A 56,688-nucleotide genomic window follows, 5' to 3' on the forward strand; every position below is an offset into this window, starting at 1 on the left:
TAGAGCGCCCGGCTGTTAACCGGGTGGTTGCAGGTTCGAGCCCTGCCCGGGGAGCCATTCCCCTCAACCCCTGTTAGGTTAACCCTAGCAGGGGCCTTTTTGTTGCTAAATAATTCTTGCCTCCAGGTTATTTACTCTGCTTCTGCGGGAACGTTGACCCCTTGAGCAGGTTTTGGTCTGCCACCCAGCCAGGTATATATTGATTCCCCCGGGTTATAATGTGGCTAATGGAGTGATTAGATAATGCCAAAAGCACCAGAAAATCTAATTCTCCTGGGGCGCTTACTTTTCCAGGCCTTTCCGGCGGTGAACAGGGAATTAATGCGCTGGCGACACCTGGCAGCCAGCAGCCCGGAACCGGAACTAAAGCAACAGGCCCTGGCGAGCCTTACCTTTAAGAAGTTCCACTGCCAGGGGGGGAGTGTCTATGCCACCTGGCCACCCCGGTACCGGCAGCAAATCCTCCAGGCCATTGTAGCCCTGCAAACCATTAGTGACTACCTGGATAACCTCTGTGACCGGGCCGGTGTCCTGGATGAAAAGGCATTTCGCCAGCTGCACCTGGCCTTTACCGATGCCCTGCGTCCCGGGAGGGCAGAGCATGACTATTATGCCAGCTACCCCTACCGCCAGGATGGCGGTTATCTCCAGGCCCTGGTCCGCGCCTGCCGGCAGGCCCTGATGGTACTGCCAGGATATAAAATAGTACAGGAGGAAATCTTGTACCTGGCCGTTTTATACTGCCGCCTCCAGGCGACCAAGCATATAGACATAACCAGGCGACAGGAGAGGTTACAGTCCTGGCTGGAACCTTTACTGGGACAAATACCCGCACCTATTTACTGGTGGGAACTGGCGGCAGCCACAGGCTCAACCCTGGGCATCTTTGCCCTTATAGCCGTGGCCGCCAGGGAAGAACTAACGGCGCCCGAGGTAACCAGGCTAAAAAAAGCTTATTTTCCCTGGATCGGGGGTTTACATATCCTGCTTGATTACTTTATTGACCAGCAGGAGGACCGGGAAGGGGGCGATCTAAACTTTTGCGCCTTCTACTGCGATGAAGAGGAGGCCGCCCGGCGATTACAGTTTTTCCTGGAACAATCCCTGGAAAAGGCACAAGATCTCCCTGACCCTGCCTTCCACCTGATGGTTGTCCGGGGCTTGCCGGCCCTGTACCTTTCTGATGCCAAAGTAGCCGGGCAGAAACAGGCTTCTACCAGGGAGGCGGTCCTCCGGGCCGCCGGTAGCTTCTCCCAGAACCTGTACCTTCTTTGTAAAACCCTGCGGCGGGTTGGCGTAATTTAGCCGCCAGGACAACTTAAATTAATTCCTCGAGAGGGTCCAGGGTACGGGAAGCCAGTAAAGCCAGGTCTTCCTGTACCGGGTTTACCGGCAGTTTATCCAGGGCCTCCAGGGCCAGGGCAATTTGCTCTCCTGCTGCGGCAGCCGTATATTCATCGCAGTTCAAGTGCCGGGCGGCAGCAATCAGTTCCTCTGTTTCCGTGGCCGTCAGGCCGCGGCTTATTTTTTCCTGCCACCGGGCAGCCTCCGGAGAAAGCTCTAAAAAGCGTAAAACAGGCAGGGTAAGGATGCCGCGTGCCAGGTCCTGGCGGTTGGGTTTGTCCATCTTGGCGGCGGAGCCGAAAAGATCAAGGTAATCGTCAACAATCTGGTAGGCCAGGCCCAGGTGCCAGCCGAACCGGGCTAAATAATCCTGCTGGGGACGCTTTAAACGGCAGAGAATACCACCGCAACGGCAGGCGGCACTGAAGAGGGTGGCCGTTTTTTGGCCGATATAGGTGAAATAGGCCTTTGTGTCGGGGCCAGTAACTGTTAATTGCTGGATTTCCCCGCTACACATGGAACGGATGGCTTCGGTAACTGTGGTGAGAACGGCTTTTTTGCTTCTGGCCAGGAGACCAAAGGCGGTGGCAAAGAGGTAATCACCGGTGAGGACGGCCGGTACGGTACCATAGAGGTAATGAAGGGCGGGCAGGTTGCGGCGGACGGTCGCCCCGTCCAGGACGTCATCGTGGATCAGGGAGGCCAGGTGAATAAGTTCTATGGCGACCGCCACTTGTCGGACTTCCAGGGTATCATGCATGCCGAAACGGGCACATAATAAAACTAAGGTAGGCCGCAGGCCCTTACCGCCGGTGAGGGCATGGTTCAAGAGTTGCTGCAACAGGGGATTCGGAGTGGCAACAGCTTGCGTTAAGACTGCTTTTATCTCCGCCTGGGTCAAGTTAATCTTCTCCTTTATATAAAAGGTACCAGCAAATGGAACTAATGTAACTCTAGTATGGCTAGAAGGGGACGATTCTATAGCCTTCTTTAAAAACAGGCGATTTAGCCAGCAATAGTCTAAAAAAAGGAGCATGATAGCTTTTTAGGTGTCAGAAAGTCAGGAATTGGATAAAACAGGTACAGCTTGATATTGCTAAAAGGTAATTTTTGCAGTATAAAATAGTCAAGGAAAGTCAAAAGGAAAAAGAAAGTCAAAATCAAAAGGGAGACCCAGGGGGGGTGGGCCAATGGATGGAAGGTAAAACCCTGGCCGATCGTATAGAAAACTACATCAAGTGGCTGTTAAAAAGCAGTGCCGATGGGATAGTAGAGTTGCAGCGCCAGGAACTGGCCGAGCGCTTTACCTGCGTACCTTCGCAGATCAGCTATGTCCTCAGCACCCGCTTTACCATTGAAAGGGGCTACCTGGTGGAAAGCCGCCGGGGGGGTGGTGGCTATATCCGCATTGCCAGGGTACCCTTAAATGCCGAGGAGCGGCTAAAAGGTTGGGTACATGAAGCCCTGGGTGAATACCTCTCCCAGGAGGCAGCCGTGGAGTTGCTGGAGCGCCTGGGGGAGGAGGGGTTGTTAACCCGGCGGGAGCAATTGCTCCTGGCGGCAGCCATTAACCGCCAGGCTTTACCCGTGGAACTACCCAGGCGCGACCAGGTGCGGGCCTGTATTATGAAGGCTATAATTTTAACCTTAATGCGCGATGATTTCCCCAGCGCAGGATAAAAGGGGGCTAGAAAATGCTTTGTGAACGATGCCAGGAGAGACCGGCCAGTGTCCACGTCACCAGGATTATCAACGGCGATAAGACGGAGCTTTATCTCTGCCAGGAGTGTGCCCGGGAAATGCAGCCCCAGCTCGACTTTTCCATTCCCAAATTTTTAGCCGGGTTGCTGGATTATGACCCGGGCTTGGAGGTCAAAGCCCCGCCGGCAGTGGAACGCTGCCGGGAGTGCGGCCTGAGCTACGAGCAGTTCCACCAGACGGGGCGGCTGGGATGCCCCGACTGTTACCATTACCTGGCCTCGCGCCTGGATCCCCTGATCCGGCGCATCCAGGGCAGCAGCCAGCACCGCGGCAAAGTGCCTCGCCGGGCCGGCGGCAATTTACGGGTGCGCCGGGAGATTGAAAGATTGAGGGCGCAACTGCAGCAGCTGGTCGAGCAAGAAGAATTTGAAAAGGCTGCCCAGGTCCGGGACCGCATTCGCGACCTGGAGAATCGCCTGGGAGAACAGGGGGGCTGGCAATGAGCCTGAATTTAGAGCGTAACAGCAAATGGATGGAGGGTTCCGGTCCCCAGGCCGACATCGTCATTTCCAGCCGCATCCGGCTGGCCCGTAACCTGAAGGGGATGCCCTTTCCCAATTTGATGAACGAGGCCCAGGAAGTGAAGGTTATCCGCCAGGTGGGCCAGGCCATCCGGGCGCCAGGGGTTTTCCAGGCCGTTGGTGAATTAAGGCTCCAGACCTTACGAGAATTGTCGCCGGTGGAGCGGCAAATACTAGTGGAGAAACACCTCATCAGCCCGGACCTGGCGGAAGGCAAGGGGGAAAAGGCAGTAGTTTTACGGGATGATGAGGCCATCAGCATCATGGTCAATGAAGAAGATCACCTGCGCCTGCAGTGCCTTTTACCGGCCCTGATGCTTCATGAAGCCTGGCGCCTGGCCGACGCTGCCGACGATGCCCTGGAAAACGAACTGGACTTTGCCTTTGACCAGGAAAGGGGCTACCTTACCGCATGTCCTACTAATGTCGGTACGGGCTTAAGGGCTTCCACCATGCTCCACCTGCCGGCCCTGGTGTTGACCAAACAGGCCGGGCAGGTATTGACGGCCCTGACCAAAGTGGGAGTGGCAGTGAGGGGCCTCTACGGCGAGGGAACAGAAGCCCACGGCAACATCTTTCAGATTTCCAACCAGATTACCCTGGGACGTTCGGAAGAAGAGATTATTAATAACCTCTCGGCAGTCACTGTACGGCTGGCTGACCAGGAAAGGGAAGCCAGGGAACTGCTGCGCAAGCAAAACCGCTGGCAGCTGGAGGACCGCGTGGGCCGGGCCTACGGGGTCCTGACCAACGCCCGCATCTTGACTTCCCAGGAAGCCCTGCAGCTGCTTTCGGATGTCCGCCTGGGAGTAGAGATGAAAATTTTACGTGGCCTCGACCAGCGGCTGATAAACCAGCTTATGGTGCGCATCCAGCCGGCCTACCTGCAGTTTACCGCCGGGAAAGAGATGACGCCCTTTGAGCGCGACGTGCGCCGGGCGGCTATGGTACGGGAACTTTTAGCAGGCTGAGTGGCTAACGGTAGTAATCCGCATGGGCCACAAGGCGGATAAATTAATTTCCGGAGGTGGAATAATCATGTCACCGCGTTTTACCGAAAGGGCTAACCGGGTCCTGCGCCTGGCCCAGGAAGAAGCCAGGGCCCTGCATCACCCGGCCATTGGGACCGAACATATCCTGCTGGGTATCTTGCGGGAAGGCGACAGCGTCGCCGCCCGGGCCCTGACCAACCTGGGAGTTAACGTCAAAGCTGTACGTGATGAAGTGCGTAAAATTATCCGGCCGGGGGAAGCCCCTGCCGGTGGGGAAATTGGCCTGACACCGCGGGCGAAAAGGGTCCTGGAGCTGGCCAATGAAGAAGCCCGGCGCCAGGGCGTAAACTATGTGGGGACAGAACATATTCTCTTAGGCTTGCTGGAAGAAGGCGAAGGCCTGGCGGCCCAGGTCTTGAGCGGGCTGGGGCTCAGCCCCGATAAAATCCGCCAGCAGGTCATCGCCCTGCTGGGCGGTGCCGGGGGGCAGCCCCAGGCTGGCGGGTGGACCGTCCTCCTGGGCAACCTGCCCTTTGGCATGGCCGGGTTCCCCGGAGGAGGGGCCTTCCAGCCCATGGGCGCCCCTGGCACGGTCAAGATGCAGCCGCAGCGGCCGGGGCAGACGCCCACCCTGGACCAGTTCAGCCGGGATCTCACTCGCCTGGCCCGGGAGGACAAGCTGGACCCGGTTATCGGCCGGGAGAAGGAAATTGAACGAGTCATCCAGATTCTAAGCCGCCGGACTAAAAACAACCCCGTTTTAATCGGCGATCCCGGCGTAGGCAAGACGGCCATCGTTGAAGGCCTGGCCCAGAAGATTGTCCAGAACCAGGTACCGGAAGTCCTGCGGGATAAGCGGGTAGTGGCCCTGGATATGTCCGGCATGGTGGCCGGCACCAAGTACCGGGGCGAGTTTGAAGAACGCTTCAAGCGGGTTATGGATGAAGTCCGGGCCGCCGGTAACGTCATCCTCTTTATTGACGAGCTGCATACCCTCATTGGCGCCGGGGCGGCCGAGGGGGCTATCGACGCTGCCAACATCCTGAAGCCTGCCCTGGCCCGGGGCGAACTGCAGACCATCGGCGCCACTACCATTGACGAGTACCGCAAGCACATCGAGCGGGACGCCGCCCTGGAGCGCCGTTTCCAGGCCGTTATGGTCGGCGAGCCCACGGTGGAGGAGACCATAGCCATCCTGAAGGGCCTGCGGGACCGCTATGAGGCCCACCACCGGGTGAAGATTTCCGATGCGGCCCTGGAGGCGGCGGCCAGGCTTTCCGACCGCTATATCACTGACCGGTACCTGCCCGACAAGGCCATCGACCTGGTTGACGAGGCTGCTTCCCGGGTGCGCCTCAAAGTCTACACTGCTCCCGACGATGTCAAGAAGCTGGAAGCGCGCCTGGAAGAACTGGAGAAGGAAAAGGCGGCTGCTGTCCACGCACAGGAGTTTGAAAAGGCGGCTGCTTTGAGGGATGAGGAAAAGAAGATTAAAGAAGAGTTAGAAGCCAAAAAGGGTGAGTGGCAGAAGGAAAAGGGCCTGGAGAAATCCGTGGTGACTCCGGAAGACATCGCCCAGATTGTTTCCAGCTGGACGGGTATCCCCGTTACCCAGCTGGCCCAGGAGGAGAGCGAGCGGCTCCTCCACCTGGAAGATGTCCTGCACCAGCGGGTCATCGGCCAGGATGAGGCTGTCCACGCCGTGGCCCGGGCTGTACGCCGCGCCCGGGCGGGCCTCAAGGACCCCAAGCGGCCCATCGGCTCCTTTATCTTCCTGGGACCCACCGGTGTCGGCAAGACGGAGCTGGCCCGGGCCCTGGCCGAGGCTCTCTTCGGTGATGAAGACGCCATGATCCGCTTCGATATGTCCGAGTACATGGAGAAGCACACCGTCTCCCGGCTGGTGGGCGCCCCGCCCGGCTATGTCGGCTACGAGGAAAGCGGGCAATTAACGGAGGCCGTCCGGCGCCGGCCCTACAGCGTGGTCCTTTTTGACGAGATTGAAAAGGCCCACCCGGACATCTTTAACGTGCTGCTGCAGGTCCTGGACGACGGGAGGCTCACGGATGCCAAGGGCCGCACCGTGGACTTCCGTAACACGGTGATTATCATGACCTCCAATATCGGCGCCAGCACCATCAAGCGGGAGAGCCTGGGCTTTAAAGCTTCCACCAGTGAAGTAGCGGCCGAGTCTTACGAGAAAATGAAGAAGCATATTATGGAAGAGTTGCGGCGGACCTTCCGGCCCGAGTTCCTGAACCGCATCGACGAGTTGATCGTCTTCCATGCCCTCTCGAGGGATGATATCAGGAAGATAGTCGACTTGATGCTGGCCGAACTGAACCGCCGCCTGGAGGAGAATAAGCTCTCTGTAGAAGTAACTGATGAAGCCAGAGAGATCCTCATCAAAGAAGGCTTCGACGAGGCCTTTGGCGCCCGGCCTTTGAGGCGCGCCATCCAGACCCTCATCGAAGACCAGCTCTCCGATGAGATGCTGGCCGGGAAAATTGCCCCTGGCGACAAAGTCCGGGCCGTAGCCCGGGAGGGCAAGATTGTACTGGAGAAGGCGGCTTGAAGAATACTATAGATAGATTCCAGGCACCCGTTTGAGGGTGCTTTTTTGTTTAAACAGGAGTATTAGGTGATTATTTTCCTCCTTGTTACCCGGGTAAATACCAGCGCGCCCGGTGTTTATTTTCGCAGCCGGAAGGGTTAAAATAGAACTATAAGTCAAACTTGTTGCGGGGAGGGTTCAGATGGGTGTCTCATGCTCCATGGCCGTCACCCTGCTCAATTTTGACGACACCCTGACCATGCAGGAAGAACTTCACCGTTTCCCCCATAGCCAGGTGGACTTGAGGGACCTCAAGGGGACCAGGCTGTTCTGCGACCGGGCGGCTTTGAGGCAGATCGCCGGGAGGATCCGGGACAAAAAGGGGATCTTCTTCGTGGGGAGCGGGGACTATCACTATGTCTCTTACCTGCTTATGCAGACTGTAGACCGCCCTTTCACCCTGGTTCTTTTTGATAACCATGCCGACCTCAAGCTTTCCCCCGCCTTTGCCCTTCTTTCCTGCAGTTCCTGGGTAGCCTGGGCCCTGAGGTTGCCCAACCTTAAAAAAGCGATTATCATTGGCGCCCGGCCGGATAGTTTCATCGGGGTCGATCCCGGCCTGCTGCGGAAGGTCGTATATGTTCCTTCCATCTGCTTACGGGATTTTTCAAGCGAGTTCCCGCCCGTTACCTCCAGGGGAATGGGAGATACCTATAGCAGAATTATCGCCCTGATCCCCACCCGGTCCGTCTATATCAGCGTCGATAAAGACGTCCTGCGCCGCCAGGACGCTATCACCAACTGGGAGCAGGGCGAGATGTCCCTGGCGGACCTCCTCCTGCTTCTGCAGGCGATCAGCCGTGCCAGGGAGGTATGCGGCGTGGATATCTGCGGCGAGGCCGACCTGCACCCCCTGGACCGGCTGCGGCCTGCCGGTAGGGAAGCCATCCGGAAGAACACGCAGGCTAATGTCAGGATTATCCAGGCCCTGCTACAAACCCGTACCTTTAAGCAGGTGTCTTAATTAGGCGATTACCATATTATTTTGACTGCATAGCGGGCAATTTGGGGATCGGCGGTAAGAATAGGCAGGTTTTCTATCTGGGCCTGGGCAACGAGAAGCCGGTCAAAAGGATCGCGATGATGGTTGGGAAGGGTATAAACATGCAGGGCATGACTAATTTCCACAGCCAGGGGAGTAATGGCATTGATAGCCATCTGGTCGGTGATAAAGGATGTAATATTAGCCGGCATTTCTAACTTGCCCAGGCGGGCTTTAATTGCCATTTCCCAACAGCTGGCGGCGCTGAGATATAATATATTTTCGCCGTCGCTTATTATTTCGCGAGCCCGCGATGATAACCGGGGATCCTCGGTAATCCACCATAAAAAAGTAAGGGTGTCTAAGAGAGCTTTCATTCTTCAAACTCCTTAAGAATAGCTTCGGGCAGGGGGGCATTAAAATCCGGAGCTATAGTGATTTTGCCCTTGGCGCTGCCGGGGTGTCGTCGTTCAGGCTTGTCGCTTGTTATCGGGATCAGGCGCGCCACTGGCTTGCCGGCTTTGGCAATAATTACTTCCCGGCCTTCTTTCACCTGGGCTAACAGCTTGGAAAAGTGGGTCTTGGCTTCATGAATGTTTACTTGGAAAGACATTGCAAACCACCTCCCTTATAGCTAATATAGACTAAGTTAACGGACTAAGTCAAGATGGGGCTTGGGCTTCTCTTATACTAGATTTGGTGCCGTTGATGGCGCCCTGGACGCCGGGGTGAGAGCGAGTTTTTAATTTTCCAGGGTGCCCAGCAGGCAGAAGGGTTTTCCCGCCCTGCGCCCCGCGGTTTCCAGGGCGGCCGGGTCGCCGGCGGCGAGGATGCAGGTGGCGGGGCCAGCCGACTTGCGCAGGTCCAGCTCCGGTAGGCCCGGCCGCCAGTTGATTTGCAGCCTGTATAAAGCGGCCAGGTCCAGGGCCTCGGCCAGGATGCCCCGGGAGCCGGCGGGGACGATTTCCCGGATGCCCGGCTGGTCGAGGAGCAGGCGCACGGTTTTTAGGTCTACGATTTCCGGGTCGTCGAGGAAGACCTCGGTTCCGACCTTGGGCCGCCCGAAGAGGGCCAGGGCGTCGCCGGCGGCCAGGCGTCCCATTAACAGCGCTGTGGTTGCCGCCAGGCCGATGACGGTGACCCCTATCCCGGATTGGATAGTGGGGACGTTTTTTTCGCTGCTGCCGGTGAGGGCTTTCTCCGGGTCGATACCCAGCGAGCGGACCTCGTCGGCCACGCCCTCCCGGATGGCCGCACCTGCAGGTTCCGGTTCCACGCAGAGGGTGTTGACGATGCAGACTGGCCAGGCGCCTACCGCCAGGATTTCCATCAGGGCTACCCTGGCGGTAAAGCGGCCCAGGACGTATCCCGGCACCCGCACCACGTCGGCTTCCTTGGGGCCGATGGCCCCGGCGGAGTCGCAGGCGATCACCAGGGTTCTCTGCGCATCCAGGTCCAGGATGGTCAAATCCCGGTAGCGGCGGGGGGAAAGGGTGGCCGGGGTCATTTACCTTCACCTTTCCCCCGGCCGGCGGCATAGCTAGCGGGAAATACCCGGCGCAGGCTGGTGAAGGCAGTTGCGGCCAGGACGATGTTCAGGGTGGAAGCCACCAGCAGGGGCACCACCATGGCCAGGAAGAATGCTTTGCCGAACCCAGGCAGGGGGATAAACAGCGCCGGGAGTAACAGGCCGTTGAGGGCTATTCCCGCTGCTATCCCCAGCCAGGGGGAAAAGCGGTAGAAGAGGGCAAAAAGGGCGACGACAGCGGCCATGCCGGCGGCAACAACCAGGTGGAGGGGCAGGGTGAGGGGGAACCCGGCGGTAAAGGCGGTGAGCAGGTGCCCCAGGGAAGCTATCAGGGCCCCGTCGGCGGGACCCAGGATGAGGGCGCCGAGAAAGCCGGGAAAAGAATCGAAGGCCGGGGTGCCGGTGATGCTGGGTATTTTTAGATTGGCGCCCACAGTTGACAGGGCGATGAGCATGGCCAGGGTGGCCAGTCGTCTGGCCGTCCAGCGGCTTGCCTTAACGGCCGGGGAGGAAAGTTCCGGTTTTGCCATGTTTGCTTCTCCTTTCTAAAGAAGATTTTGTCAGGGGCGAAATGGGGCCGGGCCACCCTCAACAAAAAAGTCCCCAGCCGTCTTCCGGCTGGGGACTTTACCATCATCCCCGGTTGCTTCTCCCCTTTCCTGGCGAAGGTGAGAGGTCATATGGACAGGCAGGTCTCCTGGCTCGCGCTTCCTTGTTTTGCGATGCCTTCCCGGGAACTATCCCAGTGGCGTTATATCGCCAACTCCACGCTCACAGTGGCGGGACCGCGCCGGATCGCCGCCTGAAAAGGCGGTTACCGGACTTCCCTATTCTCCCCCTCCCGGGGGCACCTGTCCATTTTTCCATCTAAGGTTGTCAATATTAATATAACCCACCCTCTGGCTTTTGGCAAGCCCTGTTTGGGGGTTGATCCTCTCCAGACAGGCGCGATTCCAGGGCCTCTTCATATAACCTGTCGCTGCCGGGGCAAAATAGAAATATCAGCAGCGAGGGGGATGAATATGGTAGACGATGCATCTCTACGGGAAAAAGTGCGGCAAGCCTTACGCGAGGACAAGGACCTGCGCGGTTATGGCCTTAACGCCGACGTGGTGGCGGGCGAGGTCCAGCTCCAGGGGATCGTCGATACCCTGAAGGAGAAGGAGCGGGCCGAAAGGCTGGTGCGGCAGGTTCCGGGGGTGAAAGGGGTGGCCAATGCCGTGGCTATCAGCACCGACGGGACCGTCCGGGACGAGGACGTGACCATGGAGGTCAACGAGGAGCTGGATCAGGACCCGCGGGTGGACCTGCGCCATGTTGGCGCCGAAAGCGTTGACGGCCACGGTACAGTAGTCTTAAAGGGCCGGACGGACGATCCCACCGAACTGGAAGCGGCCCGGGAGGCGGCAGCTAAAGCCCGGGGTGTGACCCGGGTGGTGAGCCAGGTTAAGGTAGGGGAAGAGGAAATGAGCCTGGAGGATATTTTCCACCGCCAGGTGAACAACGATAGGGAAGGATGATCTTCAGCGAGATAATCTATAGCCGCCGGGCTTTCACCGGCGGCTATAGATTTGGTGTATGGGTGGCGTTGCCTATCCAGATTACCTCGAAACCAAGTTTTGGTGCCAACTTGTGGATTTCCGGATCACCAGTAATAACCGGTGCCTGTAGCTCTTGAGCCAGGGAAACAACGAAGGAATCAGCATAGGATAATCCCCCGCAGGCTTTTACTCGTGCCGCCCCTTTAATCCTCGTCCAGGGACAGTCAATGAGAGTTATACCTTCATCCGCAAAAATGGTTTCGACGAATTCACCGGCAGCCTTTTCACCTTTTTTCCTCAGGAGCATATAGTAGGCCTCGCCCAGATTGATTAGGCTTAAGAAGCTCATATTATTATCGTCGCTTATGATATCCGCTACTATCTGGGCACCGGGCTCTTCTTCCAGCAAGGCTAGGAGAGCGTATGTGTCAAGAACAAATTTTGCTGTCTCCATGTAACTGTTCACCGCTTTTCCCGAGAGCGCTCAGCAGTTCTTTCTTTTATTAAAGCTGTAGTAAGCTTATCTGTGGGACTACTGCTTTTATATTTACCGCGCAGCTCGAGAAAGGGATGCTTGGGAAGCGGTCGCAGGGTTATAATACCGTTATTATCTTCTACTGCCAGCTGATCGCCTTTTTTCAAACCGTAGTTTTTACGTATTTCCAGGGGAATAACGATTTGTCCCTTTTGGGAAACGGTTATTTTATACATTGTTCTTACCCCCGTTATCCGTCTTACTAAAAATTATTATACTGCTGGGGGGAGCGTATGTAAATAATATACCTCCGCCCGGGGACCTTGGGGACCGTAGTAAAAGAAGGCCAGGGTCGGGTCGTCCTGTTCCGGTCTTTCCGGGTGGCAGGGGAAGAGTTCGATAAAGCCGTGGCGGCGCAGGTTTGCCGGGGCTTCTTTCGCGAGCCCCGGCATATATTTTTCTATGGACCGGGGAGCGGTTATTCGCGCCATGTAGTTTGCACGCTCCTCCCCGGTCAGGGGCGAGGGCGGTACCCAGCCCGGGAAGTTCCGGCTGCGGTCGCGGCAGAGAAAGTCGAATTTAAGGAGCTGGTAGAAACGGTCCAACTGGCGGGCGGTAAGGGGGTAAAAGCGTTCCGGCCGTACCGCGCCCGGTGGAGTAGGGTGTCCCGCCTCCAGTTTCCCGCCGGGTTCTTCCAGGTACGGTTCTCCCGGTGCGGCGGGCCGGGCCATACCGGCAGGGCCGGCCAGGCCGGCGGCAAAGGCGGCCAGGAATTCAAAAAGATCCCGCTGGCTGTGGCCCCGGCGCAGGAGGCCCCGGGCCTCCCACCAGGCGGCCATGGTCTCGTAAAGGGTGAAGCAGCTGCCGCCAAAGGCGGTCGCGGCCAGGTAGCCGAGGGCGTGATCGGCCAGGTGGCTGTTGCCGTAATGGCGCAGCAGGGTTTCCACGCTGTGAAGCCGGAGCATCTCTTCATAGGTAATGGTGCTGCTGGCCAGTACTTCGTAGGGGGGGCGGTCGAGGAAGAGGTAGCCGAATTCACCGGCCCGGGCGCGCAGGCTCGTGCCTTTCAGGAGTTTCAGGAAGCCGAGCTGGATCTCGTGGGGTTTTAAGGCCGCTACGGCGTCGAAACTTTTGCCTACGCCGGCGTAAGTCTCCCCGGGCAGGCCGGCGATGAGGTCCAGGTGCAGGCGGATGCTGCCGGCTTCCCGCAGGCGGAGGGTGTTGGCAGCCAGGCGGGTCCAGTCCTGGCGGCGATTGCAGAGGGCGTTCACCCCGGCGTCGATGGTCTGGACGCCGATTTCGAACTGGAACAGACCCGGCGGCACCTGGTCCAGGAAGGCCAGCATCTCTTCGTCCAGGCGGTCGCCGGCGATTTCAAAGTAAAAACGGGCGCGGGGCCTGCGGGAGAGGAGAAACTCCCAGATGGCCAGGGCCCGTTTTTTATTGGCGTTAAAGGTGCGGTCGACGAACTTGATCTCCCGGACGCCGGCCGTTAGCAGGCGTTCCAGGTCGTCCCGGACGCGTTTTAGGGAGAAGTAGCGCAGGCCCTCCGTAGTGGATGAGAGGCAGAAACCGCAGGCAAAAGGGCAGCCGCGGGAGGTTTCGTAGTATACCGTGCGCTGGCGGAGGTCGTTGCCGGCTGCCTCCAGGTCTTCCTGGTAGGGGAAGGGGATGGCGTCCAGGTTGCGGGGTAGCGGCGCCGGCGGGTTGACGACAACCTCACCGCCCCGCCGCCAGGCCAGGCCGGGGATGGCTGCCGGGTCGGGTACAGGCCCCGGGGCAAACCTCTCCGCCGCCGGCCGGGCTATGGAGGCGAGGAGGGGTTCCTGCCGGCTCCCTGCCTGGGGGTGCTGTCGCCCGGCCAGTTGTTCCATGAGGGCGCGGAAGGGGATTTCCCCTTCACCGGTGATCACCAGGTCAACCTGGGGATTTTGCGCCAGGAAGGCGGCCGTGTCGAAGGAAACCTCAGGGCCACCACAGAGGACGAGGAGATCCGGCCGTACTTTCTTAAGAATCGCCGCTACGGCCAGAGTGGGTGCGCTGTTCCAGATATAGCAGGAGAAGGCCACCATGTCGGGCTGGTACCGGTAGATAGCGGCGGCGATATGTTCCGGGTGGTCGTTGATGGTGAACTCATCCAGGATAAAGGTGTGGGGCAGGTCGCGGCAGCAGGCGCGCAGGTAGCGCAGGGCCAGGTTGACGTGGATGTACTTGGCGTTGAGGGTGGTTAAAAGGATCCGCAAAGGTATACCCCCGTAAAACAGAAGTCAGATACAAGACACCCATGCCGCTGGCGCGGCACGCCGGCTTACATGCCCGTATCTTCGGGCTCTACTGTGAGGATTTCCAGGCTTGCCAGGCACTCCTCGACAAGCTCCGCCACGGCCAGGTTCTTTTCGGCCGCCTCCACCCGGGCCAGGGGCGGTTTGGTAGCCGGGTGTTTGGGGACAAAGAGGGTGCAGCAGTCTTCGTAGGGCCGGATGGAGATGGCGTAGGTGCCGATGCGGCGGGCTACCTCGATAATCTCGCTCTTGTCCCAGGCCACCAGGGGCCTTAAGACCGGCAGGTCGACCACTTTGTTGATGACGGCCATACTCTGGAGGGTCTGGCTGGCCACCTGGCCCAGGCTTTCTCCCGTGAGAATGGCCAGGGCATCCTCTTTGGCAGCCACCGCCCTGGCGATGCGGAACATCATGCGCCGCATGATGGTGACGTAAAATTCCTCCGGGCAGTGCTGGCGGATGGCCTTCTGAATATTGGTAAAGGGGGCTACCACCAGGCGGAAAGGTCCGCTGTAGCCCGCCAGGACCCGGCAGAGGTCGATGACCTTTTCCTTGGAGCGCTCGCTGGTAAAGGGGAAACTGTGGAAATGGAGGGCCGTGAGTTCCAGGCCCCGCTTCATACCCATGTAACCGGCCACCGGGCTGTCGATGCCGCCGGAGATCAGGAGCAGCCCCCGGCCGGTGACCCCCACGGGCAGGCCGCCGGGTCCCGGGATGATGCGGGAGTAGATGTAGGCCCCTTCGTCACGGATTTCTACATGAATAACACGGTCGGGATGGTGAACGTCTACCTGCTGGCCCTGGCTGTGGGTCAGGAGATAGGCCCCCAGCTCCTGGTTGACCTCCGGCGAGGTGAGGGGAAAGCGTTTATTGGGCCGCTGGGTCTGGACCTTAAAGGTGGTGCCGGGGGAAACCTTTAAAACGGCCAGGGCGGCTTTTTTGATGGCTTCCAGCTCCAAGGGAGCAGTGACTACCGGGCTCATGGAGATGATACCGAAGACGCGCTGCAGGCGCCGGGCTACGGCTTCCAGGTCGTCATGCAGGTCAACGAAGACGCGGCCAAAGGTCTTGCGCATCCCGCGGGGCGGCAGGTCGCCCAGGGCCCGGCGCATGTTGGCCAGGAGTTTGTCTTCAAAGTAAGGGCGGTTGTTGCCTTTCAGGCTGATCTCGCCATAACGAACCAGTAAAGATGTATACATGAAAATTCCTCCGCACAAGGCAATCTTACTATCCGTAAACAGCCTTTTTTCCTACAAAGCCCACAGTTCCGTTACACATTCCTTTATAGCTTCGACCGCAGGGGTAACTTCATCAGGAGTATTTAGGGCCCCCAGGCTGATGCGGATGGCTCCTTCCAGGCGCCAGCGTTCCAGGTGCAGGGCTTTGAGGACGTGGCTGGCCTCCTGCTTGCGGGAGTGGCAGGCCGAACCGGTGGAGACGTAGACGCCCCTTTGCTCCAGCATGTGGACCAGGACTTCCGCCCGGACGCCGGGGAAGGAGACATTCAAAATATGGGGGGCGCCTTCCTCCGGAGGGGGCCCGTTAATTCGCGCGCCGGGGATGGATTCCAAGAGCCTCGTAGCCAGCTCGATTTTTATTTCCCGCATTCTGGCCACCCGTTCCTCCATGTGAGCGGCAGCAAGCTCGGCTGCCAGGCCAAAGGCAGCAATACCCGCCGTATTTTCCGTCCCCGCCCGCCGGCCGGCTTCCTGCTCACCGCCAACGAGTAAAGGCTCCAGGCGCAGCCCTTCCTTTATATATAGGGCACCTGTACCTTTGGGCCCGTGGATTTTGTGGGCGCTCAGGGACAGCAGGTCAATACCAACTTTCTGGCAGTTAAGGGGAATTTTGCCGTAACCCTGGATGTGGTCGACGTGCAGGACGGCCCGGCTTTTGCTGTGGACCAGGCGGGCAACCTCCCCAACAGGCTGTAAGGCGCCCGTCTCATTGTTAACGCTCATAACGCTTACCAGGATAGTATCTTCCCTCAAGGCGGCTTCCAGATCGGCCGGACGAATGACGCCCCGGGAGTCCACCGGGAGGTAGGTAACCTCGTAACCCTCGGCCTCCAGCCGCCGGCAGGCGGCCAGCAGGGAGGAGTGTTCGACGGCCGTGGTGATGATGTGTTTACCCTGGCGCCGGCGGGCGCGGCTGATACCCCATACGGCCCAATTATTGGCTTCGGTGCCGCCGGAGGTAAAGTAGATCTCAGCCGGACGGGCACCTATCAGGCCGGCTACCTGGCGGCGGGCGTGAGCCAGGGCCTTTTCAGCGGCAATACCCAGGCCGTGGAGGGAAGAGGGGTTACCGTAATTTTCCACCAGCATTTTATGCATTACAGCCGCGATGCCGGGCAGGACGGGTGTGGTAGCGCTGTTATCCAGGTAGATGGCTGGCTGCAAGGCTGCAAAGCCTCCCTTGGCAAAGGCTGTTTCTCCTAGTATTATACAACAAATGGTCGCGACTTAAAGGCCGTGGCACCACTCCGGGGGTGCAAGCATATTGTAAATTAAAATCGTCACCTTTGAGGAGTGGCGCTCATGCAAAGGGTAGAAAGAGCCCTATCGAGGTACCGGGAGGACCTTTTGAGTTTGCCTAACGTGGTGGGTGTAGGGAAGGGATTTAAGAGCGTCCGGGGCGAGATAACCAGGAAGCCGGCAGTAGTAGTCCTAGTTAAGGAGAAATTACCGGTTGCTAGATTACAGCGGGGGGCCAGGATACCCCGGGTACTGGATGAAGCGGACACCGATGTCCTGGAGGTAGGGGAACTGCGGCTCCTGGGCCGTACCGAGTACCAGCGGCCGGCCCGGCCGGGGATGAGTATCGGCCACTATAAAATTACCGCCGGTACCTTCGGGGCGGTGGTGAAAGACCGGCAGACGGGGGAACCCCTCATCCTTTCCAATAACCATATCCTGGCCAACATTACAAGCGGCCGCGACGGCCGGGCCAGCATCGGCGATCCCATCCTCCAGCCCGGTCCCTATGACGGCGGCACCGGGGACCAGGTAATCGGCTACCTGGAACGCTTTGTACCTATTTATCCTGTCGTTCAGGAGGTTACCTGCAGTCGAGCTTTGCGTTTCCAGGAAATACTCAACCGCCTTGTGCACCTGGTACGTCCCAATTACCAGGTCAGGATGCAAAAGCTGACAGCGGCCACCAATATTGTTGATTGCGCCGTGGCCCGGCCGGTCAGTAAAGATGTTATCCAGACGGAAATCCTGGACCTGGGGCCGGTGAAGGGCGTCCGGGAGCCCGAACTGGGCATGGAAGTAGTAAAGAGCGGGCGTTCCAGTGGCATCACCCGCTCCACCATTAAGGTTCTCCAGGCCACCGTCAAGGTACTCCTGGAAGAAGGGTTAACCGGCATGTTTAGCGACCAGTTCGTTACCGGCCCCCTTGCCCAGCCGGGGGACAGCGGCTCCCTCATCCTGGACAACGAAAATTACGCCGTCGGCCTTCTCTTTGCCGGTTCAGATCAGACTTCTGTCGGCAATCGCATTCAAAATGTCCTGGAGCAACTGGAAATTGAATTCTAGTTCCATAGTTCACTGCTTTCCCCGGCTCAAGCCTCCATGGCTCCTGGGCCGGGGTTAAATTTATGCTACATGGTCAGCTGGCCGCCGGGTACGTCAACTATTTGCAGCACCTTTTCTTCTTCACCCGTGACGGCGTTGATATAGGTGAGGTAACGGGTATCGTCGAGTTTGGTTGTAACTTCATAGGTGAGCTTTTCTATCCCCCCGGGCAGGGGAATCAGGGCCGGCCGGACGCCTTCCACCTTGAGCCCGGGGTTAATTTTGGCCCGGGCCTCGGCCGGGGTTAGCTTTGGTGTGGGCAACTGGCGCCTGTGGTGGGACATATAGTAGGGTGTCGCGTCCCAGCCGGTAATTTCGCCGTTGTCCAGGGCTACCTTGACCTTTACTTGGTCGGGATAAAGGATGACATCACCTTCTTTGGCGGCGAAGGTAATCACCTGGTTATTATCGGTGCGTACGGTATAAGTGGGCTGCATATTGGCAAAGCCGTGGGCCTTTAAGAAAGCCGTGGCCCGTTCCAGGGCTTTAGCGGCGTCGAGGGTAGGAGCGCCCACCGGCCGGTTGTTGAGGAGGGAAATGACTTCCCCGCCCTGTTTGCTGATATCAACGTGCACCATGACATTGGGACGCCGGTTGTCCAGTAAATTAAGGGCAAAGGTGGGCAGGAGACCGTTGCTGGTCCGGGTGGCCTGGACGCGGTAATTGCTGTTACTGGCGTCGTTGGCAAAGGCTGTGGCCCGGCGTTCGGCTTCGGCCTGGGAGACGTCACCACCTTTAAGGCCGAGGGGACGCGGTTTTTCCAGGTGGTCGGAGAAGGGACCGTCATAATTAAGGCTGGGCAGGGTTTGCAGGCGACGATCAGTGTTAACAAAACCGTCCAGGGGTCCGGGCTGGGCCTGGACGGGAACGGCTAGATTGGCAATGGTCCTTAAAGGCGCCGGCATGCGCGTGCTGTAGAAACTGCTCCAGCGCAGACCCTTGCTGGCCACCTGGGCTTCTGTCTGGCGGAGGTCCCCGGCCAACCGCTTCATTTCATCCCTTAACCTGGCCAATTGGTCTCTTTCCTGGGAACTCAGTTCCCCACCCCGGGCCAGCTTTTGCGCCAGGTAGTTGCTGTAGTCACTGGTCTGGGCCAGGAATTTACTGGTATTGATTGGTTTAATGCCCGGGGTAGGCAATTGGCTTAAGGACAGCTGGGCGGCAGCCGCCTGGTTCCAGGCTTCCGTCAGGTGGACGGCCTGCTGGCGGGGAGAACTGCTGGCCAGGGATTTACCCATACTGACCTGGGCCTGTTCTACGTAATTCAAGAGGTTATAAAAGTCACGCTGGCCGCCGGCCTCCACGGCGTTGGCCAGGGTTAAACGGTTGGCCCTTTCCCACAGGCCCCAACCAATGGCCAGGAGCAGGGCCAGGGTAAGGACAATGGTGGAAATCTTGCGTGTCAAATTAAACACCATCCTTTTCCGGGTTTAACGGGCGAAGACGTGGCTGCCGATCTGGGTAATAATGGCCCTGGTCCAGATCCAGGGGCTGACGGGTTTGGCCGGGTTCCAGAAGAAAAGGGCGCCGTAGGTGGGGTCCCAGCCATTCAAGGCGTCGGCGGCAGCCCGGGTGGGTGAAGCCAGGTCGGTGACCTGCCAGATAAGGCCGTTGCTAACACTTTCAAAGGCCCAGGGCTCGTAAATTACGCCGCTGATGCTGGCAGGGAAAAGGGGGCTGCGCACCCGGTTCAAGACGACGGCCCCTACGGCCACCTGGCCCTCGTAGGGTTCCGCACCTGCTTCGGCGGCGATTAACCGCGCCAGGAGGTTAATTTCATCACCGACGGCTACCGGTACCCCGGCCTGGGTAGGGAGGGCCCGGGGAGCCTGTCCCTGGTAATAAAACTGCCACAGGGCAGCGCCGATTAAGATAACAACTAGAATAGCAGGTATGATTAAACGGCGGCGGTAAGGATCCATAGATTTTCCTCCTTGTTTTCTTATTCAAACCTTAGTGTGGATAGGTAGCCGGGACCTTATACGTAAAAAAGAGCGCTATTAAGCGCTCTTTTAGCTGCTGCGGAAACGGCTACTGCGGCTATGCTGGGGCGGGGGATTCTCCTCTGTAGGAGTTGTTTCCTGGGCTTCTTTTTCTTTAGCGGCCTTACTTTCCTTGGCACTCATGAGCAAATTCATGAGGCTGGTGAGCAAAGCCGGGTTTTTGCCCAGCAGGCCGGCCAGCTCGGCCGGTGCTTTGACATTCCCGCCACCTCCCTGGCCCAGGACGGCATTTAAAGCTTCCTGGATGGCGTTGCCGGCCCCGGCCTTTGCCGGTGTAGTGACGTTACCATGCAGGAGATTTAAGATACCCAGCAGATCGACCAGGCCTAACAGTCCGGCCAGCTCATTAAAGTTTAAGGCCTGTTGTTGCTGGGGGCCCAGTAGTTGGAGCAGGACTTCAACCAGATCGGTTTTTTCCACCGTAGCCACCTCCCTTTTAAATATATGCTACCGGGAGGGGAAGCAGCGCTGCACCAACCCTCTTTTGGTTGCATATTTTTAACTATAGAGGATTGCTTTTCTCTTTTTAAACTGAAATGGGAGGGAGCGAGATGGCCGATCATATTGTCGATCCCAATCTCCTGGCCGTTATCCAGAGCCTGAAACCTTATATGAGCAGCCGGGCTCTCCAGTGTACCGAAGTGGCCGAAACGCTGCTCGAGATTTTAGCCAGTGAACAGGCCCGGCGGGTCCAGGAAAAATTACAGAGTTTACGCCAGGAGTACAAAATGGCAGTGCAGAAAGCAAAGGTTAAAAAACCGGGTGATAAATGAGATGATAACCAGAGAGGGCGGGACCCTTTCTCTCTTTTTTTAATTCTAATTTTATTGCTGCTGTCCACCGGCAGCTTCCCCGGGCCCGGCACCTCTCCAGGATGCCTGGTTAAGAATAACTCAGGTGGACGCGGGCTGGCCCGGAGCTCCCTGGATTTCCGGGAGAAGCAGCAGGTGTCCCGGGGCCAGGCCCGGCAGCCGGCGGCCTTTCGCCGGTGGGGGGGCGCAGGGGGGAGTGGACGACGGTCAGGCTATTTAAGATTACCTCTTCTTCCCAGGCCAGCTGGCCGTTTTCGTATCGGCGGCGGCGGATTTCAGCCCTGGGGATAAAGGCGGAGACTTCGTGGGGCAGGTCGTAAGTCAGGCGGCGGATTATCCGGATGACGGCATTATCTACGTGGAGTTCAACCTCATCGGTATTCAGCGGGCATTCTGGCAGCAAGGGAGGCACCTCCTTTGCTGCCAGTATATGTAATAGGGGAGAGAAAAGCACGGGCTAAACGGGTCCAGGGTATGTGCCAGATTTAAGGGCCGGTCCCCCTCAGGGGGCCGGCCCCGGTCTTAGCTGGCCTTGCTTTCCGTCTTCGTTTCCTCTTTAGCCTTATCCTTATATTCCTGGCTGCGGTTTTCGGTGGTATAGAAACCGCCGGCCTTGTAGATTACGCTGATATTATGCCCGATCAGCCGGTGTACAGGCCCGCCGCAGGTGGGGCATTTTTCCAGGGGAGGGGCGGTAATGCGCTGCTCCTTTTCAAATACCCCGCATTTGGCACATTTGTATTCGTAGATAGGCATCGTTACCACCTCCGCTTGTCTGTATATGGTTCCAGCATTGGTTATACGCCAGGAAGCCCGATTTGTCAAGATAGACCTCCGGGGTACCTGGGTGGGGGGTTACAGTAACTTCCGGCGGTAAAAAGCCCGGCGGGCCAGGAACCTTTTGCCTACCATGGCGGCCCGGTCATCCAAAAAACAGAACAGCGAGTAACCAACGGGCAGGGATGACCCTTTCGTTTTTTGTTCCTGGAACTGCTTTTATGTTATCATTATAGAAGAACTGTTAAGAGCATTTCCGGCCTGATATTTGCTGCCTGATTATATTTTTCCTGGAGGAATATGGAGTGGAGCTTTATGGGCATAACCGTCAGAGAGGCTTTAAAGCTGGGAGGCCTGCAGAGGGCTACCCTGGTGGCTGGCGAAGCAGGGCTAGATAATGTTATTAAATTTGTAGATATCCTGGAGATACCCGATCCGCGCGGGTGGCTCAGGCCCAACGAATTTATTATTACAACAGGATATGCATTAAAGAACGACCTGGAAGCGCAGTTGAATCTTTTACGGGAGCTGGCAAGGGCGGGTGGAGCCGGCCTGGCCATGAAATTCGGGCGGTTTATCGGCGCTGTTCCGGAGGAAATGTGCCGCCTGGCCGGCGAGTTAAAGCTGCCCTTATTGAGTGTGCCTGATGACGTCCCGTATGTGGATATCACCAATCCACTGATGGCGGCCATTGTCAATGAACAGGCAAGGCAGCTTGAGTATTCGGAGAAAGTCCACCGTAGACTTACCCAGGTGGCCCTGGAGGCCAGCAATCTCCAGGCCGTAGCCACAGCCCTGGCCGCCCTGGTGGAGCGGGAAGTAGTTATTTGCAATGAGGAATTCAAGCCTCTGGCAGAGGCGGGTAAGGGCCCATCTTCGGAAACCTTTCAACTGCCGCCTGAAGAAGCCAAACGGCTCAATTTGACGCCAAAAGCGGTAGAAGTAGCCCTCTGGTACAAAGGGACACGGCGGCGGTATTTTGCCTCTCCCGTTGACGTTAGGGGCCGGCGTTATGGCTACGTAATGGTAGAAGGGCAAACGCCCTTGAGCGAACTAAACCATATCGCCCTGGAGCATGCCGTGACGGTAACTGCCCTGCAAATGGTCAAGGAAGAAGCTGTGGCCGAAGTCCAGCGGAGCCTGCGACGTGATCTACTGGAGGACCTGATAGCCGGGGCCTTTCGCCATCGCGAGCTGGCCGTCAGCCGGGCTGAAGCCCTGGGTATTTTTCTAGAGGAACCCAAGGTGATCATGGCCATCGACATAGATGATTTTAGCGGTTATCTCTTGTACCGGCCCGGAGCCTATGAAACAAACGCTGAAAAGCTAAAACGCAATTTTCACCGGGCAGTAAATTTCTGCCTTGCGGCCTTCGAACGGCGGGTTTTAACGGTCCAGCGCAGCGACAGCGTTGTAGCCATCTTACCGGCGTCAGCGGAGGAAGGGCAAGCCAGGGAGGGCTGGAGCAAATTAAGAATTAAGCTCCAGGAACTGGCTATGAAAATTCAACAGCAAATTGGCAGGGAGTTGAACGGCGTAACTGTTTCCGTGGGTATAAGCTCTGTAGCCCAGGACCCTATGGATATCAGCAAGCGCTACCAGGAGGCGCGCAACGCCATAAGGACGGCCAGGCTTATCAAAGGAAGAGGCGCCATAGCGTTCTGGGAGGATGTAGAATTATACCATGTTTTGGGGCAATCGGGCCAGGCCCTGGCCAGGTTTTACCACTCGCTCCTGGGACCGCTGGATCGCCCGGAAGTCAAAAACCGTGAGGTCCTGCTGGAAACTTTACGCGTTTATCTCGAGTCTCAGGGAAACGTAATGGCTTCAGCCGAAAAGCTGTACGTCCACCGCAATACCTTGCGTTACCGCTTGCAGCGAATTGAAGAACTTCTCGGGCGTGACCTGGATTCGCCTGACGAAAGGCTTGCCCTCTGGCTGGCCCTCAAGGCCCGGGCACTCCTCAAATCTGAAAAATAAAATTGTGCTGGTTGCATAAAAATGAACCCGCTATATTCATACCGCTTGGCCATAGATACCAGGCGGTTATTTTTATATAATCTCGCATCAGGTATTATGTTGAGCATTATCGAGGAGGCTTTAACGTGCTGGCAGTTATTCGTGTCCTCACTACCCAGGACGAAAATTTACTGAATGCCCATGGGCGCATAATCACGGCAAAATACGGGCTGCCGACCCGGAGCTACTGTATACCTGACCAGCCCGAGGGCATATATAATGAAGAAACTGAAAGAATTGCCGTCCCCAAGATAGTGCGCCTGGCCCGCCAGGCGGAGGAAGAAGGGGCTAAGGCGATCTTTATAAGCTGTGCGGCCGACCCGGCCCTGCAAGAGGTGCGGGCAGAATGCAAAATACCTGTTATTGGTGCCGGTTCAGCGGCCGCGGCCGTAGCACTGGCCCTTGGCAGGAGGATTGGCGTATTAAACCTGACCGAGGCTACTCCGGCGGCGGTAGCTGCCGTCCTCGGCGCCCACATGGTTGCCGAAGCCAGGCCGGAGGGGGTGAAAAATACCAGGAATCTGCTGACCCCGGCGGGTAAAGAAAAAGCCGTTAAGGCTGCCGGGGAACTGGTTAGTAAAGGGGCCGACGTCATTGTTTTCGCCTGCACGGGTTACTCTACCATCGGCCTGGCCGGGGAACTCAGAGGACGCCTGGGGGTAAGGATTGTGGATGCCGTGGAAGCCGGCGGAGTGGTTGCCAGGTATACTTTACAAAATTAGCAAGGGAGAAGGGAAATTATGGAACAAAAATTGTTAACAGAAAAACATCCCCGAGCTTTTGAACCCGTCGTTCTTATTTTAAATATTATTCTTTCGGTTATCGGTGCAATTATTGGCCTGCAAATATTAACAACCCTTGGGGTGACCCCGAATACTTCCATTATCGGCGTGCTGGTGGCTATTGCCCTGTCCCGGATTCCGGCAGGGTGGCTGGCCAGATACCGATCCATTCACCGCCAGAATCTGGTCCAATCGAATATCTCCAGCGCTACCTTTGGTGCGGCCAATTCTTTGCTGCTTCCGATAGGTATTCCTTACCTGTTTGGCCGGCCCGACCTGGTTGTCCCGATGCTGATTGGTGCGACCATGGGCATGCTTATTGACCTGGCCATGTTGTACTGGTTCTTCGATTCCCGTGTTTTCCCCGGCAAAGCGGCCTGGCCGCCCGGAGTGGCTGCAGCCGAAGCCATCTACGCCGGCGACGAAGGCGGCAGGAGGGCCTGGCTCCTGGTCTGGGGGACTATCATCGGTGTTATCGGCTCCTACTTCAAGGTTTCCATGTCCGCTTTTGGCGTGGCCTTTATCGGCAATGTCTGGGCCCTGGCCATGTTTGGCATTGGCCTGCTGCTCAGGGGTTATTCTACCACCCTTTTTGGCGTGGATATCAACAAGCTCTATATTCCCCACGGGATGATGATCGGTGCTGGCCTGGTGGCAGGCATCCAGATCCTCATCATTCTCCTTAAGGGAAGAAAAGAAGGAACGGGGCCTGCAAGCGCTGCTGCCCCCGGCGATTACACCCGGAGCGAAAAACAGGTCAGTAAAGGTTTAGTTCGCGGTTTTGGCCTTTATATAGCTGCCGCCCTTATTTTGGCCTTCCTGGGCGGCCTCTACACGGAAATGCCGGCCTGGCAGCTTGTTTTCTGGGCCATCTTTGCTGCCGTTTCCTGTATCCTGGCGGAATTCATCGTTGGCCTTTCCGCCATGCACGCCGGCTGGTTCCCGGCTTTTGCTACGGCACTGATTTTTCTCGTTCTAGGTATGGCCCTGGGGTTCCCGGCCCCGGCCCTGGCCCTGCTGGTGGGATTTGTCGCCTCGGGGGGACCGGCCTTTGCCGACGCCGGCTATGATTTGAAGGCCGGCTGGATCTTGAGGGGTGAGGGACGTAACCGCGACTTTGAGCTGGAAGGGCGCTGGCAGCAGTTCTTGGCCGGCCTGGTAGGGCTGGCGGTGGCCTGGGTAATGGTCACCTTGTTCCATGATATATATTTCCGCCAGGATTTGTTCCCTCCCGTCGACCGGGTGTATGCGGCTACCATTAAGGCGGGCGTAGACGCTGCTATCATCAAAAACCTGGCGCTGTGGGCCATTCCCGGAGCCCTCATCCAGGCCCTGGGCGGCTCCGAAAGACAGATAGGGATAATGTTAGCTACCGGTCTCTTAATCCTCAATCCTCTGGCGGGTTATGCCGTGCTGGCCGGCATTATTATCCGCGTCCTGGTCCTCAAGTTTATGGGCCAGGAAGCCGAAACGCCCATGACCATTCTGGCCGCCGGTTTTATCGCCGGCGATGCCCTCTATGGCTTCTTCAACTCGGTATTCAAGGCTAAATGGAAGTAATGAGGGGGGGGACCCGGCAATGGACCTGAAGATGACGCTAGATTACGAAGTTATGGAAGCGGCTGTGCTGGGCGGGGCTGTTCTGGGGGGCGGCGGTGGCGGTTCCATGGAGCTGGGACGCCAGGCCGCCCGCCTGGCTCTAGAACTGGGCACCCCCGTATTAATACCAATTGAGGCCCTTCCTGACGACGCCGTGCTGCTTACCGTTTCGGCTGTTGGAGCGCCGGCGGCCAAGACGGCCTTTGTCAAACCGGTGCATTATATACGTACCGTGGAGCTGTTCAGCAAATATACAGGGGAGAAGATTCACGGTTTAATTACCAACGAATGTGGCGGCCTGGCCAGCGTCAACGGGTGGCTGCAGGCCGCGGCCCTGGGCATACCCGTGATCGATGCCCCCTGTAACGGCAGGGCCCATCCCACCGGGGTCATGGGCTCCATGGGCCTGCATAAAGTTTCCGGGTATATCTCCCGGCAGGTGGCAGCCGGCGGCAATCCCCAAACCAATAGCTATATTGAGGTTTTTGCCAGCGGTTCCCTGGAGGCAACCGCCAGTATGGTCAGGGAGGCTTCAATACAAGCCGGCGGGCTGGTGGCCGTAGCCAGGAATCCGGTTACGGCAGGGTATGCGAAGGAAAATGCTGCCCCCGGCGCCATTGGCAGGTGTATCGCTGTGGGCAGAGCCATCCTGGCCAATCGCGCTCAGGGCCCCCTGCCGGCAATCGAAGCGGCAGCGGAAGTTCTAGGCGGTGCCGTCGTTTTTACCGGCAAAGTAGCCGCCGTCAGCCTGGAGACCACCGGCGGGTTTGATGTTGGTAAAGTGGTAGTCCAGAGCGAACGGCAGCTGGCGGAACTCACCTTCTGGAACGAATATATCACCCTGGAAATAGATAGCGAAAGGAAAGGCACTTTTCCAGACCTGCTGGCAACTATGGACCTCAATAGCGGCCTGCCCCTGTCTTCGGCAGAAGTGCAGGAAGGGCAGGAGATAGCCATTTTGCACGTCCACCGTGACGAACTGATTCTGGGAAGCGGCATGAAGGACCCTGCCCTTTTTCATGTAGTAGAAAAGGCTACCGGTAAAAAAGTAATCAAATACGTATTCGCTGGAGGAGAGGTGCAACAGGATGGCTTTTAAGCAGGTAATGGAAGTATATGAACTCCTTGATAGCGCTTATGTTGACGGTTATGAGGTGGCCGGCTTACTTAAAAAGGCCGGCCTGGAAGACGTAGAGGTAAAGCGGATTGCCGGCGCCAAGGGCTCTACGGACTTTATCAAGGTCAAGGTACCGGGGAGCAATGGTAAGGTTAAAGGCGGCAGCGCGCCGACCCTGGGGATAATCGGCCGGCTGGGTGGCCTCGGCGCCAGGCCGGAAAGGATAGGTTTTGTGTCCGACGGTGACGGCGCCCTGGCTGCGGTAGCTATCGCCTTGAAACTGGGGGCTATGCAGAAGAAGGGGGATATACTGGCCGGGGATGTGATTATTGCTACCCATATCTGCCCCAATGCGCCGACCAGGCCTCATGATCCAGTGCCCTTCATGGATTCGCCGGTTGACATTGCCGCAATGAACCGCCATGAAATCGACCCGGCCATGGACGCCATTCTTTCCATTGATACAACCAAAGGCAACCGGGTTATCAATCACCGCGGTTTCGCTATCTCGCCGACGGTTAAAGAGGGGTATATCCTGCGGGTTAGTGAAGACCTGCTTGACCTGATGCAGATTGTAACCGGCAAGTTACCGGTAGTCTTCCCGGTTACTACCCAGGACATTACGCCCTACGGCAACGGCCTTTATCACCTGAACAGCATTTTGCAACCTTGCGTAGCCACGGCGGCGCCGGTAGTGGGGGTGGCCATTACAGCCGAAGTGCCGGTCCCGGGCTGCGCCACCGGCGCGAGTCACCTGGTAGATATCGAGGCTGCCGTTCGCTTCTGTATCGAAGTGGCCAAGGCCTTTGGCCAGGGTAAGTGCCGCCTCTACGATGAGGAAGAATTTGAGCGCCTGAAGGCCCTTTACGGCCCCATGGACCACCTGCAGACCCTGGGTAAAAGCTAAAGTATGCTCGCGCAATTAACGGGTTACCGTCCCGGAGGGTAGTTGAAAAGACCTGTGGCAGTACAGCAAGACTGGTAGAGCATGCGCCCGGAGCCGCAGGGTATTACCGGCACCGGGCCTGTGCCTGGAAAAAGGGCAAGGGAGGGGTCCTGGAATGGGACGAAAAGTAGGCGCTATTACCATCGGGCAGTCGCCCCGCGTCGATGTCGTACCGGAAATAGAGGCAATTCTTGGGGACAGAATAGAAATAATAGAAGCGGGAGCCCTTGACGGCTTAAGCCATGAAGAAATAGCAGCCCTGGCGCCGGGACCGGGGGATTACGTCCTGGTGACCAGGTTGCGGGACGGCACTCCGGTAAAGATTGCCGAGCATCATATCTTACCGTTAATGCAGGCCCGGATTGACGAGGTGGTTGCGGAGGGCGCCGAGGCTGTCTTATTGCTGTGCACAGGGGAATTTCCTCCTTTTTCCTGCCAGCGGTTGATTCTGCAGCCCCAGCTAATCCTGCGGCATTTTACCGCTGCCGTCGCGGCTGGACGACGGCTGGGGATAATAGTTCCTGATCCGGGCCAGGTAGAGCAGGCCAGGGTGCGCTGGGCCGGGCTGGGGAACGACCTGGCAGTAGAAGCCGCTTCGCCCTACGGACCTGTAGAGGCCATTTGGCAGGCAGCCGCCAGGTTACAGGAGTGGCAGGCGGAATTGATTGTCCTTGATTGCATGGGATTCAATGTGGATATGAAAAAGGAAATCAAGAAGCGTACCGGCATTCCAACCATACTGCCGCGCACGGTTGCCGCGCGTTTCATTTTGGAATTATTATCCTGAGGGGGCGGCCGGCTTGCAAGACCTGAAAACAGTAGCCAGGGAGCTTTTGCGCACCAATATGGCTTTAAAGCCGGGCGAAACTTTGCTGGTGGTGACCGATACGGCAACGAGCACTATTGGCGAAGCGATTTTCCAGGCCGGTGAAGAAAGCGGCGCCCTCGCGGCACTTATCAAGATGCCTCCCACGGACAGGCCCGGAGCCGAGCCGCCCCCGCCCGTGGCGGCGGCTATGGCCAGGGCCGACGTGGTTATTTGTCCTACCAGGAATTCCTTAACCCATACCCAGGCCCGGATAAAGGCCTGCCAGGCCGGGGCGCGGGTGGCTACCATGCCCGGTATTACCGAGGATATGTTTTTTGCCGGGGCGGTGGCGGCCGACTATGAACAGGTGGCCCGGCGGGCTACAGAACTTGCCCGGCTGCTTACAGAAGCCAGGACTGCCGTTTTGGTGAAAGATGGCCTGGAATTGCAGCTTTCCCTGGCCGGGCGCCGGGGTATAGCCAGTACCGGCTTGTACCGCCGGCCGGGTGAAGCGGGTAATTTGCCTTCCGGCGAGGCATACATCGCCCCCCTGGAGGGAAGCGCGGAAGGGGAAACGATTATTGACGGTTCCGTGGCTGGTATCGGCCAGCTGCGGAGCCCTGTCAGAGTAACTATTCGCCGGGGAATTTTAACGGCTGCTCAGGGGCCGGAAGGGCAGCGGCTGCTGGAGCTATTGGGGAGTGCTCCTGAAGCCAGAAACGTGGCCGAACTGGGCATAGGCACCAATGACCGCGCCAGGGTTTCAGGCAACATATTAGAAGACGAGAAGGTATACGGGACCGTTCATCTTGCCTTTGGTAATAATACGACCTTTGGCGGCACGGTCAGGGCAGGGGTGCATATTGACGGTGTTATTATGGCTCCCGACCTGTACCTGGACGGGAAACTGGTCGTTTCTCAAGGAAAAATCATAGTTTAATGTTTGTCCAACCTTGCAACCCGCCTTGACAGGCGGGTTATAGTATAATGTAACCACAAGTTGCCGGCCTTCTCCAGGAGGATTCAATCACCGGGTGGCGAATATATCCCTTTTGTAACCTCAAGGGAAGAAGGGATCTTTTTTGTTGCGCTGGCGTTACCAGCCAGTCCTCTGGGCGGTGCTGATTATCGCTACCCTGGCCGCCGGGGTGGTAATTACGAACCGTGTGCGCCTGGAAGAAGCCAACCGGACGGTTACCCTGGCGGTTGACTTCCAGCAGGTGCAAAAATTAGCCCAGTGGAGTGGTTTGACTACCAGGGAAACTCTCAGCCGTTTGCAGCAGCAGGGAGCCAACGCTGTCCTTTTTAAGGAGCAGACCGTAGAGGATCTCCAGCAGCAGGTCTGGGTCCGGCCGGGAAGTGAGGCTGTCCTATCCTTCCCGGCTGCAGTGCAGAAAGAAGTGCGCCCCGAGTATACCTACCTTTTTACCAGCGACAGGGAACTGGCGCAGCGCCTGGAACTGCAGCTGGAAAATAAAATCCCCGGCGAGGTGCAGGTGCTGGCCGGCAGCGACTTCATAGCCCTGGGTATACCCCTCTCCATGGCAGAGCTAAAGGAAGTGGGCCTGGGCTTCCCGGACCGGGAGATGGCCATGGCGCGGGAACTGGGCCTGTTGCTCGTTCCCCAGGTACGGTGGTGGTATGGCGCCAACGCCGCTTCCCTGGCCGCCACTTTAAGGCCCCTGCTGGCCTACCAGGATAGCATCGTGGCTTTGCTTTTCAATGATAAGAGCCTTCCCGGTTATCCCCATTACCTGTCTAACCTGGCGGCCCAGGTAGAGCAGCTCAAAGTCCCGGTGGGCCTGATCGAATTTTCCCCGCAGCAGGGCCTCAGCCAGCTGGTTATGCTTCTGGATAAAAGGGCCGTCCGGGTGCACAGTATCAGTGTGGATGAAATGGCCGGTCTAACCCCGGCGGCGGCCCTGGAGCGCCTGGAGCTGGCAGCCAGGGAAAGGAATATCCGCGTCCTCATTGCCCGTTTTAAGTTTGCCCCGGGATCGACAAACTGGCTGGAAGATAACCTCCGTTACGTGGGGGAATTAAGAAAAGTAATCCTGGACGACGGCCTGACCATAGGCCGCGCGGAGCCCTTTTTACCTTTTCCTTTTTCACGCCTGTGGCTGTATTTAACCGGCCTGGGTGTCCTGGCCGCCGGGGTGCTTTTAATGATGGAGTTTGGTTTACCCCGCCTGGGTTTAGCTTTAGGTTTCCTGGGCCTTGTGATCTGGACGGCGACCCTGGGGCTGAATCACCAGGTGCTTATGGCCCGCAAGGTAATGGCCCTGGGAGCGGCCATTATTTTTCCCACCCTGGCCGTGCTTACGGCCTGGACCCCGCTATCGCGCAGTTTAAAGGCCGCGATAGCTGTTACCATGCGCACAGCCTTGATCTCTTTCTTGGGGGCGTTGTCTATTGCTGCCATCCTGGCCGATAATACCTTTATCTTAAAGATTAATGAATTCAGCGGCGTTAAAATTGCCTTTGTCGCTCCCTTGTTTTTGTTTACGGCGGCCGTGATTATCCGGCAGGAGGGACGGCGGGCCGGTGCTACCGTGCAGAACTGGCTTGATACCGGCCTCACTGTGAAACTGGTACTCCTGGCTGCAGTGGTGGCCGCTGCCGGTGTTCTTTACCTCAGCCGCAGCGGTAATGAAGGGGTGGGGCTGTTACCTTTTGAAGGGCAGATGCGCTCTTTTCTGGGGAACGTTTTACTTGCCCGGCCGCGGACCAAAGAGTTCCTCCTCGGTTACCCCTTTTTGCTTTTAAGCTTGAGCCTTGGCTACCGGCATCGCTTTTTGCTCTACTGGCTCCTGGGCCTGGTGGGGCAGATCTCCCTTGTTAACACCTTCTCCCATATCCACATCCCCTTCCTTATTTCGTTATTACGGACCTTTAACGGCCTGTGGCTGGGGCTTCTGATTGGTTTGCTGCTGGTTATAGCCGTAAGACTGGGGGCGGCAAGTTTAAGGAGGAACAGGGCGTGGCCAGGGTAGTTATCTCCGGCTATTATGGCTTCCAGAACGCCGGGGATGAAGCCGTCCTTTACAGCATGGTCCAGGCCCTGCGTTCCTTTGTCCCCGGTTTGGAAATCACTGTTTTATCTCACTGCCCGGAGCAAACAGCAGCGAGTCTGAACGTTGATGCGGTAAACCGCTGGCAGCTGGCGGCGGTAGCCGGGGCCATGCGCCAGGCCGATCTGGTTATCAGCGGCGGTGGCAGTCTCTTCCAGGACGTTACCGGATGGAAGAGCCTTCTCTACTACCTGGGCGTGGTGGTCCTGGCCCGGCTGCTGCGCAAGCCGGTAGTGGTCTATGCCCAGGGCCTGGGACCCTTAAAGCGCTCGTGGAGCCGCCGGCTGGCCGGCAGGGTCTTAAATAGCGTCCAGTTGATAACCTTGCGGGACAGTGAGTCCCGGCATCTCCTGGAGGAACTCGGGGTGAGACGGCCGCCAGTCTATGTTACGGCCGACCCGGTTCTGGGCCTGGAACCGGAGAACCTGGATTTACAACCCGGGCAGGAAAAATGGCAGGAGTTGGGATTGGCTGGCCCGGTTGTTGGTATTTCTGTCCGCTCCTGGCCAGGGGCCGGGAACTGCTGGCCGGCCCTGGCCAGGGTGGCCGATGACCTGGCGGCCGGCGGGTGGCAGGTTTTATTTTTACCTTTCCACTTTCCCGCCGATGTCGACGCCTGCCGCCAGGTGGCCCGGCTGATGCATCAGCCGGCAGCAGTTTTAAGGGAAAATTTGGACCTGGCGACCATTATGGGCCTGATGAGCCGGCTGCAATTTTTAATTGGCATGCGCCTCCACGCCCTGATCCTGGCAGCAGTCATGGGGGTGCCCTTCCTGGCCCTGCCCTACGATCCCAAAGTGGCTGCCTTTGCCCGGCTGGTGGAGCAGCCGGCCGTAGGTTCCCTAGCAGGAGTAACCTGTATGAGCCTCACGGCGGCAGTCCAGGAGGCCCTGGCGCGCCGGGAGGAACACGGCCAGAAGGTCAGGGCAGCAGCGGCCGAACTGCGGCCCCGGGCCCTGGATACCGCCCGCCTGGTTGTAGAGTACCTGAGGAAAGGAGCCATAGGTGGCTGACAGCCAGATAAAATGGCAACAAAAAGTAACGGCAAGTATGCCCGGGTACCGGCAGGGACACCGGTGGCCCGCATGGCCAGGGCGGCGAGCATCGTCCTGCTCTTGAACCTGTTGAGCCGGGTGCTGGGTTTTGTCCGCGATGCCAGCATCGCCGCCCGTTTTGGCGCCGGCCCGGCAACCGACGCTTACCTGGTAGCCTATACCATCCCTTATTTTCTCCAAACCATCCTGGGGATGGCCTTTGTCACGGTGATGGTGCCGGTAGTGACTGCTTACCTGGTCCGGGATGACCGCGACCAGGGCTGGGCGGTAGCCAGCGCCGTCGGCAACTGGACGTTTTTAATCATGGCCCTGCTGGCGGTTGCCGGCGCCGGCCTGGCTCCCTGGCTCGTCCAGGTCCTGGCCCCGGGATTTGCGGCGCCTGTTTATGACCTGACGGTGAAACTTACACGAATCATGTTCCTCTCCCTCCCCTTTATGGGCACAGGGATGCTCATCAGCGGCATTTTAAACGCCGGCTATATCTTTACTTCCCCGGCCCTGGCACCGGCGGTCAGCAACCTGGTGATTATTGCTACGGTTGTCTTCGCCGGGCAAGCCTTTGGCATCACCGGGCTGGCGGTAGGGACGGTCTTAAGTTTTGTCGCCTACATGGCAATCCAGCTTCCCGACTTACCGCGCTTGCAGTTTCGTTATACCTGGCGCTTGCTGGCCCATCACCCGGCAGTCCGCCAAATCGGCCGCCACCTGCTGCCGGTTTCTCTAAGCCTGGCGGTGGTCCAGCTGTACCTGGCCACGAACCGCTTTTTTGCCTCCCAGCTGGTACCGGGAAGCATTACGGCCCTGGACTTTGGTAATCGCCTGGTAACTTTACCCCTGGGTATCTTCGTAGCCAGCGTCACCACAGCTATTTTTCCTTCCCTGGCCGAGCAGGCGGCCCGGCAGGAACGCCGGGAAATGGCCCACCTGGTGGACCGGGGCCTGGGCCTGGTGGCCCTGACTATCCTGCCGGCGGCCGCCGGGCTGATAGCCCTGCGGGAACCCCTGGTACGCCTGGTCTTCCAGCGGGGGGCCTTTGATCCCCGGGCGACGGCCATGACGGCGGTGGCGGTTTTATTTTATTCCCTGGGCCTCCTGGCCCAGGCCATGCATCCCATCCTGACCCGGGCCTTTTATGCCCTCCAGGATGTAGGCGTGCCGGTAACGACTGGCCTTTTCTCCGTGGCATTAAATATCCTTTTCAGCTACCTGCTGGTACCGTACCTGGGGCACGGCGGCCTGGCCCTGGCCAATTCCCTGGCAGCCAGCCTTTATGCCCTGATGCTTTACCTGGCCCTGTACCGGCGCCTGCCGGAGTTAAAGGCGGTTACCCTGCTGGGGACTATGTTGCGCACCGGCCTGGCGGCCCTGGGCATGGGCCTGCTGGTCTGGCTGGCCGGGAGGGGCCTGGCTGTTTTTGCCTGGTCACAGCCCCTGCTGGGATTACTAATCCGGTTAACCGGGTTAATAGCCACCGGGGTTTTCATCTTCTGGGGCCTGGCCCGGCTATTACGGGTTGAAGAAGTTAATTTCATCAGCGCCATGCTCCGCCGCCGGCTGCAAAGGGTTTTTTAGACAAGCAGGAATACAGGGATAAATGGCGAATAAAACCAGTAATATTGTCCAAAACAAATGACCTAAAAGAGAAGTGACGTCATGGACTTGACCGCCATTCAGAAAGTGTTACCCCATCGCTATCCATTTTTGCTGGTTGACCGGATGCTGGCAGTAGAGGCAGGCCGGCGGGCCGTAGGACAAAAAAACGTCAGCGGCAACGAATGGTATTTTAGCGGCCATTTTCCCGGGCAGCCGGTGATGCCGGGAGTCTTAATCATGGAAGCTCTGGCTCAGGTCGGGGCGGTGGCCCTTTTGAGCCTCCCCGAATTCCAGGGGCGGGTGGTCCTTTTTGGCGGCATGGACAGGGTTCGTTTCCGCCGCCAGGTAGTCCCCGGCGATGTTTTACGGCTGGAGACGGAGATTATCAAACTGAAGGGCCGGGCGGGTAAAGGCTACGGCCGCGCCTGGGTGGGGGAAGAGCTGGCGGCTGAAGGCGAGCTGCTCTTTGCCGTGGGCGACAGGATAGAGTAGGGGAGCTATGTCGGAGGAACCCCTCATGGTGATGAGCCGCCACCAGCGAGGGCATGAAAATGCCTGGCTGGCATTTGTCGGAAGCGAGCTTTTACCGCGTGGCGAAGCAGCCCGGGCGAAGCCGAGGGATGATAAGCGGGGCCAAGGACAGAGAGACCTTTGCCCGGCCTCTGAGGTAAGGATGCCGAATAGGCTGCCCAGCACTCACAGTAACCAAATTACAGCAACCAGTTCTTCGGTTTATGCAGTCGCACTACCTTTGGAGGTACCTGAGTTTAGTGAGTGCTGGCCGCTCCACAAGGGCTTCGGGGCGAGCGAGACAATGCCCGCCTGCGATAGAGTTATTTTCGGAGGAGGAACCGCCGGTGAATATCCTGGCCCTTGCTCTAGCGGGGGTAATTAGTTTTTGGCTTACACCTGTACTTTGCCGGGTGGCGCCCCGCCTGGGGGCTGTCGATAAACCCGATGAGCGTAAAGTTCACCGTACTCTCATGCCCCGGCTGGGAGGTGTGGCCATCTACGCCGGCTTCCTGGCGGCCTTTTACTTATTCGGTTACCATGAAGATAAGTACCTGGGCCTCTTGCTGGGCGGTACCTTTATCATGCTGGTGGGGCTGGTCGATGATATTAAAAATATAAGTCCCAGGCTGAAATTAATGGGTCAAATTGTCGCCGCAGCCATCCTGGTAGCCTTCGGCGTGCGGGTGGAATTTCTCACCAACCCCTTTGACGGGCTTTTTATCCTGGGCAAACTGGCCATTCCCGTAACTATTTTTTGGGTAGTAGGCGTTACCAATGCTTTAAACCTGGTGGACGGCCTGGATGGCCTGGCCGCCGGGACTTCCTTTATCGCTGCCGTGACCATTGCCGTGGTGGCCTGGCTTAACGGGGAAGTGGTTGTAGCCCTTCTTTCCCTGGCCCTGGCGGCCAGTGTGCTGGGCTTTCTGCCCTTTAACTTTCACCCGGCACGGATTTTCATGGGCGACAGCGGCTCCATGTTTTTGGGCTTCAACCTGGCGGCCCTGGCTACCATCGGCCTGACCAAGAGCGCGACAGTGGTTTCCCTGTTTGTGCCGGTAGTCATCTTAGGTTTGCCCATCCTGGACACCACCCTGGCCATTATCCGGCGCTTTCTCAACCACCGGCCCATCTTTGCCCCCGACAAAGGCCACCTGCATCACCGCCTGCTGGCCCAGGGTTTAACCCAGCGTCAGGCCGTCGGTGTCATCTACCTGGTGGATGCCTGCCTGGGGGGTAGTGCCGTGCTCCTTACCAGGCTGGCCACGGATCAGGGCATGCTTATCCTGGTGGGCCTGGCAGTAATAATCCTGGTGGGCTGCGATAAACTAGGAATTCTTGGCAGAAGGCATCTTACCAGGGTTAAAGCCCGGCACAATTCTTTGCACATACTGTAGGGACGAGGTGATGGCTGTGCGCAACTACTATTTACTCGTTGTTATTCTCCTCCTGGCTTTTGCCCTGGGCCTGGCGGGCAGCGCGGGTGCGACGGCCCCTACGGCCGGGCTGCAGGCCGACCCGGTGGTTACCCGCAGCTACGTCCAGGAAGCCGTCGACAGCCGCCTGGTACCACTGCAGCAAGAAATCGAACGGGCGCAGCAACGCCTGGCCGCCTTGCAACAACGGGTAAATAACCTGGTGCGGTAGGAGCGGTACACACTGGCTTTTGTTGGGAACGAACGAAAAAAAAGCCGGCCTGATGGATTGAAGGTCCGGGCTGCAGTTTTTAACTGCGGCCTTTTTGCATTTATGGAGCTTATTGGGAAATAATACGGAAATGAAGTCTTGGAGTAACGGGGGAATGCAGATGAACGACTTGCTTATTGAGGCGCTCTTAATCCTGGCTTTTATCGTGGCCGGCATTGGCCTCCTTTTTTATCTCCACAAGCGAGAATTACTTTAAACTTACTTAAGTTAGGGGGTTCAATTCGTGGAGTACCTCGAGGTATTTCTCCAGACCATCCTGGCCTTTGCGGCCATCCTGATCTACACCCGGATTCTCGGCAAGCAACAGATCGGCCAGCTGACTTTTTTTGAGTACATTAACGGCATCACCTTTGGCAGTATAGCTGCCGTGCTGGCCACCGACATCGAACCCAGGCGTACAGGGATGCACTTCCTGGGCCTTACCCTTTTTGCCTTTCTTACCTGGGTGGCCGGTTATGCCGTTCTGGTCAGCCGGCCGGCCCGCAAGCTTATTTCGGGCGAACCTACTGTAGTCGTGCATAACGGTAAAATCTTGGAAGGAAATATGAAAAAAATGCGGTATAATTTTGATGAGCTGGCTATGCAGTTGCGGCAGAAAAATGTATTTGATATTGCCGATGTTGAATATGCTATTCTGGAGCCTGACGGCGACCTGAGCGTTTTGCTGAAATCCCAGAAACGCCCCCTGACACCGGCCGATCTCCAGCTGCCGACCCAGTACGAGGGGGTAACTACAGAACTGGTTATGGATGGGGAGATCCTCTTCCAGAACCTGAAGCAAAATAACCTGGATGAAAAGTGGCTCATCCAGCAGCTCCAGGCTCAGGGGGTCCAGGATATCAGCCAGGTTGACTATGCCGTTTTAAGGAGCGACGGCTCCCTGTATGTCAATTTGAAAGAAGACGACATCATCAACCCGGTGGATATTACCGACGCCCCGGAAAGCCCGGTGAAGCAGGAGAAGGAAGAACAGGATAGGCCTTAACTACACGGAGGTGGTTGTAATGACCATCAAATTTGGCACCGATGGATGGCGGGCCATCATTGCCGAGGAATTTACTTTTGCCAATGTCCGCCTGGTTACCCAGGCCGTCGCCAATTACTTGCAGGGCGAGAAAGGGCCGGGGGAAGTCGTTATCGGTTATGATAACCGTTTCCTGGCCCCGGAGTTTGCCGCTGCAGTTGCCGAAGTATTGACGGGCAACGGCTTTACCGTTTACCTGCCTTCCCGGGCGGTACCAACGCCGGTAACGGCCTGGGCTATTAAAAAGTATGGGGCATTAGGAGCATTAATGCTTACAGCCAGCCATAATCCTCCTGCTTACTCCGGGCTCAAATTTATACCCGATTATGCCGGGCCGGCCGTGCCGGCCATTACGGAAGCCATTGAAAAAGAAATAACGGCTGTAATGGAAGGGGGTACTATTAAACGCCTGGAACTGGCTGAGGCCCGGCAAAGGGGGCTGGTAAAGGAACTGGACCCCCGGGAAGCCTACCTGGAGTACCTGCAGGGTTTAGTTGATGTGGCAGCCATCAAGCAGGCCAGGTTAAAAATTGTCGTCGATCCCCTTTATGGCGCCGGGATCGACTACCTGGATGAATTTTTGCAGCGGGCCGGCTGCCAGGTACATACCCTGCATAACTACCGTGACCCCCTTTTCGGCGGTTCCCTGCCGGATCCCAGCGCCCGCGGCTTAAGCGAGCTGGCCTGGCAGGTCCGGGAAACGGGAGCCGACCTGGGGCTGGCCCTCGACGGCGATGCCGACCGCTTCGGCGTTGTCGACCGGGACGGCACTTACCTTACGGCCAATGAAATCCTTTACCTGGTCCTGGCTCACCTGCTCTTCCACCGGCAATACCGGGGACCGGTAGCCCGGACGGTAGCTACCACCCATAACCTGGATCGCCTGGCCGCGGCCCATGGCCTGAAAGTTATTGAAACCCCGGTTGGATTTAAATATATCGGCGAGGCCCTGAGGAAGCATGATTGTATCCTGGGGGGCGAGGAGAGCGGGGGATTGAGTATCCGCGGCCACATCCCGGAAAAGGACGGCATCCTGGCCACGGCCCTGGTCGCCGAGCTCCGGGCCGTCCAGGGACGCAGCCTTAAAAGTATCCTGGCGGATTTACAGGAGCGCCACGGCCGGCTGGTCAGCCGGCGGCTGGACCTCAAGGTGGCCCCGGATGTCAAAGCGCGGGTTTTAAAGGAACTGCCGGATTTTACCCCGGCCAAAATTGCCGGCGTCCCGGTGACCGGGCGCCTGGCAGTTGACGGGGTTAAATTCCTCCTGGCTGACAGCAGCTGGGTCTTGCTCCGCCCATCCGGCACGGAACCTCTCCTGCGTTTATATGTGGAGGCACCCGGTGACGAGCGCCTCCATCTCCTCCAGAAAGACATAATTTCCGCCCTTAAGATTTAAAGTATCTGGCATACTCGTCGGCCGAAAGTTCCCGGTAACAGCTGGGACATAATGCCCCTTTACCGGGAACTTCAATGGCATTTTCCAGGCCCAGGCGCTCCATAAAGCTTAAAGAAGCGCCGCAACGCAGGCAGGCATCGCTGGCGGCTGGCATCTGTGTCACCTCCTTTCACCTTAGACAACCCCCGTTGCATAGGATGGAGCAGGGGGTGAGTGACGTGGGCTACCAGGCACCAGTAATCTTGCTGGCAGCTGTTGCTTCCCTGGCCCTGGTTTATGGGTGGTTCTGGTGGCGGCAAAAAGAATTAACCTTAGAGTATCCCTGCCTGGCCCTCCTGGTGGGTAACCAGGAAAAATTTCTAGAAGGTCTCTTGCGCCGGTTTTGGTGGTGGTGCTACTGGTACGGTTCGCCATGGAGGTTAGTGGTAATTACCGATGCTCAGGCAAAGGAGACCCTTGCTATCTTGCGCCATTTTTTTTATCCCTATCCCTTTTTCCGGGTAATTTACGCCCGGGAAGAAGCGCTTTTAACGAGGGAATTTACGGCTGGTGCTGGCGGGCGGCAGGCGCATTTTTTAGATATTCGGACAGAACAAGATTTTAACTCTGCCTGGACCAGGATCTACCGGACCTGCCTAAAAAAATAAATTGACGGAAGGAAAAAATAACCCTCGTGGCGAAATAGACTGCAAGAGTCAAGTTTAAGGAGAGCGGATTCATGGACGAAGGGCGCAGCCGGGAGGGGTGGGTGGCAGGATTAACCCTGGCCGCAGGGGGGGTATTTTTAACCCTCGCAGGTCCACCGGGCCCGGCTGTCTGGTGGGGTTTAAGCTGGAGTATAATTAATGGCCTGGTGCTGGTAACCAGAACCTTTTTTAGGAGCCGGCGGGGGCAGTTCTTCCTCCTGGGAGTCAACCTCGTCCTGGCCGGCAGCTGGTTATTTGTTGGGGGCGGGCCGGGTACCTCTTTTTTTCCTTTTTTGCTGCTTTTGCCCCTCCTGGTGCCCCTTTACCTGGGCCAGAAGCAGGTTGTTGCTGCAGGCCTGGTGATGGTTCTATTTCTTGGGCTGTGCTGGTATATTAAGGCTGGGCTGCCATTAAACAGTCATTCCCTGGCCCTCTGGGGAGGCTGGATTGCCCTAGCAGGCTTTTGCTTTCGCGCCTGGCTCAAAATACTCACTGAAGCCCTTAAGGTATCTTCCCTCCAGGCCGAGGTGGACCACTGGCGTCGTGAATATAAACGCTCCCGTTCCCAGCTGGCTGCTGTGGAGTTAATGGCCGTGACCGACGGCCTGACCGGGGTTTTTAATTATCGCTATTTTGAGCAGAGCCTGGAGCGGTTGTTAAGTCCCCAGCACCAGCTGCGGTCCCTGGCTGTTTTAATGGTGGATATTGATCATTTCAAAGAAATCAACGACTCTTACGGCCACCTGGTTGGTAACCGCGTGCTGACGGAGATAGCGGCCATCTTGAAAGAACACACCCGGGAACAAGATGTTGTCACCCGTTTCGGCGGGGAAGAATTCGCCATTATTTTGCCCGGTACCGACTACCGGGGAGCCCTCCAGGTGGCGGAAAGAATACGCCGGGCCGTAGCCGAACACACCTTCAACCGGGGAGGGCCGCCTGTCCACCTGACGATAAGCACCGGGATGGCTGTCTGGCCGGAAGATGGAGTCCATAAGGAGGAACTGGTCTCCCGGGCCGATCTGGCCCTTTACCAGGCCAAGACCACGGGGCGCAACAGCGTATGCCCGTACCGGCTGCTCAAGGCTGATTCCGGGCCGTAACCCTGGCTAGCCAGACAATGCCAGCCTGTGACAAAGCTATTTTCGGAGTCACCTGAGGTTATTTTCGAGGGAGGGCCGGCCATGACGGTGGCGGGGAGTTATGCCCCGGTTTTTTGCTGGCAGGGGTTTGTGTACCTGGTCTGGGGAGACCGGTCTGGCCGGGTAGGGATCAGCCATAACCCGGGCCTCGACCGTACCTTCTGGCTGCAGCGCGGCTACCGGCAGTTTTCGTTGTTAACACCGCCATTACCCCTGGGTACGGCGGCTTTTTTATGCGACTGGCTGCAGCGCCGCCTGCCTTTAAAAGGAGAACCCCCGCTCCAGCAGGCTGCCGCCCTGGTAAACAGGGGCCGGTTAAAATTAGGCCTACCGCCGTGGGGAGCTCCGGCTAACACCCTGCCCGAACCCAGGCCGGCGCCGGCGGCAGCAGAGCTGGCCCTGGTGCAAAAAAACCTGGCGGGCCGGATCCTCTGGCGGGAAGAAATAGCCCTGGCCCTGGCGGAACATAAAGGGGCCGTGAATACCCCCCTGGAAGACCTCCTCCACTGGCTCTACCTGGCAGGGGAGGTAACTCTCCTGCCGGGAGTTGGTTATGACTCCAATGGTGAGCCCCGCTGCCGGCGTTGTGGCCAGGCCTCCAGGTTATTAAAGGTAGCCTGCGCGGCCTGCGGGAGTGGGGACTGCCTGGTGTGTGAAGGGTGCCTGGCCATGGGGCAGGCCCGCAGTTGCCGGCCTCTCTATGCCCGCCCCTGCCAGGCTCAGGCCGCCCGGGGAAGGCCAACCTTGGATACCCGTCCCCGGCTCAACTTTGCCTTGACACCGGCCCAGGTGGACGCCTACCGGGAAGCAGAAAGCTTTGTTTTCCAGGGGAAGGAAAAGGAGTGTTTACTCTGGGCCGCCTGCGGTGCCGGTAAAACGGAAGTGGCCTGCGGGGCTATTGCCGCCGCTTTAAGCCGGGGTAGAAACGTACTTTATGCCTGCCCCCGCCGGGAGGTGATCCGGGAGCTAGAGGTACGGTTAACCTCTGCCTGGCCGCATCTCCGTATCCTGGCCCTTTATGGCGGCAGTCCCAGTAAATTTGGCGCGGCAGACCTTATCCTGGCTACCACTCACCAGGCCCTGCGTTTTTACCGCCGTTTTGACCTGGTAATCCTGGATGAAGTCGATGCCTTTCCCCTGTCCGAAGACCCCATGCTTTATTATGCGGTTGCCAGGGCCCGCCGGGAAGACGGCCAGACCCTGTTTCTTACGGCTACCCCGCCGCCCGGGCTGGTAGCCCGGCTGAGGCGCCGGCAGGTAAAGGTAATTTACCTGCCGGCCAGGCACCACGGCCATCCCCTACCGGTACCGGAGATCCTCCGGGACCCTTTTTTAAGCCGGCCAGGCGCAAAGCGCCTCCCCCGCTCCCTGGTTAATTGTTTGGACCTGACCCTGGCGGAAGAGGTCCAGCTCATTATCTTTGTCCCGGCTGTTAAACTGGTGGAGGAAGTAGTTGCCTGGCTCTTACAGGAACGGCCGGGACCGGACCCAAACCGGCCCTGGGTACAGGGTTGTTTTGCCGCCCACCCCCGGCGGGATGAAATTATCGCCGCCTTTCGCCGGGAGGAGTTTCCCGTGCTGGTAACGACTACTGTTATGGAGCGGGGGATTACCATTCCCCGCCTCAATGTCCTGGTCCTCTATGCCGATGAAGAAAGGGTTTTTACCGCCAATACCCTGATCCAGATGGCCGGGCGGGCCGGGCGTTCGCCGGCCTACCCCAGCGGCCGGGTATGGTTTCTGGCCAGCCGTATCAGCCCGGCCATGGCCGGGGCCCGACGCCAGATCCAGGAATTTAACGATCTCGCCCGCCGGCGGGGATACTTGCTGGTAAGGGAGAAGTGAGAGGGGGCGCGTTATGCTTCTCTCCTGGCTTTTTCCCCGGGGTAAAGCCTGTGCCTGGTGCGGCCGGCCGGTGCACCAGGGGTTCTTTTGTACCAGCTGCCGGCAGCAGCTCCAGGCCTGGCAGCAGCACTACCATCCCTGCCTTTACTGCGGCCGCCTCCTGCCCCTGGGGAAGCAGGCAGTATGCAGCCAGTGCCGGGAGGAATTGCCTCCCTTCTACAAAGCCCGTGCCGTGGGCCCTTACCAGGGGTTATTAAAAGAAATGATCTGGGCCCTCAAGTACCAGGGCCGCCGCTCCCTGGCTAACCCCCTGGGACGCCTTTTAGCCGGGGTAGTTGTCAGGGAATTGGGGCCGGGGCGTCCCGACCTGGTAATCCCGGTCCCCCTCACCAGCACCCGCCTGCGGGTGCGAACCTTTAACCAGGCTGAACTCCTGGCCCTGGCCCTGGGGCAGGAACTGGGCCTCCCGGTGAATGGTGAGGTAATGTTCAGGGTCAGGGAAACGGCGCCCCAGGTCAACCTTTCCCGGCGCTCCAGGTGGCAGAATTTAGGCGGCGCTTTCCAGGTAACAGCACCGGGTAAAATAACAGGGCGCCGTTTGCTCCTGGTGGACGATGTCCTGACCACCGGGGCAACGGCCAGCGCCTGTACCAATGCCCTGCTGGCTGCCGGAGCGGCTGGTGTGGCTGTAATTACCCTGGCAACGGGCATCGAAAATCTTCCCTGCTTTTCACCATAAACAGCCATAGCGAATACCCGTATCGACAAAATTTTAGGCCTTCCACATTTCCATCCACAGTTACAAAGCAGGGATTGCAACTTATTAACAGGGTTATCCACTTTATCCACAGGTTTGGGGATTAAAAAACAAGCTTACGAAGGCAGGTTTCGACATCCAAAATATGGCAAATTCTGTTTGAGAATGATTTGACAGCCAACTTTAACCATGTTAAGATGGAATTGCTTGAGGGTGCTCCCGGCCTCAAGGGAGAATATTTTAGGAGGAATGTTGACAAGATGTTGGGCAAGGTTAAATGGTTTAGCCCGGAGAAGGGTTACGGTTTTATTGAAAAGGAAGACGGCAAGGACGTCTTCGTGCACTTCTCCGCCATCCAGGGTGAAGGTTTTAAAACCCTGGCTGAGGGCCAGGCGGTGGAATTTGACATTGTCGAAGGACCTCGCGGTCCCCAGGCAGCAAATGTGATTAAACTGTAGCCTACCAGGCCCCGGCTTGTGCCGGGGCCTTGCTGGTATTTTAAAGGGCAGGAGGCAGGAATTTGCCCTCCTGTGGGGAATAATATATAAACGGACCAGAAAGGAGTGCTTTAAAGGGATGGAAATCATCATCCGCGGCAAAAACCTTCCGGTAACCGATGCTTTAAAACAATATATAGAAAAAAGGTTGAGCAAAATTGAACGGTACCTGGAAGGAGTGGATGAGGTCCAGGTTAATCTATCTGTTAATCGTGACTCCCATATTGTCGAAGTGACCATTCCCCTCAACGGCTACCTGCTGCGGGGGGAAGAGGCCACCGGTGACATGTACGGGTCTGTTGACCTGGTAGTAGAAAAGCTGGAAAAGCAAATTGAAAAATATAAAACCAAACTGGCCAGGAAGCTGAAGAACGGCACCTTAAAGGAACTGGTTGCCGGCAATCTTGAAGAAGACACTCCGGAACCGAAATTAATCAGGACCAAGCGTTTTCCCATCAAGCCCATGCCGGTGGAAGAAGCTATCCTGCAAATGAACTTGCTGGGACATAATTTCTTTGTCTTTTCCAATGCGGAAACGGAAGAGGTTAACGTCCTTTACCGCCGCCGGGATGGTAACTACGGTTTAATTGAGCCGGAATATTAATACAACAACTAAAGATATTAGGAGATATTGGGAGAAATTGGTTGTAATCCACCCATATCTCTCTTTTTTTGCCCTTATTTTATCCCTTTTAGCAGGGAATTTTTCCCCCGCCCGCGAATATAGACCAAAAAATAAGAGAGAAAGGTGAGGGGGTTGCCGGAGTCGAAACGGGAACCGGGGGTTGCCGATTATGAAAAGGTAATCTGCCAGATAAAAGATGTCCTGGGGGCGCGGTTAGTAACAGCTCCTGATGGGAGTATCAGCGAAATACATATCATGGCCGGTAGTAACCGTAATCCCAAGCAAATTGTCCGCGACGTGGAATCGGCCCTTCTTATTCAACTGGGAATTACTGTTGACCATAAAAAGATCAGCGTGGTCCAGGTACAGGGGCAGGAGTTAACGGGAGAAGTGGCTGAAGATAAGGCCCTTTACCGGTCCACCTGTATGCCCCTGCGCCTGGTGAGCCTTAACCTCTATACCCGGGGCCTGGAGGCCGAAGCTACCGTCGAACTGGAAGCCGGCCTTAGTGGTACTATTTACCAGGGGTATGCCTGCGGGCCCAATACGCCGGAGCGCCATCTCTGGCTGGTGGCAGATGCTACCCTGAATGCCGTTGAAAAATATAGCTGCGGCATCTGGAACCTGGCCCTGGAAGACCTGGTGCTGGTGGAAGTAGCTCACCGCCGGGCCGCCCTCTGCGTTATTGTTTTAGTCAGCCGGGAAGGATACGAATACCTGGCCGGTGTGGCCCTGGTTAAAGGTGATGACCGCCAGGCTGCCGCTCAGGCCGTCCTTAGAGCCCTTAACTGTCGCTCCTGTGTATACGGGTCAGCAGGGTAAAAATTCTAAAGGCAAGGCCAAACCTCAATTGCTCCTGGCCCTGATTCGTGTTAAAATATAGGCGATAAGGTTTATCCTTTTAAGGAAAGGAACCGGTACGGTTCCTTTTATATTGAGGTGATAAAGCAATGCTGGGAATATTGCGTAATCTGCTTGATGATAATGCCCGGGATATAAAAAAATTAAGCCGCCAGGTCGAGGCCATCAACGCCCTGGAACCGGAAATACAGGCCCTGCGGGACAGCGACCTCCAGGCCAAAACGGCCGAGTTTCGCCGCCGCCTGGATAACGGGGAAAGCCTGGATGAACTGTTGCCGGAGGCCTTTGCCGTGGTCAGGGAAACCTCGCGGCGGGTCCTGGGGCAGCGTCACTTTGACGTCCAGCTCATGGGGGGGATTGTCCTCCACCAGGGCCGCATTGCCGAAATGAAAACCGGTGAAGGAAAAACCCTGGTGGCCACCCTGCCGGCCTACCTCAACGCCCTTACCGGACAGGGGGTGCATATTGTTACCGTGAACGACTACCTGGCCCGGCGGGACAGCGAGTGGATGGGCCGGATTTACCGCTTCCTAGGGTTAAAGGTGGGCCTGATTGTTCATGGCCTTGATGCGGCCGCCAGGCGGGAAGCCTATGCCGCCGATATAACCTATGGCACCAACAACGAGTTCGGTTTTGACTACCTGCGGGACAATATGGCCCTGCATCCTGAGGAGATGGTCCAGCGGGAGCTAAATTATGCCATTGTCGACGAGGTGGACAGCATTTTAATCGACGAGGCCCGTACTCCCCTCATTATTTCCGGTATGGCCGAAAAGCCGACGGAAATGTATTATACCGTGGCCAGGATTATTCCCCGCTTAAGGCCGGGGATAGATTATACTGTGGATGAAAAGGCCAAAGTAGCCACCCTGACGGAAGCCGGGGTGGCCAGGGTGGAAGAAATGCTGGGGGTGGACAACCTCTACGACGATGCCAATATCGAGCTTTCCCACCACGTCAACCAGGCCCTCAAAGCCCATACCCTGATGAAAAGGGACCGGGACTACGTCGTCAAGGACGGCCAGGTAATTATCGTCGATGAATTTACCGGGCGCCTCATGTTCGGCCGGCGCTACAGCGAGGGCCTGCACCAGGCCATTGAAGCCAAGGAAGGCGTCAAGATTGAACGGGAGTCCCAGACCCTGGCGACCATTACCTTCCAGAATTACTTCCGGATGTACCGTAAACTCGCCGGCATGACGGGGACGGCAGCCACGGAGGAAGAGGAGTTCCGGAAAATTTACCACCTGGATGTGGTGGTAATTCCCACCAACAAGCCTATGATCCGCAAGGATTACCCTGATGTCGTCTACCGGACGGAAAAGGGTAAATTCGAGGCGGTAGTAAACGAGATCTGCGAGCGGCACGCTAAAGGGCAGCCTGTGCTGGTGGGTACCATTTCTATTGAAAAATCAGAACGCCTGAGCGAGATGCTAAAAAAGCGGGGCATACCCCACCAGGTACTGAACGCCAAGTACCATGAAAAGGAAGCCGAGATTATTGCCCAGGCCGGCCGGCTGGGCGCGGTGACCATTGCCACCAACATGGCCGGCCGCGGTACCGATATCATCCTGGGAGGTAACCCGGAGGCCCTGGCTAAAGAAAGGATGCGGAAGGCCGGTTTTAGCCCGGAACTGATTGCCGCGGCAACCGGGTTTAAAGTGGAAGGAGAGGACCCGGAGGTAGAGGCGGCCCGCCGGGCCTACCAGGAGTTCCTGGCCCAGGCCCAAAAGGAGACAGAAGCCGAACGGGAAAAGGTGGTAGCCCTGGGTGGTCTCCACATAATCGGCACTGAGCGCCATGAGAGCCGGCGCATTGACAACCAGCTGCGCGGGCGCGCCGGCCGCCAGGGCGACCCGGGCTCTAGCCGCTTCTACGTCTCCCTGGAAGACGATTTAATGCGCCTCTTCGGGTCCGAGAGTTTAACCGGGATTCTCGACCGCCTGGGGATGGATGACACGACACCCATCGATCACCCGCTGGTGTCCCGTTCCCTGGAGCAGGCCCAGAAAAAGGTGGAGGCCCATAACTTCGACATCCGCAAGCACGTCCTGGAATATGACGACGTCATGAACCAGCAGCGGGAGATTATCTACCGCCAGCGGCGGGAGGTGTTGACCGGGGCGGACCTGCGGCCGACCATTGAAGACATGATTAACACCGTCGTGGACCGGACCGTCGACCGCTTTGCCGGCGAGAGCAAGTACCCCGAAGAGTGGGACCTGGCCGGGATGCTGGACTATGCTGAACAGCTCTTTTTACCCAATTGCGACCGGGAAGCTTTAATCCAGGCCATCCGGGAAATGGAAAAGGAAGAGGTCTATGGCTTCTTGAGGGAAAAGGCCCTGGAAGCCTACCAGCAGCGGGAAGCCGAGCTGGGGCCCGATAATTTACGCGCCATTGAGCGCCTGGTTCTCTTGCGGGTAGTGGACATCAAGTGGATGGATCACCTGGACGCCATGGACCAGCTGCGCCACGGCATCGGCCTCCGGGCCTACGGCCAGCAGGATCCCCTGGTAGCCTACAAGTTTGAGGCCTACCAGATGTTTAACGACATGATCGCCTCCATCCAGGAAGACGTCGTGCGCTATCTCTACCGCGTCAAGGTTGTCCAACCCGAGGCCGAACGTCCCCGCCAGGTGGTGGAAAACCGCTACGCCGGGGAAGAAACAGGGCCGCGGCAACCGGTGCGCCGGGAGCAAAAGATCGGCCGCAACGACCCCTGCCCCTGCGGCAGCGGCAAAAAATACAAAAAGTGCTGCGGGGCGGGAAAGTAAGGGTAAACTTTTATAGAGCTAATGCCTACGTTAGGAACAATGAAAATTAGGGCTAGCTTTAGTTTGGAGCGAGCGACTTGGCCCGAGTGGCAAAGCGGCCGCAGGCTGTGCCGGAGAGCGAGGGCGGGGCCGAGGACAGCGAGGCCTTCGGCCGGCCTCTGAGGCAAGGATGCCGAATAGGCCGGGAACCCCGCCTGAGCCGAAGGCTGAGCCTTAGGCCGCTCCGCGAGGGTCAGGGAGCGAGCGAAAACAAAGCTAGCCAGCAAAGAAGCTATTTTTGGGGAGTGATTTTACCATGCTACAGGACTATAAAGGCCGCCTGGAGGATTTAGCCCGGCGGCTGGAAGAATTGAGGGTTTCCCTTTGACCTGGAAGCAGCAACGGCAGAAATAGAGCGCCTGGAAAAAGAGATGCTTAAACCCGGCTTCTGGGAAGACCGGGGACGGGCCGAGGCTGTGGGGAAACGCCTCAACTACCTTAAAGAAAAATTGGCCCGGTACCAGGAACTGGAGAGAAAATACACCGACGTCTGTGAACTCTGGCAGCTGGCCCTGGCCGAAGAAGATACTTCCCTGGAGGAAGAGATCGCCAAAGAACTGGCGGCCGTGGAAGGCCGGGTAGAAAAAGAGCTTCTGGCCACCCTTTTGAACGGCCGCTATGACAGCCACAATGCCATCCTTTCCCTGCACCCCGGCGCCGGGGGCACGGAATCCCAAGACTGGGCCGCCATGCTCCTCAGGATGTACAACCGCTGGGCCGAAGATCATGGTTACCAGGTGGAACTCCTGGACTACCTGGAAGGGGAGGAGGCGGGGATTAAAAGCGCCACCATCCTCGTCAAAGGCGAGAATGCTTACGGCTACCTGCAGGCCGAGAAGGGTGTCCACCGCCTGGTGCGGATTTCGCCCTTTGACGCCGCCGGTCGCCGGCATACTTCCTTCGCCTCCGTCGACGTTATCCCCGAGGTGACGGCCGATGAGGAAGTGGTCATTAATCCCGACGATTTAAAGATCGATACCTTTCGCTCCCAGGGTGCCGGTGGCCAGCACGTTAACAAGACAGATTCGGCGGTGCGCATTACCCACCTGCCTACTGGCATAGTTGTTACCTGCCAGAACGAGCGTTCCCAGCACGCCAACCGTCTTGCAGCCATGAAAATTCTCCAGGCCAAGCTGGCGGCCCTGAAACGCCAGGAGCAGGAGGAGGAGTTGGCCCGGATCCGGGGTGAGCAGCGGGAGATAGCCTGGGGGAACCAGATTCGTTCCTACGTCTTTCACCCCTACAGCCTGGTAAAGGATCACCGTACCGAGGTAGAAACAGGCAACATCCAGGCTGTCATGGATGGCCAGCTTGATCCCTTTATCCACGCCTATTTACATTGGCAGCGGCGCCAGAATGGTTAAAAGCCCGGCTTTTAAAGCCGGGCTTTTACCTTGACATGGCGGGAGGTTTAGTGTACGATGAAATTGGGTCATTTGGGTCTTTTGGGTATAATATTTGGGTTTCTGGGCATTGCTAAAGGAAACTGCATCAGGAAAGGAGAGGGGTTAAGTAATGGTCGCCGTGCGTGCCAACCTGGACCTGGCCAAGAGATACGTGGCCGAGAAAGTTTTACGGGAAGCATTCAATTACATGGAAAAAAATCCAGAAGAGAATTTCCCCCGCCTCTTACATGTGGCCCGGATGCTGGCCCGGAAAGAGGTACATAAGCAGCAGATCGCCAAAGTCCTGGAGGCTTACCGGCAAAACCCAAGTATCCACGCCTATGTGAACCGCCTTTTTAACCTGCACCCCAATGTCAAGCAGCGCCTCATTTACAACTGGTTCGTCAACGCTATGCTCCTGGGTATCCCCCGCCAGCAGCAGGTGGAAAAGGAGACTGGTGTCCATATCCCCAACTTTTTCCTCCTGGACCCCACCAGTGATTGCAACCTGCGCTGCCACGGCTGCTGGGCCGGGGAGTATGCCCACCATGACAGCCTGGAACTGGACCTGGTGGACCGCCTCTGCCGGGAAGCCAAAGAAGTGGGCATCTACTGGCTGGCCATGTCTGGGGGCGAACCCTTCCGCTGGCCCCACCTCTTTGAACTGGCAGAAAGGCACCCGGATATGGCCTTCATGCTCTACACTAACGGTACGCTAATAGATGACGCTGTCGCCGACCGCCTGGTGGAAGTGGGCAACATTACGCCGGCCATCAGCCTGGAAGGGTGGCGGGAACGCACCGACGCCCGCCGGGGTAAAGGCGTCTTTGACCGGGTCATGAAGGCCATGGACGCCTTAAGGGAACGAGGCCTGGTTTTCGGCGTTTCTATTACCATTACCCGGGAAAACGTCGAGGAAGTGACCAGCGATGCCTTTATTGATTTCCTGCTGGAGAAGGGTGTTGTTTACGGCTGGAGTTTCCACTACATTCCCATTGGCCGGGAACCCAAACCCGAGCTCATGATCACTCCCGAACAGCGGGCCTACCTGGTGGAGCGCGTGGCCTATATCCGCAACCACAAAGGCCTGCAGCTGGCCGATTTCTGGAATGACGGCGAGCTGACCCTGGGCTGCATCGCTGGTGGCCGCCGCTACTTCCATATTACCGCCAGCGGGGCCGTGGAACCCTGCGCCTTTATCCACTTCTCTCTGGAAAATATCAAAGAGAAAAGTTTAATGGAGGTGCTCCAGTCGCCCCTCTTCCGGGCCTACCAGCAGCGCCAGCCCTTCAGCGATAATCTGCTGCGGCCCTGCCCCTTAATTGACGTTCCCGGAGCCTTAAGGGAGATCATTGCCGCAACAGGGGCCAGGCCTACCCACCCGGGGGCGGAAACGGCCTTAAGCGGACCCATTGGCGCCTACCTGGATACCAATGCCGCCCGCTGGGCCGAAGTTGCCGATAGAATCTGGCAGGAACGCCATCCGGTGGAGGCAGAAAAAGAATTGACAGCCGGGAAATAAAAGGATATGCTGGGGGTAGCAAGTTATGGGAGAGGGACGCCTATGCTTACCAGACGCCGGTCCCAGTTCCTGGATAGGATCAGGGAAATCTACCAGGAAACCGGGGAGCCTGTCCATTATATTACCGTAGCTGAAGCCCTGAAGGTCAGCAAGTGGACAGCCTACGATGTCTTGCTGGAACTGGAGAAGGAAGGTTTCCTGGAACGGCAGTATGTCGTCAACAGTAACGAAAAAACGCCGGGCCGCTCCATGATTATGTTTGTTCCCACACCCCTGGCCGAAAGTCATGCTACCTTTGCCCTCGACTGGCAGGAGGCCCGCTCCAGGTTGCTGGAAACCTTAAGTAATCTCTTACCCCGGGAGGCCGGCCGGGTGGCGCGGGAACTGTTAGAAGAGATGCCCGGCAAGGCCCACCCGGTAATTACCAGCGCCTACACCCTGACTATCCTGCTGGTGTATTTAAAATCCCTGGGGGAAAAGGCCCTACAGCTGGTGCGCAGTGCCCTCAAAAAAGCGCCGCGGCCGGAGGCCGGCCTGCTCCTGGCGACGGGTACGGGCTGGGGCCTGGCCGCCAATATGCTGCCCCAGGGGAAACTGGCCGGACAGCTGGCCGGTTATTTGAACTACCTCCAGGAGCAAATCGAAAATTTAACCGGTGGCGAGCACAAATTGTTGCTGGATTTTCTTCATGAAGCCCTGGAACGGGCCAGTTAAAAGGCAAAAGCCCGGTGCTGTATCAGCCCGGGCTTTTTTAAACTAAATGGAGGCTTAAGCCTATGTCCCTGCGGCGCCGTTATGTCCACCTGCACCGTTACCGCCAGGTAGTGAATGTCCTGGCCCGCTATGGTTTTGGCTATCTCCTTGACCAGCTGGGGCTGGGCGAGCTAATCTTAAGGCGACCGCGGCGGGAAGCCCCCATATCTCCGGGAGCGCGCCTGCGCCTGGCCCTGGCCGAACTGGGTCCTACCTTTATCAAGCTGGGGCAAATTTTGAGCACCCGTCCCGACCTTTTGCCGCCGGAGATCATTGCTGAGCTGGCCCGCCTCCAGGACCGGGTGCCGCCCTTTCCCTTCGCTGAAGTTAAACAGACGGTAGAAAAGGAGCTGGGCCAGCCCCTGGAACAGCTCTTTCACGAATTTGATCCCGAGCCCCTGGCGGCCGCCTCCATTGGCCAGGTACACCGGGCCACCCTGCCTGAGGGCGACCAGGTCATCGTCAAGGTCCAGCGGCCGGGCATAGCAGAACAGGTGCGGGTGGACCTGGAAATTCTCTTCGACCTGGCCCGCCTGGCCCAGCGCCATACGGCTTACGGCCAGATCTATGACTTCACCCGGATGGTAGAAGAATTTGCCCGGGCTATGGAGGGAGAACTGGATTATACCCGGGAAGGCCGCTATGCCGATCGCCTGCGGGAAAACCTGGCCGGCAACGCCCAGGTCTATATTCCGGCCGTTTACTGGGATTATACCACTGTGCGGGTGCTGACCCAGGAATATGTAGAGGCGGTAAAACTAAACGACCTGGAAGAAATAGACCGGCGGGGTTATGACCGCCGGCGGATAGCCATCAATCTGGCCCGGGCCATTTACCAGCAGGTCCTGGTGGATGGCTTTTTCCACGGCGATCCCCACCCTGGGAACCTGGCGGTACTGCCGGGGGAAGTGATTGTCTTTATGGACTTTGGCCTGATGGGGGTTTTAAGCGAGGAGCGCCAGGAGCAGTTTGTCAACCTGATGCTGGGCATCATCCGCCGGCGCAGCCAGGATGTCCTGCGGACCCTTCTGGCCATGGGCGTGGTGCCGGACGGGGTGAATAGGGCTGCCTTGAAGCATGACATTGAAATCCTGCGCGATCGCTATTACCACCTCCCTTTAAGCCAGATCAGCCTGGGCCGGGCCGTTGAAGAGCTGCTGCAGCTGGCCTTTAAATATCGTTTACGCCTGCCGCCGGAACTAACTATGCTGGCCAAGACCCTCATTACCCTGGAAGGTCTGACCCGGGAATTGGACCCCACCCTGGAGCTGGCCGAGCTGGCCGAGCCCTATGGCCGGGAACTCTTACGCCGGCGCTTCAGTGCCGGGGCCCTCTGGCAGGCCCTGGTTGATAACCTGTCTTTGACCTGGGAGATTTTACAGCACCTGCCCCGCCAGCTCCAGCATATTGTGGAAATGCTGGAAAGGGGAGAATTAACCCTTAAAATTGAACTCCTCAATTTACGCTCCCTGGTGCGGCAGATTGACCGGATTATTAATAAACTAACCATGAGCGTAGTCCTCCTGGCCTTTAGCATCATCATGGCCAGCCTGATTATCAGTACGGCCCTGGGAGCGCCGGGTAACAGCCTCTTCTTCCGCCTGCCCACCCTGGAGATCGGTTTTGGAGCTGCCGGTTTAATGCTTTTGTGGCTGCTGGCGGCCATGTGGCGGGGTGGCCGTGATTGAATAATGTCTCCTGTTAAGGCGAACAATGGAGGTAAAAAGCGGGGGATTGCCATGCCTTACAAAATAACCAATGCCTGCATTGCCTGCGGCGATTGTACGGTGGTTTGCCCCCGGCAGGCCATCGTGGAGGACGGCAGGACCCATAGTGGTGGTAGTAATTCCTTAAATGGCGTCGTTCCTGAGGGGGATAGGGCCGGTTCCTCTGGCAGTCCGGCCGCTTTTTATCGGATAACGGCTGACTGTGATGCTTGCGGCTGCTGCCGGGAGGTTTGCCCGGCCCAGGCCATTATCTGGCAGGAGTGAGCAGGCGAGGGTATAAAAATGGCAAAACTACTGTGGCCAGGCAGGAAAATAGCTTTTTCTGGCGAAAAGGAATAACGTTCCAGGGGGGTAGGTGATTTTGCGGCGTAAAGAATGGTATGATTACATTGGTATTACAGCCGGCACCCTGATCACTGCCCTGGGACTGGTCCTTTTCCTGGTACCCAATAAAATTGCCGCCGGCGGCGTCAGCGGCCTGGCCACGGTTCTCCATTATGTCTTCGGCTGGCCGGTGGGCCTGACCATGCTGGTCCTCAATATCCCCCTTTTCCTGGCCGGCCTGAAAGTCCTGGGCTGGAATTTTGGCCTCAAGACTCTCTACGGTACCATTATACTTTCCGTATTTACCGATACCCTCACCCTGTGGCTCCATGCGCCCACGACCAATGCCCTGCTGGCCTCTATTTACGGCGGCCTCATGAGCGGTGTGGGGCTGGGAGTTGTTTTCCGCTCCGGCGGGAGCACCGGTGGTACCGACCTGGCGGCCCTCCTATTTGGCCATTTTCTCCATATAAGCTCCGGGGTGGGCCTGCTCCTGGTTGACGCCATGGTAATCAGCCTGGCGGGTCTCACCTTTAATGTGGAACTGGCCCTGTATGCCCTCCTGGCCCTGATTTTAACCAGCCGGGCCATTGATGCCATCCAGGAGGGCGGCGGCTATGCCAAGGCAGCTATCATAATTTCCGACCATGCCGGAGCAATAGCCCGGCAGGTAATGGAGCAGCTGGATCGCGGCGTAACTGGCCTGGCCGGCCGCGGCCTTTATACGGGCAAGGAACGGGAAGTTTTACTGGTGGTGGTGCAGCGGTCCGAGGTCAGCCGCCTGAAAAGCCTGGTGGCGGCCATTGACCCGGGGGCCTTTGTTATTGTAAGCAATATCCATGAAGTTCTGGGCGAAGGTTTTCGCCAGTGGAGGAGATGATGGGTTTGACAGCAGATTTTCCAGAGTTAACGGCAACGGCGCGGCGGCTGCGGCAGCACATCATCAGGATGGTTGGTGCCGCCGGTTCCGGCCACCCCGGGGGGTCTTTATCGGCGGTAGAAATTATGACGGCCCTCTATTTTAAAGTCATGCGCCTGGACCCGGCCCGCCCGGACTGGCCGGAACGGGACCGGTTTGTCCTTTCCAAGGGCCATGCCGCCCCGGTCCTTTACGCCGCCCTGGCGGAGCGGGGCTTTTTTCCGGTAGAAAAGATCACAACCCTGCGGCAGTTAGGGAGTCCCCTGCAGGGCCACCCGGACCGTAAAGCCCTGCCTGGGGTTGAAGTTTCCACCGGTTCCCTCGGCCACGGCCTGGCAGTAGCCAACGGCATGGCCCTGGCCGGCCGCCTGGACGGGCGGGATTACCACGTCTATGTCCTCCTGGGCGACGGCGAGCTGGAAGAAGGCATGGTCTGGGAAGGGGCCATGGCCGCCGCCCACTATCGCCTGGACAACCTGACGGCCATTGTCGATCACAACCATCTCCAGATTGACGGCCGGGTAGAAGACGTCATGTCGCCGGAGCCGGTGGCCGATAAATTCCGTGCCTTCGGCTGGGAGACAAGGACCATTGACGGCCATGATTTCGGCCAGATCCTGGCCGCCCTGGAATGGGCGCGGCAAGTAAAGGGCAAACCGGCGGTAATTATCGCCGAAACCATCAAGGGCAAAGGGGTCAGTTTCATGGAAAACGAGGCCGGCTGGCACGGCAAAGCCCCCAAGCCCGAAGAAGTCGAAAAAGCCCTGGCCGAGCTGGCATAACGCTGCCCCAATGCTAATACTTGCCGGCGAACTATGAAAATGCAGGCTGAAGCAAAAGGATGGGGGATAGAAGCGGAGGGCGACTTGGTTCGAGGCTTCAGAGACTCAGCGTCTAGCCACCCCCGCCGCCGGGCAAGGTAGAGCGCTAAGTTTGCCAGCCGAGAACCCCCCGGAGCCCGGAGCCTGCATCCTCCAGCCCCAAAGAACAGAGTACAAATCAACCAGGAAACGCTATTTTGATAGAATTTTACGGAGGAAGATATATATGACCAAGATTGCGACCAGGGAAGCTTACGGCAGGGCCCTGGTGGAGCTGGGGCGGCAGAACAGCCAGGTAGTGGTCCTGGACGCCGACCTGTCTAAATCCACCATGACGGCTTATTTTGCTAAAGAATTTCCCGCGCGCTTTTTCAATATGGGCATCGCCGAGCAGAGCCTGATGGGCACGGCCGCCGGCCTGGCTTTGAGCGGCAAGATCCCCTTTGCCAGCACCTTTGCCGTCTTTGCCGCCGGCCGGGCCTATGACCAGGTGCGGAACGGCATTGCCTATCCCAAAGTAAATGTTAAGATTGCCGCCACCCACGCCGGCCTCACCGTAGGCGAAGACGGGGCCTCCCACCAGGCCATCGAAGACATCGCCCTCATGCGGGCCGTACCCAATATGACGGTCATCGTTCCGGCCGACGGCGAAGAAACCAGGCAGGCCGTCTTCGCGGCCGCCGCCCACCAGGGACCGGTATACCTGCGCCTGGGCCGCCCGGCAATACCGGTTATTTATAACGCGGATTATCAATTCCAGATTGGCCGCGCCCACACCTTGCGGCAGGGGAAGGATGCAGCCATCATCGCCTGCGGCGTCATGGTACATGAAGCCTTAAAAGCAGCCGAAGAACTGACGACAGCAGGTTTAGAAGTTATGGTTGTCAATATAAGCACCATCAAGCCTCTCGACCGGGAGGCGGTCCTGGCGGCGGCGGCCACCGGGGCGGTGGTGACAGCCGAGGAACACACCGTCATCGGCGGCCTGGGGAGCGCCGTGGCCGAGGTCCTGGCCACGGAGAAACCGGTACCCCTGGCCATGGTGGGCATCCGCGACACCTTCGGCGAGTCCGGCAAGCCCGACGAGCTGATGGCAAAGTATGGCCTTACGGCAGCAGACATAGTGGCGGCGGTGAAAAGGTTGAAGGGAAAAAAGGATTAAAATCAA

Annotated in this window: 56 protein-coding genes and 1 riboswitch; of the genes, 40 read left to right on the plus strand and 16 right to left on the minus strand. The window is 57.7% G+C overall.

The genetic code is table 11. The features are described from left to right. The first annotated feature begins 243 nt into the window (after nucleotides 1–243). The gene (locus MOMUL_RS11325) at nucleotides 244–1,305 is read left to right on the plus strand and encodes a tetraprenyl-beta-curcumene synthase family protein (RefSeq protein WP_062285017.1); all 1,062 of its coding nucleotides are present in this window, start codon (nucleotides 244–246) and stop codon (nucleotides 1,303–1,305) included. A gap of 13 nt (nucleotides 1,306–1,318) precedes the next feature. Here MOMUL_RS11325 and MOMUL_RS11330 read toward each other — a convergent pair whose 3' ends face one another. Then, a complete protein-coding gene (locus MOMUL_RS11330) occupies nucleotides 1,319–2,245 on the minus strand; it encodes a polyprenyl synthetase family protein (protein WP_054935617.1) in 927 nt (308 codons plus the stop codon). 293 nt (nucleotides 2,246–2,538) lie between these two features. On the opposite strand from MOMUL_RS11330, the gene MOMUL_RS11335 reads away from it, so the two are divergent. The 5 genes from MOMUL_RS11335 (at nucleotide 2,539) to MOMUL_RS11355 (ending at nucleotide 8,196) form a co-directional block, all read left to right on the plus strand. Continuing rightward, nucleotides 2,539–3,024, plus strand: a complete 486-nt coding sequence (locus MOMUL_RS11335) for a CtsR family transcriptional regulator (RefSeq protein ID WP_062285018.1) — start codon at nucleotides 2,539–2,541, stop codon at nucleotides 3,022–3,024. 14 nt (nucleotides 3,025–3,038) lie between these two features. Then, nucleotides 3,039–3,548, plus strand: coding sequence for a UvrB/UvrC motif-containing protein (locus tag MOMUL_RS11340; protein ID WP_062285020.1), 510 nt, complete (start codon nucleotides 3,039–3,041; stop codon nucleotides 3,546–3,548). Continuing rightward, complete coding sequence (locus MOMUL_RS11345) at nucleotides 3,545–4,597, plus strand: protein arginine kinase (protein WP_062285022.1); 1,053 nt, start codon at nucleotides 3,545–3,547, stop codon at nucleotides 4,595–4,597. Before MOMUL_RS11340 ends, MOMUL_RS11345 begins: the two co-directional genes overlap by 4 nt. Nucleotides 4,598–4,664: 67 nt before the next feature. After that, nucleotides 4,665–7,193, plus strand: coding sequence for an ATP-dependent Clp protease ATP-binding subunit (locus MOMUL_RS11350; RefSeq protein WP_062285024.1), 2,529 nt, complete (start codon nucleotides 4,665–4,667; stop codon nucleotides 7,191–7,193). Between the two features lie 181 nt (nucleotides 7,194–7,374). Beyond that, a complete protein-coding gene (locus tag MOMUL_RS11355; protein ID WP_064774409.1) occupies nucleotides 7,375–8,196 on the plus strand; it encodes an arginase family protein in 822 nt (273 codons plus the stop codon). A gap of 8 nt (nucleotides 8,197–8,204) precedes the next feature. Here MOMUL_RS11355 and MOMUL_RS11360 read toward each other — a convergent pair whose 3' ends face one another. The 4 genes from MOMUL_RS11360 to MOMUL_RS11375 form a co-directional block, all read right to left on the minus strand. Then, nucleotides 8,205–8,591 carry a type II toxin-antitoxin system VapC family toxin gene (locus tag MOMUL_RS11360; protein ID WP_062285027.1) on the minus strand — a complete coding sequence of 129 codons (387 nt, stop codon included), beginning with the start codon at nucleotides 8,589–8,591 and terminating at the stop codon, nucleotides 8,205–8,207. After that, a complete protein-coding gene (locus MOMUL_RS11365) occupies nucleotides 8,588–8,827 on the minus strand; it encodes a type II toxin-antitoxin system Phd/YefM family antitoxin (protein ID WP_062285030.1) in 240 nt (79 codons plus the stop codon). Before MOMUL_RS11365 ends, MOMUL_RS11360 begins: the two co-directional genes overlap by 4 nt. 129 nt (nucleotides 8,828–8,956) lie before the next feature. After that, nucleotides 8,957–9,721: an AIR synthase related protein gene (locus MOMUL_RS11370; RefSeq protein ID WP_062285031.1), complete on the minus strand. Its 765-nt coding sequence runs from the start codon at nucleotides 9,719–9,721 to the stop codon at nucleotides 8,957–8,959. Next, on the minus strand, nucleotides 9,718–10,272 hold the full coding sequence (locus tag MOMUL_RS11375) for an ECF transporter S component (protein ID WP_062285033.1): 555 nt from the start codon (nucleotides 10,270–10,272) through the stop codon (nucleotides 9,718–9,720). Before MOMUL_RS11375 ends, MOMUL_RS11370 begins: the two co-directional genes overlap by 4 nt. A gap of 140 nt (nucleotides 10,273–10,412) precedes the next feature. Then, a riboswitch (cobalamin riboswitch) is annotated at nucleotides 10,413–10,612 on the minus strand. Between the two features lie 152 nt (nucleotides 10,613–10,764). On the opposite strand from MOMUL_RS11375, the gene MOMUL_RS11380 reads away from it, so the two are divergent. Further along, complete coding sequence (locus MOMUL_RS11380; protein ID WP_084785613.1) at nucleotides 10,765–11,262, plus strand: BON domain-containing protein; 498 nt, start codon at nucleotides 10,765–10,767, stop codon at nucleotides 11,260–11,262. A gap of 43 nt (nucleotides 11,263–11,305) precedes the next feature. Here MOMUL_RS11380 and MOMUL_RS11385 read toward each other — a convergent pair whose 3' ends face one another. The 5 genes from MOMUL_RS11385 to MOMUL_RS11405 all read right to left on the minus strand — a co-directional run bounded on the left by MOMUL_RS11385 (nucleotide 11,306) and on the right by MOMUL_RS11405 (nucleotide 16,442). After that, on the minus strand, nucleotides 11,306–11,737 hold the full coding sequence (locus MOMUL_RS11385; RefSeq protein ID WP_062285036.1) for a type II toxin-antitoxin system VapC family toxin: 432 nt from the start codon (nucleotides 11,735–11,737) through the stop codon (nucleotides 11,306–11,308). Between the two features lie 8 nt (nucleotides 11,738–11,745). After that, nucleotides 11,746–11,994, minus strand: coding sequence for an AbrB/MazE/SpoVT family DNA-binding domain-containing protein (locus MOMUL_RS11390; RefSeq protein WP_062285038.1), 249 nt, complete (start codon nucleotides 11,992–11,994; stop codon nucleotides 11,746–11,748). Between the two features lie 36 nt (nucleotides 11,995–12,030). After that, nucleotides 12,031–14,001 carry a B12-binding domain-containing radical SAM protein gene (locus MOMUL_RS11395; protein ID WP_062285039.1) on the minus strand — a complete coding sequence of 657 codons (1,971 nt, stop codon included), beginning with the start codon at nucleotides 13,999–14,001 and terminating at the stop codon, nucleotides 12,031–12,033. Between the two features lie 65 nt (nucleotides 14,002–14,066). Further along, nucleotides 14,067–15,239 (minus strand): tRNA uracil 4-sulfurtransferase ThiI, encoded by a 1,173-nt coding sequence (thiI, locus tag MOMUL_RS11400; RefSeq protein WP_062285041.1) that lies wholly within the window; start codon nucleotides 15,237–15,239, stop codon nucleotides 14,067–14,069. A gap of 51 nt (nucleotides 15,240–15,290) precedes the next feature. Then, nucleotides 15,291–16,442, minus strand: a complete 1,152-nt coding sequence (locus MOMUL_RS11405) for a cysteine desulfurase family protein (RefSeq protein ID WP_062285042.1) — start codon at nucleotides 16,440–16,442, stop codon at nucleotides 15,291–15,293. 198 nt (nucleotides 16,443–16,640) lie between these two features. Between MOMUL_RS11405 and MOMUL_RS11410 the strand changes: the two genes are divergently transcribed. Then, complete coding sequence (locus MOMUL_RS11410) at nucleotides 16,641–17,582, plus strand: chymotrypsin family serine protease (protein WP_236713097.1); 942 nt, start codon at nucleotides 16,641–16,643, stop codon at nucleotides 17,580–17,582. Nucleotides 17,583–17,647: 65 nt separating this feature from the next. Here MOMUL_RS11410 and ypeB read toward each other — a convergent pair whose 3' ends face one another. The 3 genes from ypeB to MOMUL_RS11425 form a co-directional block, all read right to left on the minus strand. After that, nucleotides 17,648–19,027, minus strand: a complete 1,380-nt coding sequence (gene ypeB, locus MOMUL_RS11415; RefSeq protein WP_062285046.1) for a germination protein YpeB — start codon at nucleotides 19,025–19,027, stop codon at nucleotides 17,648–17,650. Nucleotides 19,028–19,051: 24 nt separating this feature from the next. Beyond that, nucleotides 19,052–19,543, minus strand: a complete 492-nt coding sequence (locus tag MOMUL_RS11420) for a cell wall hydrolase (RefSeq protein ID WP_062285047.1) — start codon at nucleotides 19,541–19,543, stop codon at nucleotides 19,052–19,054. 90 nt (nucleotides 19,544–19,633) lie between these two features. Continuing rightward, nucleotides 19,634–20,044, minus strand: coding sequence for a hypothetical protein (locus MOMUL_RS11425; protein WP_062285049.1), 411 nt, complete (start codon nucleotides 20,042–20,044; stop codon nucleotides 19,634–19,636). Nucleotides 20,045–20,175: 131 nt separating this feature from the next. Here MOMUL_RS11425 and MOMUL_RS11430 point away from each other — a divergent pair, with 131 nt between their 5' ends. Then, nucleotides 20,176–20,397: a hypothetical protein gene (locus MOMUL_RS11430; protein ID WP_062285051.1), complete on the plus strand. Its 222-nt coding sequence runs from the start codon at nucleotides 20,176–20,178 to the stop codon at nucleotides 20,395–20,397. Between the two features lie 109 nt (nucleotides 20,398–20,506). Here MOMUL_RS11430 and MOMUL_RS11435 read toward each other — a convergent pair whose 3' ends face one another. Together MOMUL_RS11435 and MOMUL_RS11440 are read right to left on the minus strand one after the other, a co-directional pair. Beyond that, the gene (locus MOMUL_RS11435; RefSeq protein WP_062285053.1) at nucleotides 20,507–20,839 is read right to left on the minus strand and encodes a hypothetical protein; all 333 of its coding nucleotides are present in this window, start codon (nucleotides 20,837–20,839) and stop codon (nucleotides 20,507–20,509) included. A 119-nt stretch (nucleotides 20,840–20,958) separates the two neighbouring features. Next, complete coding sequence (locus MOMUL_RS11440) at nucleotides 20,959–21,192, minus strand: FmdB family zinc ribbon protein (protein ID WP_062285055.1); 234 nt, start codon at nucleotides 21,190–21,192, stop codon at nucleotides 20,959–20,961. Nucleotides 21,193–21,528: 336 nt separating this feature from the next. On the opposite strand from MOMUL_RS11440, the gene MOMUL_RS11445 reads away from it, so the two are divergent. The 15 genes from MOMUL_RS11445 (at nucleotide 21,529) to MOMUL_RS11515 (ending at nucleotide 38,840) form a co-directional block, all read left to right on the plus strand. Then, the gene (locus MOMUL_RS11445; RefSeq protein WP_153018375.1) at nucleotides 21,529–23,193 is read left to right on the plus strand and encodes a PucR family transcriptional regulator; all 1,665 of its coding nucleotides are present in this window, start codon (nucleotides 21,529–21,531) and stop codon (nucleotides 23,191–23,193) included. 125 nt (nucleotides 23,194–23,318) lie between these two features. After that, nucleotides 23,319–23,954, plus strand: a complete 636-nt coding sequence (locus MOMUL_RS11450; RefSeq protein WP_062285058.1) for an aspartate/glutamate racemase family protein — start codon at nucleotides 23,319–23,321, stop codon at nucleotides 23,952–23,954. An 18-nt stretch (nucleotides 23,955–23,972) separates the two neighbouring features. Continuing rightward, nucleotides 23,973–25,574 (plus strand): OPT/YSL family transporter, encoded by a 1,602-nt coding sequence (locus MOMUL_RS11455; RefSeq protein WP_062285060.1) that lies wholly within the window; start codon nucleotides 23,973–23,975, stop codon nucleotides 25,572–25,574. 19 nt (nucleotides 25,575–25,593) lie between these two features. Continuing rightward, on the plus strand, nucleotides 25,594–26,712 hold the full coding sequence (locus MOMUL_RS11460; RefSeq protein WP_062285062.1) for an S-methyl thiohydantoin desulfurase family protein: 1,119 nt from the start codon (nucleotides 25,594–25,596) through the stop codon (nucleotides 26,710–26,712). Beyond that, the gene (locus MOMUL_RS11465; RefSeq protein WP_062285063.1) at nucleotides 26,702–27,637 is read left to right on the plus strand and encodes a DUF1177 domain-containing protein; all 936 of its coding nucleotides are present in this window, start codon (nucleotides 26,702–26,704) and stop codon (nucleotides 27,635–27,637) included. Before MOMUL_RS11460 ends, MOMUL_RS11465 begins: the two co-directional genes overlap by 11 nt. Nucleotides 27,638–27,791: 154 nt before the next feature. Then, entirely contained in the window at nucleotides 27,792–28,463 is a 672-nt protein-coding gene (locus tag MOMUL_RS11470; RefSeq protein WP_062285065.1) for an AroM family protein, read from the plus strand. Between the two features lie 13 nt (nucleotides 28,464–28,476). Further along, nucleotides 28,477–29,424, plus strand: coding sequence for an aminopeptidase (locus MOMUL_RS11475; RefSeq protein ID WP_153018376.1), 948 nt, complete (start codon nucleotides 28,477–28,479; stop codon nucleotides 29,422–29,424). A 142-nt stretch (nucleotides 29,425–29,566) separates the two neighbouring features. Continuing rightward, on the plus strand, nucleotides 29,567–31,477 hold the full coding sequence (locus MOMUL_RS11480) for a DUF5693 family protein (RefSeq protein ID WP_062285067.1): 1,911 nt from the start codon (nucleotides 29,567–29,569) through the stop codon (nucleotides 31,475–31,477). Next, nucleotides 31,465–32,568, plus strand: coding sequence for a polysaccharide pyruvyl transferase CsaB (gene csaB, locus MOMUL_RS11485; protein ID WP_062285069.1), 1,104 nt, complete (start codon nucleotides 31,465–31,467; stop codon nucleotides 32,566–32,568). Before MOMUL_RS11480 ends, csaB begins: the two co-directional genes overlap by 13 nt. A 12-nt stretch (nucleotides 32,569–32,580) precedes the next feature. Then, entirely contained in the window at nucleotides 32,581–34,182 is a 1,602-nt protein-coding gene (murJ, locus tag MOMUL_RS11490; protein WP_084785616.1) for a murein biosynthesis integral membrane protein MurJ, read from the plus strand. An 81-nt stretch (nucleotides 34,183–34,263) separates the two neighbouring features. Next, complete coding sequence (gene fabZ / locus MOMUL_RS11495; protein ID WP_062285070.1) at nucleotides 34,264–34,695, plus strand: 3-hydroxyacyl-ACP dehydratase FabZ; 432 nt, start codon at nucleotides 34,264–34,266, stop codon at nucleotides 34,693–34,695. 365 nt (nucleotides 34,696–35,060) lie between these two features. After that, nucleotides 35,061–36,110, plus strand: a complete 1,050-nt coding sequence (locus tag MOMUL_RS11500; protein ID WP_062285072.1) for a glycosyltransferase family 4 protein — start codon at nucleotides 35,061–35,063, stop codon at nucleotides 36,108–36,110. A 16-nt stretch (nucleotides 36,111–36,126) separates the two neighbouring features. Beyond that, the gene (locus MOMUL_RS11505; RefSeq protein ID WP_062285074.1) at nucleotides 36,127–36,360 is read left to right on the plus strand and encodes a hypothetical protein; all 234 of its coding nucleotides are present in this window, start codon (nucleotides 36,127–36,129) and stop codon (nucleotides 36,358–36,360) included. A 283-nt stretch (nucleotides 36,361–36,643) separates the two neighbouring features. Further along, entirely contained in the window at nucleotides 36,644–37,405 is a 762-nt protein-coding gene (locus tag MOMUL_RS11510; protein ID WP_062285075.1) for a DUF421 domain-containing protein, read from the plus strand. A 19-nt stretch (nucleotides 37,406–37,424) separates the two neighbouring features. Beyond that, on the plus strand, nucleotides 37,425–38,840 hold the full coding sequence (locus MOMUL_RS11515) for a phosphoglucomutase/phosphomannomutase family protein (protein ID WP_062285078.1): 1,416 nt from the start codon (nucleotides 37,425–37,427) through the stop codon (nucleotides 38,838–38,840). On the opposite strand, the gene MOMUL_RS16690 is transcribed toward MOMUL_RS11515, so the two are convergent. Further along, nucleotides 38,830–38,994, minus strand: coding sequence for a hypothetical protein (locus MOMUL_RS16690; RefSeq protein WP_156272821.1), 165 nt, complete (start codon nucleotides 38,992–38,994; stop codon nucleotides 38,830–38,832). The genes MOMUL_RS11515 and MOMUL_RS16690 overlap by 11 nt on opposite strands. Nucleotides 38,995–39,049: 55 nt before the next feature. Between MOMUL_RS16690 and MOMUL_RS11520 the strand changes: the two genes are divergently transcribed. The 16 genes from MOMUL_RS11520 to MOMUL_RS11595 all read left to right on the plus strand — a co-directional run bounded on the left by MOMUL_RS11520 (nucleotide 39,050) and on the right by MOMUL_RS11595 (nucleotide 56,682). Next, nucleotides 39,050–39,487, plus strand: coding sequence for a hypothetical protein (locus tag MOMUL_RS11520; protein ID WP_153018378.1), 438 nt, complete (start codon nucleotides 39,050–39,052; stop codon nucleotides 39,485–39,487). A gap of 71 nt (nucleotides 39,488–39,558) precedes the next feature. Beyond that, complete coding sequence (locus tag MOMUL_RS11525; RefSeq protein ID WP_062285082.1) at nucleotides 39,559–40,629, plus strand: GGDEF domain-containing protein; 1,071 nt, start codon at nucleotides 39,559–39,561, stop codon at nucleotides 40,627–40,629. A gap of 81 nt (nucleotides 40,630–40,710) precedes the next feature. Further along, nucleotides 40,711–42,513 carry a helicase-related protein gene (locus MOMUL_RS11530; RefSeq protein ID WP_062285084.1) on the plus strand — a complete coding sequence of 601 codons (1,803 nt, stop codon included), beginning with the start codon at nucleotides 40,711–40,713 and terminating at the stop codon, nucleotides 42,511–42,513. Between the two features lie 13 nt (nucleotides 42,514–42,526). Beyond that, on the plus strand, nucleotides 42,527–43,252 hold the full coding sequence (locus tag MOMUL_RS11535) for a ComF family protein (protein WP_062285085.1): 726 nt from the start codon (nucleotides 42,527–42,529) through the stop codon (nucleotides 43,250–43,252). A 278-nt stretch (nucleotides 43,253–43,530) separates the two neighbouring features. Further along, entirely contained in the window at nucleotides 43,531–43,728 is a 198-nt protein-coding gene (locus tag MOMUL_RS11540) for a cold shock domain-containing protein (protein ID WP_054936189.1), read from the plus strand. Between the two features lie 118 nt (nucleotides 43,729–43,846). Further along, nucleotides 43,847–44,371, plus strand: a complete 525-nt coding sequence (hpf, locus tag MOMUL_RS11545) for a ribosome hibernation-promoting factor, HPF/YfiA family (protein ID WP_062285128.1) — start codon at nucleotides 43,847–43,849, stop codon at nucleotides 44,369–44,371. 153 nt (nucleotides 44,372–44,524) lie between these two features. Then, nucleotides 44,525–45,214, plus strand: coding sequence for a hypothetical protein (locus MOMUL_RS11550; protein ID WP_062285087.1), 690 nt, complete (start codon nucleotides 44,525–44,527; stop codon nucleotides 45,212–45,214). Nucleotides 45,215–45,342: 128 nt separating this feature from the next. Beyond that, nucleotides 45,343–48,030: a preprotein translocase subunit SecA gene (gene secA, locus MOMUL_RS11555; RefSeq protein ID WP_062285089.1), complete on the plus strand. Its 2,688-nt coding sequence runs from the start codon at nucleotides 45,343–45,345 to the stop codon at nucleotides 48,028–48,030. A 295-nt stretch (nucleotides 48,031–48,325) separates the two neighbouring features. Beyond that, nucleotides 48,326–49,433 (plus strand): peptide chain release factor 2 gene (prfB, locus tag MOMUL_RS11560; protein ID WP_153018379.1). Its coding sequence is split into 2 segments (ribosomal slippage): nucleotides 48,326–48,394 and nucleotides 48,396–49,433, totalling 1,107 coding nucleotides; the frame shifts between segments, so codons are not numbered across the junction. A 151-nt stretch (nucleotides 49,434–49,584) separates the two neighbouring features. After that, on the plus strand, nucleotides 49,585–50,976 hold the full coding sequence (locus tag MOMUL_RS11565) for a radical SAM protein (protein WP_062285092.1): 1,392 nt from the start codon (nucleotides 49,585–49,587) through the stop codon (nucleotides 50,974–50,976). Nucleotides 50,977–51,018: 42 nt separating this feature from the next. Further along, a complete protein-coding gene (locus MOMUL_RS11570) occupies nucleotides 51,019–51,690 on the plus strand; it encodes a LexA family transcriptional regulator (RefSeq protein WP_062285094.1) in 672 nt (223 codons plus the stop codon). 62 nt (nucleotides 51,691–51,752) lie between these two features. Further along, nucleotides 51,753–53,417, plus strand: a complete 1,665-nt coding sequence (locus MOMUL_RS11575; RefSeq protein ID WP_062285096.1) for an ABC1 kinase family protein — start codon at nucleotides 51,753–51,755, stop codon at nucleotides 53,415–53,417. A 51-nt stretch (nucleotides 53,418–53,468) separates the two neighbouring features. Next, nucleotides 53,469–53,720, plus strand: a complete 252-nt coding sequence (locus MOMUL_RS11580; protein ID WP_062285097.1) for a 4Fe-4S binding protein — start codon at nucleotides 53,469–53,471, stop codon at nucleotides 53,718–53,720. 91 nt (nucleotides 53,721–53,811) lie between these two features. Continuing rightward, a complete protein-coding gene (locus MOMUL_RS11585; RefSeq protein WP_407937693.1) occupies nucleotides 53,812–54,660 on the plus strand; it encodes a YitT family protein in 849 nt (282 codons plus the stop codon). A gap of 5 nt (nucleotides 54,661–54,665) precedes the next feature. Continuing rightward, the gene (locus MOMUL_RS11590; RefSeq protein ID WP_269085212.1) at nucleotides 54,666–55,481 is read left to right on the plus strand and encodes a transketolase; all 816 of its coding nucleotides are present in this window, start codon (nucleotides 54,666–54,668) and stop codon (nucleotides 55,479–55,481) included. A gap of 265 nt (nucleotides 55,482–55,746) precedes the next feature. Then, nucleotides 55,747–56,682 carry a transketolase family protein gene (locus MOMUL_RS11595; RefSeq protein ID WP_062285102.1) on the plus strand — a complete coding sequence of 312 codons (936 nt, stop codon included), beginning with the start codon at nucleotides 55,747–55,749 and terminating at the stop codon, nucleotides 56,680–56,682. Nucleotides 56,683–56,688 lie beyond the last annotated feature (6 nt).

This window comes from Moorella mulderi DSM 14980 (genome assembly GCF_001594015.1).
GTDB lineage: Bacteria > Bacillota > DSM-521 > Neomoorellales > Neomoorellaceae > Neomoorella > Neomoorella mulderi.

Coding starts and splice junctions, on each gene's coding strand:
- MOMUL_RS11325 (WP_062285017.1), top strand. CDS start 244: ATGCCAAAAGCACCAGAAAATCTAATTCTCCTGGGGCGCTTACTTTTC.
- MOMUL_RS11335 (WP_062285018.1), top strand. CDS start 2,539: ATGGAAGGTAAAACCCTGGCCGATCGTATAGAAAACTACATCAAGTGG.
- MOMUL_RS11340 (WP_062285020.1), top strand. CDS start 3,039: ATGCTTTGTGAACGATGCCAGGAGAGACCGGCCAGTGTCCACGTCACC.
- MOMUL_RS11345 (WP_062285022.1), top strand. CDS start 3,545: ATGAGCCTGAATTTAGAGCGTAACAGCAAATGGATGGAGGGTTCCGGT.
- MOMUL_RS11350 (WP_062285024.1), top strand. CDS start 4,665: ATGTCACCGCGTTTTACCGAAAGGGCTAACCGGGTCCTGCGCCTGGCC.
- MOMUL_RS11355 (WP_064774409.1), top strand. CDS start 7,375: ATGGGTGTCTCATGCTCCATGGCCGTCACCCTGCTCAATTTTGACGAC.
- MOMUL_RS11360 (WP_062285027.1), bottom strand. CDS start 8,591: ATGAAAGCTCTCTTAGACACCCTTACTTTTTTATGGTGGATTACCGAG.
- MOMUL_RS11365 (WP_062285030.1), bottom strand. CDS start 8,827: ATGTCTTTCCAAGTAAACATTCATGAAGCCAAGACCCACTTTTCCAAG.
- MOMUL_RS11370 (WP_062285031.1), bottom strand. CDS start 9,721: ATGACCCCGGCCACCCTTTCCCCCCGCCGCTACCGGGATTTGACCATC.
- MOMUL_RS11375 (WP_062285033.1), bottom strand. CDS start 10,272: ATGGCAAAACCGGAACTTTCCTCCCCGGCCGTTAAGGCAAGCCGCTGG.
- MOMUL_RS11380 (WP_084785613.1), top strand. CDS start 10,765: ATGGTAGACGATGCATCTCTACGGGAAAAAGTGCGGCAAGCCTTACGC.
- MOMUL_RS11385 (WP_062285036.1), bottom strand. CDS start 11,737: ATGGAGACAGCAAAATTTGTTCTTGACACATACGCTCTCCTAGCCTTG.
- MOMUL_RS11390 (WP_062285038.1), bottom strand. CDS start 11,994: ATGTATAAAATAACCGTTTCCCAAAAGGGACAAATCGTTATTCCCCTG.
- thiI (WP_062285041.1), bottom strand. CDS start 15,239: ATGTATACATCTTTACTGGTTCGTTATGGCGAGATCAGCCTGAAAGGC.
- MOMUL_RS11420 (WP_062285047.1), bottom strand. CDS start 19,543: ATGGATCCTTACCGCCGCCGTTTAATCATACCTGCTATTCTAGTTGTT.
- MOMUL_RS11430 (WP_062285051.1), top strand. CDS start 20,176: ATGGCCGATCATATTGTCGATCCCAATCTCCTGGCCGTTATCCAGAGC.
- MOMUL_RS11440 (WP_062285055.1), bottom strand. CDS start 21,192: ATGCCTATCTACGAATACAAATGTGCCAAATGCGGGGTATTTGAAAAG.
- MOMUL_RS11445 (WP_153018375.1), top strand. CDS start 21,529: ATGGGCATAACCGTCAGAGAGGCTTTAAAGCTGGGAGGCCTGCAGAGG.
- MOMUL_RS11455 (WP_062285060.1), top strand. CDS start 23,973: ATGGAACAAAAATTGTTAACAGAAAAACATCCCCGAGCTTTTGAACCC.
- MOMUL_RS11460 (WP_062285062.1), top strand. CDS start 25,594: ATGGACCTGAAGATGACGCTAGATTACGAAGTTATGGAAGCGGCTGTG.
- MOMUL_RS11465 (WP_062285063.1), top strand. CDS start 26,702: ATGGCTTTTAAGCAGGTAATGGAAGTATATGAACTCCTTGATAGCGCT.
- MOMUL_RS11470 (WP_062285065.1), top strand. CDS start 27,792: ATGGGACGAAAAGTAGGCGCTATTACCATCGGGCAGTCGCCCCGCGTC.
- murJ (WP_084785616.1), top strand. CDS start 32,581: ATGGCAACAAAAAGTAACGGCAAGTATGCCCGGGTACCGGCAGGGACA.
- fabZ (WP_062285070.1), top strand. CDS start 34,264: ATGGACTTGACCGCCATTCAGAAAGTGTTACCCCATCGCTATCCATTT.
- MOMUL_RS11515 (WP_062285078.1), top strand. CDS start 37,425: ATGACCATCAAATTTGGCACCGATGGATGGCGGGCCATCATTGCCGAG.
- MOMUL_RS16690 (WP_156272821.1), bottom strand. CDS start 38,994: ATGCCAGCCGCCAGCGATGCCTGCCTGCGTTGCGGCGCTTCTTTAAGC.
- MOMUL_RS11525 (WP_062285082.1), top strand. CDS start 39,559: ATGGACGAAGGGCGCAGCCGGGAGGGGTGGGTGGCAGGATTAACCCTG.
- MOMUL_RS11530 (WP_062285084.1), top strand. CDS start 40,711: ATGACGGTGGCGGGGAGTTATGCCCCGGTTTTTTGCTGGCAGGGGTTT.
- MOMUL_RS11535 (WP_062285085.1), top strand. CDS start 42,527: ATGCTTCTCTCCTGGCTTTTTCCCCGGGGTAAAGCCTGTGCCTGGTGC.
- MOMUL_RS11540 (WP_054936189.1), top strand. CDS start 43,531: ATGTTGGGCAAGGTTAAATGGTTTAGCCCGGAGAAGGGTTACGGTTTT.
- hpf (WP_062285128.1), top strand. CDS start 43,847: ATGGAAATCATCATCCGCGGCAAAAACCTTCCGGTAACCGATGCTTTA.
- secA (WP_062285089.1), top strand. CDS start 45,343: ATGCTGGGAATATTGCGTAATCTGCTTGATGATAATGCCCGGGATATA.
- MOMUL_RS11565 (WP_062285092.1), top strand. CDS start 49,585: ATGGTCGCCGTGCGTGCCAACCTGGACCTGGCCAAGAGATACGTGGCC.
- MOMUL_RS11570 (WP_062285094.1), top strand. CDS start 51,019: ATGCTTACCAGACGCCGGTCCCAGTTCCTGGATAGGATCAGGGAAATC.
- MOMUL_RS11575 (WP_062285096.1), top strand. CDS start 51,753: ATGTCCCTGCGGCGCCGTTATGTCCACCTGCACCGTTACCGCCAGGTA.
- MOMUL_RS11580 (WP_062285097.1), top strand. CDS start 53,469: ATGCCTTACAAAATAACCAATGCCTGCATTGCCTGCGGCGATTGTACG.
- MOMUL_RS11595 (WP_062285102.1), top strand. CDS start 55,747: ATGACCAAGATTGCGACCAGGGAAGCTTACGGCAGGGCCCTGGTGGAG.